A 56,369-nucleotide genomic window follows, 5' to 3' on the forward strand; every position below is an offset into this window, starting at 1 on the left:
CCGCTCGTCACCGTCTTGACGCCGCGCGGCGTCTGCGCCTGGAAGCTCAACTGCACGTTCGCGATGCCGTCGTTGCCGACGACCGGCGCGAAGCGGATCTGCGTCTGGCGGATCATCGCGCCGTTCGCATCGAGCGGCAGCGACGAATAGTCCGGGCATGCGTCGACGGCGGCGACCGGGCCGCCCGGCGGCACCGTCTTCCACGTGAAGTCGTCCGATTCGCCGGAGCGGATCGTGCGGGTTTCCTGGGAATTGCCGAATTGCTTCGACGTAACGCGCACGGTGTAGCGGATCGGACCGTCGAGCGCGGACTGGGACGTGACCGTGATCGGTGTGGCGGCGTGCGCCGCCGGCACGAGCGCGCAGGCGAGAGAAGCGGCAACGGAAACGGCGGAGAGTTTGAAGCTGGAGCCCATACTGTCACCTCGTTGTTGTACCGCTGCGCGCCCGCCTCTGCGCGACTGCCCGCGTCCTGCCCGGCTGGATGAAGCCGGTACGGCCGGCCAGCCAGGCTGCGGGACACGCAACCGTTTTGGCATGATGCACCGCCAGTCTAACGCCAAGCGGGACGCCGCGCGTGCCGCGCAAGCTCGGGTGTTAACCCGCTTGCGGCGCCGGGGTTTCTGCGCGTGTGGGGCTGGCGCGGCGAGGCATCGGATCGCCGTATATCGCCGTCATGGCCGCGCCAAACGAGGGAAAAACGCACATGGCCGGCGCGCGCCACCGCGCCGCCAGCCATGCTCCGCTCATCACGTATCCGGCTCAAAAACCCGTCAGCACCAGCTTGCCGATCGCGCGCCCTTGCTCGAGCTGCCGATGCGCGCGGCGCAGATTCTCCGCGTTGATCCTGCCGAGGTTCTCGCCGAGCGTCGTGCGCAGCGTCCCCGCGTCGATGAGGCGCGCGACCTCGGTCAGCAGCTTGTGCTGCTCGATCATGTCCGGCGTGCCGAACATCGAGCGCGTGAACATGAACTCCCAGTGGAACGCGGCGCTCTTCGTCTTCAGCAATTCGACCGGCAGCGCCTCGCTGTTTTCGACGATCGTGCAGATGCCGCCCTGCGGCTTGACGAGCTGCGCCGCGACCGGGAAGTTCCTGTCGGTATCGTTGAAGATCAGCACGTAGTCGACCTGCTCGATGCCGATTTCCTTCAGTTGCGCGGGCAGATCGCCGAAATGGTCGACGATGTGATCCGCGCCCAGCTCCTTCGCCCATTTCGCCGATTCAGGACGCGACGCGGTCGCGATCACCTGGAGCCTGGCGAGCTGTTTGGCGAGCTGGATGCCGATCGAGCCGACCCCGCCCGCGCCGCCGAAAATCAGCACTGTGCGGCCTTCATGCGCGCCCTGCGGCGACACGCCGAGGCGGTCGAACAGCGCTTCCCACGCGGTAATCGCGGTGAGCGGCAGCGCGGCCGCGTGCGTGAAATCGAGCGACGCCGGCTTGCGCCCGGCGATCCGCTCGTCGACGAGATGAAACTCGCTGTTCGCGCCCGGCCGCGTGATGCTGCCCGCGTAGAACACCGGATCGCCGACCTTGAACAGCGTGACCTCCGGCCCGACTGCGACGACCGTGCCGGCGGCATCCCAGCCGAGCACGCGCGGCGTTTTCTCGACGGTGTCCTTCGGCGCGCGCACCTTGGTGTCGACCGGGTTCACAGAGATCGCCTCGACCTTCACGAGCAGATCGCGTCCGCTCGCTTCGGGCTTGGGAATGTCGACGTCGACGAGCGCTTCGGCGTGATCGATCGGCAGATAACGGTAGAGTCCGACGGCTTTCATGGCTGCTCCTTGCTGGTTCAGATGACGTTCAAATGGCGTCTGTTGGCATTCAGATGAGGCAACGGATCGCCGGTCCATGCGGGTGGCGGGTGACGGCTTGCGCCTTCCGTCTTCCGTCATCACCGGCGATTCCATGAACCCTATCGTAGGCGGATTCTTATTCTGATAAAACAGTCATAATGGCTGAAACATTTTTTTGTTTTTCAGAATAATGAAGATCCCAGACTCTGGCGACCGGGTGCTGCCCCGCGGGCGGGAACGGCTCGACCTGCTCGACGTCGCGCTGTTCGTACGCGCCGCGCTGCTCGGCAACGTATCGGCGGCCGGGCGCGAGTTCGGCTTGTCGGGGGCGGTGGCAAGTTCGCGGCTCGCGCAGCTCGAAAAGCTGCTCGGCGCGCGCCTGCTACATCGAACCACGCGCCGCATCAGCCTCACCCAGGACGGTGAAGTGTTCATGACGCGCGCCGAGGCGCTGCTCGACGCGGCCGCCGTCGCGCGCGCATCGGTGGGCCGCGCGCAGGCCGAGCCGCAGGGGCGCCTGCGCGTGACGATGCCGTCCTCGTTCGGGCGCCAGCACGTGTCGCCCGTCATCAGCGAATTTCTGCGCCACTATCCCGGCGTCAGCGTCGATTTGCGAATGACCGATCAACTCGTCGATCTCGTCGACGCGGGTATCGACGTCGCGATTCGCGTCGGCGCGCTCAAGGATTCGTCGCTGATCGCGCGGCGCCTCGCCGTAAATCGCCGCGTGCTGTGCGCGGCGCCCGCCTATCTCGCGGCGCGCGGCACGCCGCATCATCCGTCGGAACTCGCTCAGCATGAGTGCATCATCCTGTCGGATCAGCGCGACTGGGGATTCGTGACGCCGGCAGGCGCCCTCGACGTTCGCGTGAGCGGCCGCCTCGCCACCGACAACGGCGAAGTGATCCGCGACGCGCTGCTCGCCGGCTTCGGCATCGCGCTCAAATCGACCTGGGACGTGGCGCCCTATTTGCGCAGCGGCGCACTGGTCAGCGTGCTCGACAGCTATCCGCTCGCGGAGAACGTCGCGATCTGGGCGGTATATCCGAGCCGCGTGTTCGTCCCGCCGAAGACACTCGCGTTCATCGACTTTCTTGCCGCGCATTTCGGCGACCCGCCCTATTGGGATCGCGAGCCGGTCGAACAGGGCTGATGCGCGATCGGGACCGCATCACGGCTCAAAGCGGAGTTGATACACGATCGGGACCGCGTCAAGGCTCGAGTTCGACCGGCACCGCCGCGAAGCCGCGAAAGCGCACGCGGCCGCCGCGCGTCGGCTCGCCGTCGAGACGGTAGCGCGGAAAGCGCCGCACGAAACGTCCGATCGCGATGCGCGCCTCGAGCCGCGCGAGCGACAGGCCCGCGCACTGATGAATGCCGAAGCCGAATGCAAGATGCCGGTTCGGCTCGCGGCGTATGTCGAAGCGGTCCGGCTCCGAAAACTGCTCGGGGTCGCGATTGGCCGCGCCGATGCACAGCGTGATGGGCGTGCCGCGCGCGAGCGCGACCCCGCCGATTTCCGTGTCGGCGGTCGCCATGCGGTTGCCGAGCTGGTTCGAGCTCTCGAAGCGCAGGCACTCCTCGACGGCCGTGTCGATCAGCGACGGCTCGCGCAGCAACGCGGCACGCTCGCCGGGCCATTCGGTCAGCGTGACGAGACCGTTGCCGATCAGGTTCGTCGTCGTCTCGTGCCCGGCGTTCAGAATGAAAATGCAGTTCTGCAGCAGTTCCGCTTCCGACAACTGCTCGCCCGGCCCCTCGCCCTGAATCAGCCGCGTCAGCACGTCGTGCTGCGGATCGCCCGATTCGTGGCGGCGCCGCGCGACGAGCCCGCGCAGATAATCGACGAATTCGCTGACCGCGCGATTGCCGCGCTCGAACTGCGCGCCGGTCAGCGACGGTTCGAGCGCGCCGAGGATCGCGAGCGACCAGTCGCGCAACGGCGCGCGCTCGGCATGCGGCACGTCGAGCAGATTGCCGATGATCTCGACCGGAATCGCCGACGCGAACTCGCCGATCAGATCGATATGCCCGCGCTGCGCGGCCGCATCGAGCAGGCTGTCGACGAGCCGGATCAGGCCTGGTTCCATCGCCGCGATCGCGCGCGCCGTCAACGCACCGGCGATCAGCTTGCGCACGCGCGTGTGGCGCGGCGGATCGTTGAAGACGAGGCTCGTCGTGTGATGAGCGTAGAGCGGTGAGTCGCCGTATTTCGGGCGGAATTCGACGGTTTTGTCGGAGCTGAACGTCTTCGGGTCGCGGTAGACCGCCTGCACGTCGCGAAAGCGCGTCAGGAACAGCGAGCCGTCCGGCATGCGCTTGACCGGCTCATGGGTGCGCAACGCGTGATAGACCGGATACGGATCGGCATAGAACGCCGGGCTCAAATGGCGCAGATCGAAGTCGCGGGCAAGAGAAGATGCGTCGCTGGCGCTCGCGGGGGTCATGCGTTGTCTCCATGAGGGCGTCTTGTTGCGCCCGGGTTGGTGTGGCCTGTGGCGGTACGTCGATGCGCCAGTATGAACCGCGCGCCGCCGGATTGCACGGCGGCGCGGACAGCCGCATGCGCCGGCGTGGCGCGCGGAACCGATACAATAGCGGGATTTTCCGCGCGCGCCGCGCGTCCATTTCTTCCCGCGTCACGGGTCGTCCATGAACCTCGTCATTCAAAGCACCGCGCCCCTCTCCGCCGACCACCATAAAACCCTCGTCGCACTCGCGCGCGGCTCGCAAGCCACCGTCATCGACGCGAATGCGATTCGCATTGCCGACGCGCACATCGCCCAGCGCGCCGACGTCGAAGTGTATTGCCAGACCCACCAGCTCGATTACGCGTTTGTCGAAGCGGGCCGCGCCTTGCGCGACTTCGGCCTCGTTGCGATGGACATGGATTCGACGCTCATCACGATCGAATGCATCGACGAGATCGCCGACTTCTGCGGGCTCAAGGCGGAAGTCGCGGCGATCACCGAGGCTTCGATGCGCGGCGAGATCAAGGACTTCAACGAAAGCCTGACGCGCCGCGTCGCGCTGTTGAAGGGTCTCGATGCCGGCGCGCTCGAACGTGTTTACGAAGAACGGCTGCAATTGTCGCCGGGTGCCGAAAAGATGCTCGCCGGTGCGAAACAGGCGGGTTTGAAAACGCTGCTCGTCTCGGGTGGCTTTACGTTCTTCACCGAAAAGCTCAAGGCGCGCCTCGGTCTCGATTTCACGTGTGCAAACACGCTCGAAATCGTGGACGGCAGGCTGACGGGCAACGTGATTGGCGAGATCGTCAATGCCGATGTGAAAGCGCGCACGCTGCGCGAGACCTGTTCGACGCTGGGCATTGAACCGTCGCGCTCGATTGCGATGGGCGACGGCTCGAACGATCTGAAAATGATGGCCGAAGCGGGACTCTCCGTTGCCTTCCGCGCGAAGCCGGTGGTGCGGGAAGCGGCGAGCGTGTCGTTCAACCATGTTGGACTGGACGGGTTGCTGCGGTTGTTCTGAAACTGACGCATTGAAGCTGGGATAGCGCGCCGGCATACCAACCGCCGCGCTAACGAACCGCGCGCGCCGCAGCGTTATCTGTTGAAGATACCGGGAAGAAACGCCGCCAGCATGGTGATGGAAAGCAGGATGCTGACGACCAAAACCCCTTTTAATATGCGGTCGTGATTTTTATCCGATCCCAAGGACAAGAGAAATTGCTTCATAAGTTCCTCCGTGAGAGAGGACCAGTATAGAGGCTGCACTATCCCAGAAAACTAGTTCAAGTAAATGTGCAGGACCGCAAATAGCAAAGCCACCAGGCAGACAATAAAAATCGACATGCCTATCGCCGTATGCGAGAACTTGCCAACCACCCACTCTGTCTGCCTCTCACCGATACCTGCGCCTGGCCCGTCGCGTCGCACATTGAGCAGGCTGGCCATCACGACAATGGAAGAGCAAAACGCCAGCCCGCAAAAGCTGACAATACCGAGCGCAAGCAACGACGTCTGCCGACTGCCCTGCTCCAACGCCGTCACCGTCTCATAGATCGCGGCGGCACACAATCCGATAGCACACCAGAACAATTGTCCGTCCTTCACCGACGCCGCAATCAGCATCGTTGCAACGCGCCGTCCGTATGCGGGCGCGACGAGCGCGAGCGTGAAAATCGGACCCGCAATCGGCACCGCTAGATTCAACAGCATCCAGAAGAAAAGATTCATCGAAGCTCACCCGCACGCGGCAATCGTTAGTCGGAATCCGTACCATCGTAGTGTCGCGATGTCGCTTCGACCATTCAGCCGAATGGTTGGGTTTGCCGCTTCAGTTCGAGCTATCTCCGGCCAATAAAAAGCCCGCCGGGAACACATCCCGGCGGGCATCTTCGGATGCAGCAACAGCGAATGAGACCCTGGCGCGTCAAGCCAGCGCCGCGAGACTCTGCTCGATATCCGCGCGCAAATCTTCCTCTTCCTCGAGACCGATGTAGAAGCGCACCAGCGTGCCGCGGTGCGGCCACTGCGCCGCGGTGCGCATCGAGGCGATGTCGTATGGCATCGCGAGGCTATGAGCGCCGCCCCAGCTCCAGCCGAGCGAAAAGAGTTCGAGCGACTCGCAGAACGTGTCGATCTGCGCCGCGCTGTAGCGCTCGTCGAACACGACCGAAAACAGGCCGCCCGCGCCGGTGAAATCGCGCTTGAACACCTCGTGCCCCGGGCAATCGGCGATCGCCGGATGCAGCACCGCGGCGATCTCCGGCCGGGTCTTCAACCACTTTGCGAGCGCAAGCGCAGCGCGGTCGTGCTGCGCGAAACGCAGTTGCATGCTCGGCAGGCTGCGCAGAATCAGCGAGCAGTCGTCCGATGAAACGCCGATGCCCGTGCGCATGCGCGCCGCCTTCAGCTTCAGATGCAGTTCCCGGTCGACCGTGATCGTCGCGCCCATCAGCACGTCGCCGCCGCCCGACTGATACTTGGTCAGCGCCTGCACCGAGATGTCGACGCCGTGATCGAACGGCCGGAATGCGATGCCGGCGGACCACGTGTTGTCGATCGCGGTGACGACGTTGCGCGCGCGCGCCGCCGCCGTGATGGCCGGCACGTCGGGCACTTCCATCGTCACCGAGCCGGGTGCCTCGATCCAGATCAGGCGCGTGTTCGGCTGGATCAGATCGGCGATGCCCGCGCCGATCAGCGGATCGTAGTAGCGCGCCGTGATGCCGAAATCGCGCGCGAGCCAGTCACCGTGATCGCGGTTCGGCGAGTAGACGTTATCGGGAATCAGCACGTCGTCGCCGGTCTTCACGAGGCCGAAGTACACGTTAGAGATGGACGATAGGCCCGACGGCTGCAGCAACGCATGATTGCCGCCTTCGATCGCCGCGAGGCGCTGCGCGAGCGCGATCGAAGTCGGCGTCGCGTGCAGGCCGTAGCGCCATTGCGCGTCGTTTTTCCAGTCGAGCGCGCGCATCGTCGCGAGATCGGGAAACACCACCGTCGAGGCTCGCGTGACCGGCGTCGAGAACGATTCGAAGCCCGGTGTGATGCGATCCTCGGCACGCACGGTGCGGGTTTGCAGACCGCGTTTGAGTTTGGTTTGGGTCATGGTGAAGTTCGATGAAAAAACCGGGAAAGCGAAATGGAAGTGGCGCATGCACGGTTGCGGCCGATGCACCGTCTACGCAAGCGTAGACGCGCCGGCCGGCTTGCGTCGAGCGCGCGATGCGAGCGGTGCAGGTGACGCGGATGGCGCAACGGGTGCAAATGGTGCAACTGGCATGAGCCGCGGCACAGGCCGCCCATGCCGCGCGATTCCGACGTTAGAGCCGGCGGCAACATCAGTCACCGGTTTGCAGGTTGCTGACACCGCCGACCGCGTGGCTGCCGGTAGCAGGCGACGGCGCTACCGCACCGGTGGCTGCGCCATTTGCCGCGGGCTGCGCCGCGGGAGCCGGCTGCGGCGCTCCCGTATTGGCCGCGCGAGGCGCGCCGGCCGCCGGCACCGCTTGCCCTGCCGCCAGCGGCTTCAGATCGAACGGCTGCGGGTCGGAGTCGTCGACATTCATCCGGTCTCCTTCGAGCGCGCCGTCAGCGCCGAACTTGCCGACCCAGTTGCCGGTGATATGCGTGCCGTCGTTCGATTCCTCGACTTCGAGCGTATCGTCAACGCGGTCACCCGCGATCAGGATCACCTCGCCGGTATCGGTGTACTGATACTCGCCATGCACGCCGGACGGATCGTCGGTCTTCCGGCCGAGCCGCAGCACGATGGGACGCTTGCCGAGCGTGCCGGCGTAACGCGGAAACTTGGCGAACTCGGGGCTCGGTTTGAGCGGCAGCTGAATCGGCGGCGGCGCCGCCAGTTCCTTGACCGCATCGCTTTGCGCCCATGCCTGCGACGGCATCCACAGCGCCGCGCTCGCGCACAGCAGCGCGGCGACACTCGCCATCGCGCAAGCGCTCCGCCGCAGTGTGCGCATTGCAGTGCGCCCCGCCACGTGCACCGGCGTGCTCGATGGCAAACCCTTCATTACTTTCGATTCCCGCATCCCTTCCATCCTTGTTGCCTGATCCTGCCTGATACCTCTGCTTGATACCACTGCCTGATACCTTGCCCGCACCGGCTTGCCGCCCGAGGTCAGATGCGCTCGAAGATCGCCGCGATTCCCTGCCCGCCACCGATGCACATCGTCACGAGCGCATAACGTCCGCCGATGCGCTGCAACTCGTACAACGCCTTGACGGTAATCAGCGCGCCGGTCGCGCCGATCGGATGGCCGAGCGAAATGCCCGAGCCGTTCGGATTGACCCTGGCCGGATCGAAACCCAGCTCCTTGCTGACCGCGCAGGCCTGCGCGGCGAACGCTTCGTTGGCCTCGATCACGTCGAGATCGGCGACCGTCAGGCCCGCCCGCTCGAGCGCCTTGCGGCTCGCCGGCACCGGCCCAATGCCCATGTACGCCGGATCGACGCCCGCATGCGCGTACGACACGAGCCGCGCCAAGGGCTTCACGCCGCGCCGCTCGGCAACACTGCGCTCCATGAGCACGACCGCGGCGGCCGCGTCGTTGATGCCCGACGCGTTGCCGGCCGTCACCGTACCGTTTTCCTTCACGAACACCGGTTTCAGCTTCGCGAAGTCTTCGATCGATGCGTTCAGACGCGCGTGCTCGTCCGTGTCGAACACGACGTCGCCTTTCTTCGACGCAATCGTGATCGGCAGAATCTGTTCCTTGAAGTAGCCGCTCGTGATCGCGTGCGCCGCGCGGCGGTGCGATTCGAGCGCGAGCGCGTCCTGTGCCTCGCGCGAGATCTCGTATTTGCGCGCGACGTTCTCGGCGGTCACGCCCATATGGATCGACTGGAACGGATCGTTGAGCGCGCCGACCATCATGTCGACGAGGCGCGCGTCGCCCATGCGCTGACCGAAGCGCGCGGCGGGCATCGAGTACGGCGCGCGGCTCATGTTTTCCGCGCCGCCGCCGATCGCGATGTCGGCGTCGCCGAGCAGCACGCTTTGCGCGGCCGAAACGATCGCCTGCAAGCCCGAGCCGCACAGGCGGTTCACGGTCAGCGCGGGCGTGTGCTGCGCGACGCCGCCGTTGATAGCCGCCACGCGCGCCAGGTACATGTCCTTCGGCTCGGTATGCACGACGTTGCCGAACACGACGTGCCCGACCTCATCGCCCGACACGCTCGCGCGCTCCAGCACCTCGCGCACGACACGCGCGCCGAGATCGGTCGGCGCGAAATCCTTGAGGCTGCCGCCGAATGTGCCGATTGCCGTGCGCACACCGCTTACCACCACTACGTCCCGTTGCATCGCTCGCTCCTCTTCCAGTCTCTCAAGATGATCTTGCCCCGGCGAGCCGCGCAACGCGGCTCACGGTTCTCGTAACTTGTGACGCTCAGCCCGCCAGCAGCCGTTCGACTGTCTCGCGCAACGGAATCGGCGCGACCGCGCCATAGCCTTGCGTCGACAGTGCCGCGGCGACGTTCGCGTAACGCGCGGCGGTAAAAGGATCATCGCCCGCGACGATGCGCGCGATGAACGCGCCGCCGAAGCAGTCGCCCGCGCCGGTCGCGTCGACGGCGTTGACGACGTGGCCCGGCACGACGCGCCGCTCGTTCGGCGTCGCGATATACGAGCCGTCCTTGCCGAGCTTCAGCGCGACCACGCCCGGCCCCTGCGACCGCAGAAAATCGACGATCTCGTCGCGCCCGGTCAGTCCCGTGAGTTCGGTCACGTCGTCCCAGCTCGGCAGGCAGATGTCGGTCTGGCGGATCGCCTCGAGCATCACGGCGCGAGCCCGCGCGAGCGGCCACAGCTTCAGGCGCAGGTTCGTGTCGAAGCTCACGCGCACGCCGTTCGCGCGCGCATGCGCAATCGCTTCGAGCGCCGCGTCGCAGGCGCTCACGCTGATCGCGAGACTGATACCGGACAGATGGACGACCTTCGCCGCCGCAATCGCATCGCGCGGCAGATCGGCCGGCGCATAGCGGCTTGCCGCCGAGCCCGCGCGCAGATAGTCGAATGCGTGGCCGCTCGGGCCATGGGACACGAAATAGACGCCGGTCGGCGCCTGCTGATCGACGTGCACGAACGACGTGTCGACCTGCTCGCGCTCCCACAGATCGACGAGCAAACGCCCGAAATGATCGGCGCCGACCGCCGACACGAAGCCGGTCCTCGCACCCTGGCGCGCGGCCGCGATGCAGAAGTTCGACGTGTCGCCGCCGAAGCCCTGCAGGTAGTTCGGCTCGTTTTTCGCCGACTGATTGAATTCGATCATCGCCTCACCGAGCGCGAGAATCTCCGGCGTTCGAGCTTCAGGCCGTGCGGCCGCGTTCACTGTCGCGTTTGCTGTCATCACTCAGACCTCGCCCCACAGATCGTGGCCGTCCGCGCCGGTGATCTTCACCGACACGAAATCGCCAACCTTATAGCGCTTCGACGCTTTCGTCGCCGGCGCGACGTAGACGACGCCGTCGATCTCCGGCGCATCTGCCGCGGTGCGGCCGATGCCGCCGTCGTCGTTGATTTCGTCGACGAGCACCTTCAGCGTCTTGCCGACCTTCTTCGCGATGCGTTTCGCCGACACCTGCTCGGCCACTTCCATGAAGCGCGCGCGGCGTTCTTCACGCACTTCGTCCGGCAGCGCGCCGTCGAGCTCGTTGGCGCTCGCGCCTTCGACCGGCGAGTACGCGAAACAGCCGACCCGATCGAGCTCCGCCTCGCGGATGAAATCGAGCAGCGTCTCGAACTGCTCTTCGGTCTCGCCGGGGAAGCCCGCGATGAACGTGCTGCGGATCGTCAGATCCGGGCAGATCTCGCGCCATGCCTTGACGCGCTCCATGACCTTTTCGGCATTGGCCGGACGCTTCATGCGCTTCAGCACTTCGGGATGCGCGTGCTGGAACGGTACGTCGAGGTACGGCAGCACATGGCCCTTGTACGGACCCTCGGCCATCATCGGAATCACTTCGTCGACGCTCGGATACGGATACACGTAATGCAGACGCACCCACGCGCCATATTGCGCGGCGAGTTCGCCGAGCGCGCCGACGAGGTCGGTCATGCGCGTCTTGATCGGTTTGCCGTTCCAGAAGCCGGTGCGGTATTTGACGTCGACGCCGTAGGCGCTCGTGTCCTGCGAGATGACGAGCAGTTCCTTGACGCCGGATTTGAAGAGGTTTTCCGCTTCGAGCATGACCTCGGCGACCGGGCGCGAGACGAGATCGCCGCGCATCGACGGGATGATGCAGAACGTGCAGCGGTGGTTGCAGCCTTCGGAAATTTTCAGATACGCGTAGTGGCGCGGCGTGAGCTTCACGCCCGCGGCCGGCACGAGATCGACGAACGGATCGTGCGGCTTCGGCAGATGATTGTGCACCGCCTGCATCACTTCGCCGACCGCGTGCGGGCCGGTCACGGCGAGCACCTTCGGATGCACTTCCTCGATCAGCCCCGAGCCGCTCGCGCTTTTCTTCGCACCGAGGCAGCCCGTTACGATCACCTTGCCGTTTTCGCTGAGCGCCTCACCGATCGCGTCGAGACTTTCCTGCACCGCTTCGTCGATGAAGCCGCAGGTGTTGACGACCACGAGGTCCGCGCCGTCGTAAGTGCCGGAGATTTCGTAACCCTCGGCGCGCAGTTGGGTGATGATTTGCTCGGAGTCGACTAGGGCTTTTGGGCAGCCGAGGGAAACGAAGCCCACGCGAGGTGCTTCGGACGGGTTGACGCTGTGCAGCTTGGACATGTGCGGGGAATCTTGGAATGGCAGCAAAGTCGAGAGTTTACAGCTATTTGCGGTTCTCCGACCCAAAATAGGCGTCGGGTGGCAGCGCCAAGCCGAGCATGGCTCGATTGGCCTTGTGCTCATTACCGCCCGTCGCGGAAACGCCCGATTCCTCCATATCGACCGGCGTGCGGCGTGCGGCGTGCGGCGTGCGGCCGAAGATCTTACGATTTCCATGGCTGCTGCGGGCGGCATCCCTCCTCCACCTGCAACGTAATGCGCATTTGCCGAACCAGCTGACCGCTTTCGTTGACAGTTTTCCACGATGTTGCAAAGTACCGTCACTCGTAGCGCTGCGCGTTCTTGTGCCTGCCAACGAGTACCGCAGCATTCGCGGCGGTTTCAGGGGTTCATTCTTTTGTCATACGAGATCCGCGCCATGATAGGTTTGCCGACTGATCTGACATGTACATGAAAGACAGATGGCGATCGATTTCAAAGTCGGGGCCCACCGGAACTGCACGCTCCACACGCGGCAGGAATATCGCGGCAACCCTTTTAGCGACGAGGCGCGCGCTGGCCGCCGGCTCATTACCTCGGCAAGCGCATGGGAGCTTACACACGACACGCGCCAGCTAGCGCGGCTCGTCGGGTTCATGCGCAATGCGAGCGGCGGCGCAATTGCGATAGGCGCGGCGCCGGATCAACTCGCCCGAGTGCTACGGGCCGCCGTCGAGCGCGGCGATGTGATTGCCGTCGCGCCGGAGCCGCGCACCTCGGACGAGTTGATCCGGCGCCGCGCCTATCGAACAGCAGATCAGGCCGTACTATGCAACCGTCACGCCGTCGCAGGCATTCCGGCGCACACCGCCCGTGGCGCGTGCCGCGCGCTCTTTCGAGCGTCCCAAATTGCCACGGCTACCCGCCGAGGATGGCCTCGCGATCTGGTTCGCCCGTCCTGGCGACGTGCTGCCCGATGGAACCATCGCCACACCGGTATCGACACCGCTCGGCGATGCGCAGGCGTTTGAATACACTCCCGACGCAGTAAGCGACGAGGTGCAGGATCTGGCCGCGCGTGGCGTGAGTGAACTGGATGAGGCAAACTGTTTTGCCGGATACGAATTCGACTTGGAGCAATGCAACTTCGTACGAGCGATGACCCAAGACCCCCGTGCTTATGCCATGTGCAAACAGACGGCATTTCAAAATTACCAGAGATGCAGAGGTTTCTGAGATGACAAAGCGCCAGCGTGCCACCGTGATTTTTTACAACGAGGATGCTCAGGAGATACAGGTATGCACCGTGTCGCGAGACGAAGTCGAGGGGGCAATAGTTCGGCAGATCGCGCGAGGAATGGCAATGACTGTGCCACTGGGTTCTCACGATTGCAGCACGCCGATCACAGACGAAACCTTGCGTCAGATCGGTGGTATGGCGGTGCTCAACCAGGCTTCTGTCCATCCCGAATTGCGTGATCGTCTACAGATTACGCTGCACCACCCCGTTGACTGGACACCAGCCAAACCGCCCACGGAGTAATTGCGAACAGCGTCGCATGTCAGGCTTGCAAGGGTCATCAATGATCGAGCGGCTGAATGCAGCACTTGTTGTTCCATGGCGTCTTGAGGCCATTCCCGGCAGAGAACTTACCGAGAACGTAGCCAATCGCCTCGGGTTCAGAATCGCACGAAGCACCGCCGCATTTCCGGAGCCTCTTTCGATGCAGACCACCGGGACAGCCAGAGTATCCGCGCACTATCACGCACAATCATCGGCCGTTTCGTATTCAGGCACCGTCGTCGCTCCTTCACACTCCAACGCCTGCCCGATCGCCACGAAAATCTCGCGCGTATCCTGCACACGCCGGATCGCCGCATGCAATTCGGCGGCTTGCGGCCAGGTCCGCTGCAGATAGCTGAGCCATTTCTTGACGCGGCCATGCTCCTGGCTCAGCGTACCGCGCGCCTGCAGCTTCGTCAGATAATCGGCGATCGCGCGCAACACGTCCCGCCACTCCCCGGCCGATGGAGACGGATCCATCCGTCCGCGGATCCGCTGCGCGAGGAACGGATCCGATACGGCGCCGCGCCCGATCATTACGTCCGCGCATCCGCTGACCGCCCGGCATCGCTCCCAGTCCGCCACGCTCCAGACTTCGCCGTTCGCGATGACGGGCACGTCGACGGCGTCATCAATACGCGCGATCCATTCCCAGTGCGCGGGCGGCCGGTAGCCGTCGTCGCGTGTCCTCGCGTGCACGACGAGCGACGCCGCCCCGCCCTCCGCGAGCGCCTGCGCGCACTCGATCGCCTGCGACGTATCGGAAACACCGAGGCGCATCTTTGCAGTCACGGCGATATCGGCCGGCACCGCCGCGCGCACCGCCGACACGATCCGGCTCAACTGCCGCGGATCCGTCAGCAGCATCGCACCGCCGCCATGCCGATTGACGACCTTGGCGGGACAACCGAAGTTCAGATCGATGCCATACGGCGAGAACGTCGCCGCGTGCGCGGCATTGCGCGCCATCCATTCGGGATCGCTGCCGAGTAACTGGATCACCATCGGCGTGCCGCTCGCGGTCACGCTCGCGTGCAGAATTTCGGGCGCCTCACGTTCGTAGACGCGCGTGGGCAGCAGCGTACCCGTCACGCGGATGAATTCGGACACACAGCCGTCGAAACCACCGGTGCTGGTCAGCACGTCGCGCAGCACATAGTCGGCAAGCCCCTCCATCGGGGCGAGAAACAGCCGGCTCATGACGCAGCCTCGACGAAGCGTGAAGCGATTGAAGCAGATCGATGCGGCTTTCGAAAAGGCATCGACGCGAAGAGGGAAGCGGTCTGAAACACAGGGACGGGTCCGGCGAAAAGCAATGGCAACGGTGAGGGCGCGGGTCGTGCGGGAGAATGACGAATCAAACCCGGGTGGATAACGCGAAACTCGTGACGCAAACGAACTATGCGGCGGGAACAGCGGAAGTTCGAACTGCGAGCGACGATGCACGAACAGGCGCCCATGCAAGTGCACAAATGGCGCACAGCGCGCCCCGCTCCGCCGCCAGAATTTCCCGCGCACGCTAATCGGTGATTGTACCGCGCCGACTACTGTGCCCCCGCGCAAGGCACACAAGGAAGCCAGTCCTGAGGCTGGCGGATCCGAAGCCAGGCTCGTAGAACAATCCGGTCAACCGGTGATCGACGCGCGCCCCACCTGGCCGCAGTCCCCCGCAACCACGCGCGGCACCGCGCAACCGGCCATCCGGCCTCCCGCCGCTGCGTTCACAGCGAGCACCGCACGCAAGCCCCGCGTGAAGCCACGTGTGAAGGCATTCCTGCAGCCATTCCCGCGAGTCCCTGCAATGATGCAGCCCCGCTTACGCCGTGAATTCCGCCTTGACTTGCGCCATCACTTCTTCTCCGGCTCCGGATTGCCTTGCGGCGTAGCAGGCGTGCTGCTCGCATTGACCCCGCTACCGGGCGTGAACGGGAAAGTCGCGAACATCGTTTTCGCCTGATTCTGCATCTGCTCCTGCATCTGCACGAACATGTTCTTCGATTGCTCGATATAGCTGGTCATCATGCCCTGCATCATCGGCGCCTGCATGTTCATGAATTGCGACCAGACTTCAGGGTTCATCGCCTTGCCTTCATAGAGATTCTTCGACTGGTCGGCGAGCTTCGCCTGAATGTCGATGAAGGCCTGGATGTTCTTTTCCAGATACGTGCCCATCATGCCCTGCATCGCATGACCGTAGAAACGGATGATCTGCGACAGCATCGACGACGAGAACATCGGCAAGCCGCCGCTTTCCTCTTCGAGAATGATCTGCAGCAGGATGGCGCGCGTGAGGTCCTCGTTGCTCTTGGCATCGATAACCTTGAAATCCTCCTGATCGAGCACGAGCTGTTTGACATCAGTGAGCGTGATGTACGTGCTCGTCTCGGTATCGTAGAGCCGACGATTCGGATATTTCTTTATCAGTCGTTCGGCCGTTTTCTTTGTAGTAGTAGTCATGTAACGCCTTTAAGCTCGAGTTAAACGCGGAAACGGCGTTCCGCCTGCGCAATCGGATCATCATTGCACAGACGGAACGCCGGCGGAACCCTCTGAGCCAAAGCGCGCAGCCTTGTGAGCGCGCGCCGGTGGCTCAACCCATATGCAAACCGCCGTTGAGCGAAAAATCGGCGCCCGTGGCGAAACCCGATTCTTCCGACGCGAGCCACGCCACGATCGAACCGATTTCGCCCGGCTGACCGAGACGGCGCACCGGAATCGTCGCCACGATCTTTTCAAGCACGTCCGGACGGATCGCCTTGACCATATCGGTGCCGATATAGCCCGGCGACACGGTGTTGACCGTCACGCCCTTGGTCGCCACTTCCTGCGCGAGCGACATCGTGAAGCCGTGAATGCCGGCCTTCGCCGTCGAATAGTTGGTCTGACCGAACTGGCCCTTCTGGCCGTTCACCGACGAAATATTGATCACGCGGCCAAAACCACGCTCGACCATGCCGTCGATCACCTGCTTGGTGACGTTGAAGAGGCTCGTCAGGTTGGTGTCGATCACCGCCGTCCAGTCTTCGTGCGTCATCTTGCGGAACACGACGTCGCGCGTGATGCCGGCGTTGTTGACCAGCACGTCGATCTCGCCGACCTCGGCCTTGACCTTGTCGAACGCGGCCTTGGTCGATTCCCAGTCGCCGACGTTGCCTTCGGACGCGACGAAATCGAAGCCAAGCGCCTTCTGCTCGTCGAGCCACTTCACACGGCGCGGCGAATTCGGGCCGCAGCCCGCGACCACCTTGTAGCCCTCTTTGTGCAGACGCTGGCAGATGCTCGTGCCAATGCCGCCCATGCCGCCCGTTACGTACGCAATTCGCTGTGTCATAAACCACACTCCGTTATCGTTTTCGAGGTGCCGACCGGCAACCCCGACCGGCTACCTCTTGCCTCGCCTGAAGCTGGCGCTCCGTTGCCGCCGGGCGACCGGCCGGCAACGCGCGCTACCGGCGCGGGCCAGATGCCGCGGTGCGCCGCGCGAGCGGCTTCGCGTGCAGGGCGACCGGATGCTGGCCGCTGATCGCCGATAGCCAGCGCGAGGGCCGCGCAAGTTTGCGCGGCGCCCCCAGTACCTTACACGCGCTCGACAGCCAGCGCGACACCCATGCCGCCGCCGATGCACAACGACGCCAGCCCCCTCTTCGCATCGCGCTTCTGCATTTCGTGCAGCAGCGTGACGAGAATCCGGCAACCGGATGCACCGATCGGATGGCCGATCGCGATGGCGCCGCCGTTCACGTTGACCTTCGACGTGTCCCAGCCCATCTGCTTGTGCACGGCGAGCGCCTGCGCGGCGAACGCTTCGTTGATTTCCATCAGGTCGAGATCGGCCGGCGTCCAGCCCGCGCGCTCGAGGCAGCGGCGCGAAGCCGGCACCGGGCCCATGCCCATCACCTTCGGATCGACGCCCGCGTTCGCGTAGGCCTTGATGCGCGCGAGCGGCGTGAGGCCGAGAGCTTCGGCCTTCTTCAGCGACATCACGAGCACCGCGGCCGCGCCGTCGTTCAGGCCCGACGCGTTCGCCGCCGTAACCGTGCCTTCCTTCGAGAACGCCGGCTTCAGGCCCGCGAGCGATTCGGCCGTCACCCCGTGACGCACGAACTCGTCGGTGGCGAAGCGCAGCGGCTCGCCTTTGCGCTGCGGAATCTCGACGGGCACGATTTCGTCGTTGAAACGGCCCGCTTTCTGCGCGGCCTCCGCCTTGTTCTGCGACAGCGCCGCGAACGCGTCCTGCTGTTCGCGCGTGATGCCGTATTCCTTCGCGACGTTTTCAGCCGTCACGCCCATGTGGTACTGGTTGTAGACGTCCCACAGGCCGTCGACGATCATCGAGTCGATGAGCTTCGCATCGCCCATGCGGAAGCCGTCGCGCGAACCCGGCAGCACGTGCGGCGCCGCGCTCATGTTTTCCTGGCCGCCGGCGACCACGATGTCCGCGTCGCCGGCAATGATCGCGTTGGCCGCGAGCATCACCGCCTTCAGGCCCGAGCCGCACACCTTGTTGATCGTCATGCCGGGCACGGACGACGGCAGACCCGCCTTGATCAACGACTGACGCGCGGGATTCTGACCGGAACCCGCGGTCAGCACCTGGCCGAGAATAACTTCGCTCACCTGGTCCGGCTTCACGCCAGCCCGTTCGAGTACGGCGCGCACTGCCACCGCGCCGAGTTCAGGAGCGGCAACCTTCGCGATAGATCCGCCGAATTTGCCCACTGCAGTACGAGCGGCCGATACGATCACAACATCAGTCATTTCCATATCCTCCGGGCACGTCGGCCAATTGCGCCGCAGCCCGTTACGTTAAAAATTCCGTTGTCCTTGCGCCTTCACCCGCGCTTTCATCAACCAGACGCTCATCGACCTGCCTGCACCCACCCACAGAACGACCGCGCGCCGTGGTGCATGTTCAACCGGCGCGCGTCAAACCCGATGCGCAAACCTACTCCCGTTGCCGCACGTAACGCCCTGGCGCCGGCTCGATCGCCGGGAACTCCGCGGAGCCGGCCGCGGCGCGCGGCTTCACCTTCCTGCCGCCGTACTGATCGAGCCACGTGACCCATTCGGGCCACCAGCTGCCGGGCACTTCGGTCGCCGCGTCGAACCACTCGTTCGCGCTTTCCGGCAGTGCTTTCTCTTCGGTCTCGAGCTTCCAGAAGCTGCGCTTTTTCTTCGCGGGCGGATTGATCACGCCGGCGATATGCCCCGACGCGCCGAGCACGAACTTCAGCGGCCCGGAGAGCAGCGGCACCGACGCATACGCGGTTTGCCACGGCACGATATGGTCTTCGCGTGAACCATAAATGAAGGTGGGCACGTCGATCTTCGAGAGATCGACCGGCTCGCCGCAGGTGGTCAGCGCACCGGGCTCGCGCAGCTTGTTCTCGAGGTACGTGTTGCGCAGATACCAGCAGTACATCGGACCCGGCAGGCTGGTCGAGTCGCTGTTCCAGTACAGCAGGTCGAACGGCACCGGCGTGCGGCCCTTCAGGTAGTTGTCGACGACGTAGTTCCACACGAGGTCGTTCGGGCGCAGGAACGAGAACGTATTGGCGAACTCGATGCCGCGCATGAGTCCCGGCGGCGTACCGTTCTTGCCGCCGATGGTCTGCTCGCGCATCTGCACGTGCGCCTCGTCGACGAACACGTCGAGCACGCCCGTGTCGGAAAAATCGAGCATGGCGGTGAGCAGCGTCATCGATGCGGCCGGATGTTCGCCGCGCGCCGCGGCCACCGCGAGCGCGGTGGCGAGCATCGTGCCGCCGACGCAGAAGCCGAGCGTATTGATCTGCTCGCGGCCGCTGATCTTGCGCACGGTCTCGATTGCGGTGAGCACGCCCTCGCCGATGTAGTCGTCCCACGTCTTGTTCGCGACCGACTGATCCGCGTTGCGCCACGAAATCAGGAACACCTGGTGCCCCGAATCGAGCCCGTGCGCAACCAGCGAGTTCTCCGGCTGCAAATCGAGAATGTAGAACTTGTTGATGCACGGCGGCACGATCAGGAGCGGCCGCTCGCGCACGGTGGGCGTGCGCGGTTTGTACTGGATCAGTTGCAGCAGATCGTTTTCGAACACCACCGAGCCTTCGGTGTTCGCGAGATTTTCGCCGACCGCGAAACGCGATTCGTCAGTTTGCGAAATCTTGCCGCGCTGCATGTCGCCGAGCAGGTTCATCACGCCTTGGCGCAAGCTCTCGCCCTTGCTGTCGAGCAGGGTTTTCTGCGCTTCGGGATTCAGTGCGAAGAAGTTGCTCGGCGCGGCCGCCGCTGTCCATTGCTGGACTGCGAAGCGGATGCGCTCGCGCATCTTCGGCTCGGTGTCGAGCGCGTCGACCATTTCCTGCAGGTAGCGCGCGTTCAGCAGATACCACGCGGCGGTAAACGCATAGGCCGGCGTCTCGCTCCATGCTTCCGAGCTAAAACGCCGGTCCTTGAGTTCGGGCGCCTTGCTGGCCGACGTCGTGGCCTGCTGGATCAGATCCATCGCGTCGCGCGAATAACCGGTTTGCAGCTTCTGCAAACGCTCCGGCGGGATTGCGGCGACGGGAATGTTCAGAGCCGGAAAAGACGGCAGCGACGGTATCGCGCCGGCGGCCAGCTTGCTGAAGTCTGGCATGCCCGGAAACGGCGGCACAGGAGGGAAACCCGACGGAAAACCCGTCTGCGGCATGGAGGGAACCTGGAACGGTGCGCCGCCGGGCGGCACGCCGAACGAGCGCCATGCGCTCATCCAGGCGTCGAGGAATTGCTGCATGCCCGCGGCGGGCGACGCGCCGCTCGTACCGGCCTGCTGCGCTTGCTCCTTCGAGGAGTCCGTGCTGGGGGAGCCTGAGGAATGTGATGCTGCCATACCTGCTTTTGACCGGTGAGTCCTTGCGGACGGGTTGAGTGGCAGGTTCGTGCGCACGCGGCGATTGCTCGCGGCCTCGTCACGCCCTGTCCCATGAGACGAGGAGCTTGGGAGGAACATTCTTGCTCCCCATCACAAGGCATGTCAATGCTTGTTCCCGATTTTGCCGCAGTGCGATAGTTTTTTAATTATCGTTTTCCCTGTATGGCAAATCGCGCTTTTGCGAACCGACGATCGACGCCGCGGGCAAATAAAAAAGCGCCCGCGATGCATGGCCCTTAACGGACATTCATACGTTCTCCCGCCCGCCTTTCCCGCGGCCGATTTACGTCAGCCGCAAACCTTCCGGCAGCGCAACAAAAATGCGCGGCGCGGCACGCGGATAGCGTTTGTCCACGTTTGTCCACGTATCCGCATGAAGACTCGCAAACAGCGCGTGTCTTCATGCGGGTATATACGCCGCGCATCGATTGCGGATGGATTAATTAATTTTCAAACGTATGACGAGACGATACGGACACGCGCCGCGCGTCAATCGGCGAGTGTTTGCGCCTGATCGTCGAGCCAGATCAGCGCGGCCATGCGGCCCGTGTCGCGGTCGCGGCGATACGAATAGAAACGCTCGCGTTGCGTGACCGCGCAAAGGTCGCCGCCGCTCACGCGCGTCACGCCGAGGCGCTGCAAGCGCAGGCGCGCAAGCGCCGGCAGATCGGCGAGATATTTGCCGGGATTCACCGGATGCGCAACGAACGCATTCGCCGTTGCGTCGCGTTGCCCGCCGTCCGCGCCGCTCAAGAACGCATCACGCACGTCAGGGCCGACTTCGAACGCGTCCGGGCCGATCGACGGTCCGAGGTACGCGTGCAATGCGCCCGTCTCCACGCCGGCTAACGCCGCGACACGCCGCGCGGTCTGCTCGACGATGCCGGCCGCGAGTCCGCGCCAGCCGGCGTGTGCGGCGCCGACCGCGCGGCCCGCTTCGTCGCACAACAGCACCGGCATGCAATCGGCAACCATCACGACGCACACGGTGCCCGCGCGATCGGTGACGCTCGCGTCGGCGCGCGCCGGCGTGCCCTCCGCCCGGGCCTGCGCGAGAACATCCTCGGCGCGCACGATGCCGGCGCCGTGAATCTGCTCGAGCCACGCGGCTTCGCGAACGCCGGCCAGTGCGAGCAGCCGTGCGCGGTTGCTCGCGACCGCGGCCGGATCGTCACCGGTTTTCATGCCCAGATTGAGGCCGCCGGGCTGGTCCGCGCCATCCCGCCAACGGCCGAACGGCGCGGCGCTCACGCCGCCGTTGCGTGTGGTCACGAGCGCGCGCACGCGCGGCGACACGTTCCATGCGGGTTGCACGACATCGGCAAAACCCAGTTCCGGCAAAGCTGTGCTCATGCGTGATCGTCCTTGTCGTGGTCGTGGTCGTGGTCGTGGTCGCGGTCGTGGTCGTCGCGGTCGTTGTTTGCGGCGTCAGCCTCGTCGTAATCGTGGTCGTCGCCATCACCGCCGTCGAGCGATGCGTCGTATTCCTCGTCCTCGTAGTACGTGTCGTCGAATTCGCCCGCGTCGTCGCGGCCGAGACCGAGCGCTTCGGATAGCGCCTCGATGTCGGCCGGCACGCCGGCGCGCCATTGCATCGAGCGGCCGGTCTTCGGATGGATCAGCCCAAGCCGCCACGCATGCAGCGCCTGGCGCGCGAAACCGTCCGGCAGCGGCGTGACCGAGCGCTTGCCGCGCGCGCGCCCATACACGGGATCGCCGAGCAGCGGATGGCCGACGTGTGCGCAATGCACGCGAATCTGGTGCGTGCGGCCGGTTTCGAGATCGCAGTGAATCGCCGTGACCGGCTGACGCTGCCAGATCGCCGAATCGACGCGCCGGAAATGCGTGCGCGCCGGTTTGCCCGCCGCGCCCGTCACCACCGCCATGCGCGTGCGCTCGCGCGGATCGCGTCCAATTGGCGCGTCGATCGTGCCTTCCTCGGGCATGTTGCCCCACACGAGCGCAAGATAGCGGCGCTTGACCGTGCGCGCCTGCAACTGGCGCACGAGGTCGGTCTGCGCTTCGAGCGTGCGCGCGACCACCATGAGCCCCGAGGTCTCCTTGTCGAGCCGGTGCACGATGCCCGCGCGCGGCAGGCCGGCCGCGGCCTCGCCATAGCGGTGCAGCAGGCCGTTCAGCACCGTGCCGCTCCAGTTGCCGGCCGCCGGATGCACGACCATGCCGGCCGGCTTGTTGATGACGACGAGCGTGTCGTCTTCGTAGACGATCTCGAGCGGCACCGGTTCGGGCGTGAAGGCGAGCTGCTCGGGCAGCAGATCGGGCACGAGTTCGATCGTGGCGCCCAGCGGCACCGGCTGGCGGATCTTCGCCGGCTTGCCGTCGACGCACACGCGCCCGGCCTCGATCCAGCTTTGCAGACGGCTGCGCGAAAACTCCGGAAACACTTTCGCGAGCACCTTGTCGAGGCGCTCGCCGGCGAGCTCGTCAGGCGCGACGACCGCGCGCGGGCTCTCGTCCGCTATGCGGTTCGGCACGATGGCCGCTGCGGCGCCGGTGGCCACCCCAGTGGCCGCCCCGGCCGCAGACGCCTGCGCGCCAGCCGCCACGGGCGTGTCGCCGCCGAAATCGTCGTCGAGGGAATCGGTGTCCAACGCGTCGGCGGGGTCGGCGCTTACGCTATAATCTTCGTTGCTATTCCCGGCGCCTGCGGTGCCTGGAGTATTTGAGCGGGTCATTGAGTCTGGGTCACCTGGACGTAAAGCTAGACTGGAAAATGCGAGCCTTGAACACCATCACTGAAGCGGCGCTCAATTTGGCGGCCATCAAGAAGGCGGCCCGGAAAGTGGCCGGATACGTTGCGTGCGCCGCGGCCGTCGTCGCTGTCGCGGCTTGCCACGGCCTGCCGGAGAAAACCGACGAAACGGCAACGTGGAATAACAACAAATTATATACGGAGGCGAACGACGCCTTGTCCGGTAATGACTGGGGCAAGTGCGCGAAGTACTTCGAAATGCTCGAGGGCCGCGACCCGTTCGGCCACTTCGCGCAGCAGGCGCAGATCAACGTCGCGTACTGCAACTGGAAAGACAACGAAAACGCCGCCGCCGACCAGGCCATCGACCGCTTCATCCAGCTGCACCCGGATCACCCGGACATCGCCTACGCGTACTACCTGAAGGGCATGATCCACTTCAACGACGACCTCGGTCTGTTCGGCCGCTTCTCCGGCCAGGACATGAGCGAGCGCGATCCCAAGTCGCTGCGCGAGTCGTATGACGCGTTCAAGATAGTGGTGGACCGCTTCCCGAACAGCAAGTACGCGCCGGACGCCGCGCAACGCATGCGCTACATCGTGAACGCGCTGGCGTCGCACGAGGTTCACGCGGCGGACTACTACTACCGGCGCGGCGCCTACGTCGCGGCGATCAACCGCGCGCAACTGGCGCTGCGCGAATACAAGAACGCACCGGCTATCGAAGACGCGCTGCACATCATGGTGCTGTCGTACGAGAAGCTGAACCAGCCGCAACTCGCCGACGACACGCGCCGCGTGCTTGCCGGCACCTTCCCGGACAGCCCGTACATCACGGGCCGCGCGCGGCCCGGCACGCAGAAGTCGTGGTGGCAGTTCTGAGCCGCGCCACGTACTGAAAATACTGAAAATTCAGCCTGAAATAAAAAAACGCCACGACCTCGAAATCGTGGCGTTTTTTTCACCTCCGCAGATCCGCGCTTTCGCGCATCGGCGCCGTTTCCGTTTACCCGAAACGCCCGCCGCTCAGCCGCAGGCGCCGCGCCCCACGCGTCAATCCCGCTCGAACAACGCAATCGACTCCACGTGCGACGTGTGCGGGAACATGTTCACGACACCTGCGCCCACGAGCCGGTAGCCGGCCTCGTGCACGAGCAGGCCCGCATCGCGCGCGAGCGTCGCCGGCGCGCACGACACGTAGACGATACGCTTCGGCAGCGGCCCGTCGCCGCTCTGCGCGATCTCCGCCAGCGCCTTCGCGACCGCGAGCGCGCCTTCGCGCGGCGGGTCGATCAGGAACTTGTCGAAGTGACCGAGCGCGCGCATGTCGTCGGCGGTGACTTCGAACAGATTGCGGCACGCGAACGACGTATGAGCGGCGACGCCATTTAACCCGGCGTTCTCGAGCGCACGCCCGGTTAGCACCTCGCTGCCCTCGATGCCGACCACTTCCCGCGACACCCGCGCGAGCGGCAGCGTGAAGTTGCCGATCCCGCAGAACAGATCGAGCACGCGGTCCGTGCGCGCCGGCGCGAGCAGGCGCAGCGCGCGGCTCACCAGCACGCGGTTGATCGCGTGATTGACCTGCGTGAAGTCGGTCGGCTTGAACGGCATGCGGATGCCGTATTCCGGCAGCGTGTAATCGAGTTGCACGTCGAGCGGATAGAACGGCGTAACCGTGTCTGGGCCACCCGGCTGCAACCAGAACTGCACCTTGTGCTCGTCCGCGAAATCGCGCAGCACCTGTTCGTCCGCGGCGGTGAGCGGCTCGAGGTTGCGTATGACGAGCGCCGTGACCGAGGAGCCGACTGCGAGCTCGATCTGCGGCATGCGGTCGTAGATCGACAGCTTGCGCACCATGAAGCGCAGCGGCATCAACATCGCCGACACATGCGGCGGCAGCACTTCGCAGGTTTTCATGTCCGCGATATAGCTGCTCTTCTTCTCGTGAAAACCGATTCGCATGCCGCCGCGCTCCGGCAGATAACGCACCGCGAGACGCGCGCGATAGCGATAGCCCCAGGACGGCCCGTGAATCGGCCGGAACACCGTTTCGGGGCGCAGCTTCGCGAGACGCTGCAGATTGTCCTCGAGCACGCGCTGCTTGACCGCGATCTGTGCGCGCATGTCGAGATGCTGCATCGAGCAGCCCCCGCAGATATCGAAGTAGCTGCATTTCGGCGTGGTGCGGATCACGCTTTCGCGGAACACCTGCACGACTTCGGCCTGCTCGAATTTCGGCTTGCTGCGATGCGTCGTATAGCTGACGCGCTCGCCCGGCAACGCGCCTTCGACGAAGATCACCTTGCCTGGCGTGCCGTCTTCATTTTCGATGCGGCCCACGCCGCGTGCTTCCATGTCGAGCGAAACGATTTCGATGACCGGTTCGTTACCGGTAATGACGAGCGCGGACGCCGGGGCGGGCGCCTTGGAATGCTTCGATGAACGCCGCGGCGAGCGACGATGGGGGGCAGTTCGGGACACCTGCGACTTCCTGACAGACTGTGGGGAAAGGCGAGATTGTAGACGAAGCGCCGGGCCTACCTGCGATCGGAAGCGGCGCGGCCGCGCGCGCCGGAGAAATTACCGCTCGAATTACCGCTTGAATGACCGCGCAAACACAGCGCGCACATTCAGTGCGCAGGGCCGGCGCGTCAACTTACTGCTCGAACGCCGCCAGATACTCGGCCCACTGCGGGGCGGTTTCGAGCGCGAGCGCGTTCTTGACGAGGTTGATCTCGTCAGCATACTCCGACGGCGAAAACCCGCCGCGCATCAACTGGAAGCGGCAATACAGCAGGTACGTGTTGACGACGTCGGTCTCGCAGTAATTGCGGATTTCCTCGATGCGCCCTTGCTGGAACGCCTGCCACACCTGGCTGCCGTCCATGCCCATCTTGCCCGGAAAACCGCACATTTTCGCGAGCGCGTCGAGCGGCGCGTTGGCGCGTGCCTGGTACATGGCGAGCACGTCCATGAGGTCCGTGTGGCGCGCGTGATAGCGGCTGATGTAGTTGTTCCACTTGAACTCGCGGTCGTCCTCGCCGACGTCCCAGAACCGGTAGGCGGGAATGCCATTGACGAGCGCGCGGTAGTTGAGCACCGGCAGATCGAAACCGCCGCCGTTCCACGACACGATCTGCGGCGTGTACTTCTCGATCACGCGATAAAACGACTGCACGAGCACCGCTTCGCCGTCCTGCGGCGTGCCGAGCGAGCGCACGCGAAAACCGTTGTTGTCGCGAAACACGCAGGAAATTGCCGCGACCCGTTGCAGGTGATGCGGCAGGAAATCGCTGCCGGTTTTTTCGCGGCGCGCGGCGAACGCATGTTCGGCGACTTCGGCGTCGCTCATCGACGCGGGCAAATCTTCAAGGCGGCGAATACCGGCGACATCGGGAATCGTCTCGATGTCGAAAACAAGAATCGGTGTCATCAGATTACAGAACGGCGTCTTTGCGGACACCGTTGGAGGCGAAGAAGCGCTTTAGCCGCACCAGCGCTTCCTGTTGGATCTGGCGCACACGCTCGCGCGTGAGGCCCATTTCGTCGGCCAGTTCCTCGAGCGTGGCGGGCTCGATGTGATTCAGGCCGAAGCGGCGTTCGATCACATGACGGTGCTTGTCCGACAGACGCGCGAGCCACGCGCGCGTGAGCGTTTCGAGTTCGCGATGCTGCACCTCGGCATCGGGCGACTGGCTCTGATCGTCGGACAGCAGATCGAGCAGGCTGCTCGCCGGGTCGAGATCGAGCGGCGCGTCGAGCGAGGCCGTGTGCTCGTTCAGCGCAAGGATGTCGGTGACTTCGTCGGTGGTCTTGCCGGTCAGATAGGCGATGTCGTCGATGCTCGCGTCGCGCCGCTCGGCGGCCTCGCCGGAATTCATCGAGTTCTTTTCCAGATGGCGCTTCGCGCGCAACACCTGGTTGAGCTCGCGAATCACGTGCACGGGCAAGCGCACCGTGCGCGCCTGATTCATGATCGCGCGCTCGATGCTCTGGCGGATCCACCACGTCGCGTAAGTCGAGAAACGGAAGCCGCGCGTCGGGTCGAATTTTTCGATCGCGTGCATGAGGCCGAGGTTGCCCTCCTCGATCAGATCGAGCAGCGGCACGCCGCGATTCAGATAACCTTTCGCAATACTGACCACGAGCCGCAGATTGCGCTCGATCATCACCTGCCGCGCCTCGAACTCCCCCGCCTTGGCAAGGCGCGAATACTTCTGCTCTTCCTCGACGGTGAGGAGCGGCTTCACGCTGATGCGATTCAGGTAGTGCTGGATTGTGTCGGCCGTGAGTTCGGCCTGCAGGAGCGCGCGGAAATCGTCGGCGTCGGGCACCGCTTCGCTCGCCGAGCCTTCGCGCGTGTCGGCGCCCTCGCTGTCGTCGAGCTCGCGCTCTTCCACGACCTCGTCTTCCACTTCCGAAGCGCCGCTTTCGTCCACTGCGGCGGACGTGACTTGGCTGGTCGTCTCAGACTCGGCTTGCGGCGGGCGGCGCTTCGATTTCGGCATGGTCGTATCGCTTATTGCGGCGGCAAATACTTCAGTGGGTCGACAGGTTTGCCCTGCCGGCGAACTTCGAAATGCAACATCACGCGGTCGGAATCGCTATTGCCCATCTCGGCGATCTTCTGCCCTTTTGTTACCGCGTCCCCCTCTTTTACCATCAAAGTACGGTTGTGTGCATACGCGGTGAGATAAGTTGCATCATGCTTGATGATAATGAGATTGCCGTAACCACGCAGCCCATTTCCGGCGTAGACGACGCGGCCGTCGGCGGAGGCTTTCACCGGATCGCCCGCGGCGCCGCCGATGTTGACACCTTTGTTTGTCGAATCATTAAACGTGTTGAGCAGCGGGCCGCGCACCGGCCATGCGAACGCGATGTTGCCCGCCGCGGCGCCGCCCGTATCGCTTGCCGCACCCGCGGTGGCGGGCGGTATTGCCGCCGCGCCGTTCGGGGTCGCGCCGTTCGGAGCCGCACCGTTGGTGGCCGCGCCATAGAGCGGCGGCATCGCGGCGCCGACCGCGGCCGGCGCGTTGTTGAGCGGCGCGCTTTGCACCGCCCCGCCATTGCCGATCGGCGCAGTCGCCACGCCCGGCGTCATTGCAGCGGTATTCGCACCGGGCGGCACGACGCGCAGCAACTGATCGACCTCGATCTGGTTCGGGTTGGTCAGATTGTTCCACGTCGAAATGTCGCGGTAATTCTGGCCATTCTCGAGCGCAATCCGGTACAGCGTGTCGCCCGGCTTCACACGATAGTAGCCGGGCGGCGGCGGGCCGAGCGGCACGGCCGGCTGCGCCGCGCCCTGCCCCGTGGCGAGCGTGCCGCCGCTGGAGAGGTCAACGACGGGCGCCTGGTCGAGCCGGGAGGCACACGCCGTCATCAACAGGGACAAGGCAAGCACGCACACGCTGCGCTGGGTTACGGTCATGGGGGAATTCGGGGTGGTTCTCTGCATCGCGCGCAACATACTCATCGGTGTCAAATCACTCCGGATTTTAAGGGTACAAAGAAAACGCGATCAAGCTGCGCCTCGCGCCACTGTGCGGGCCCGAGGCGCTCGACCAGCGTCAGCACCTGGCTTTGTCCTTCCTGCGAGCCGACCGGCGCAACCAGACGCCCGCCGATCGCGAGCTGTTCGAGCAGCGCCTGCGGCACGTCGAGCCCCGCGGCGGCAATCACGATCGCGTCGAACGGCGCCGCCGACGGCAAGCCGAGCCGCCCGTCGCCGTAATGCAGCCGGATATTCGGAATGCGCAGCGGACGCAGATTCGTCTTCGCGCGTTCGGACAGCGGCTTGATGCGTTCGATCGAATAAACCTCGCGCGCGACCCGGCTCAGCACCGCCGCCTGATAGCCGCAACCGGTGCCGATTTCGAGCACGTTGTTCAGCGCGCGTCCGGCCGCCGCCAGCTCGATCATCCGCGCGACTACCGAGGGCTTGGAGATCGTCTGGTGATGGCCGATCGGCAGCGCGGCATCTTCGTACGCCTGGGCCGCGAGACCCGGGTCGACGAACATGTGGCGCGGCACCGCCGCCATCGCGTTCAGCACGCGCTGATCGGTCACGCCGTTGGCACGCAGGCGTTCGACCATCCGTTCGCGAACCCGTTCCGAGGTCAGCGCCAATGCGCCGCCCGGCGCGCCGCTCATTGCGCTACCGAGTGCGCCACTGAGCGCGCCGCCCAATGCGCCGCTCGTTACGCCATTCGATGCGCCATTGAACGCGGCGTTCGGTGCGGCACTGCGATCGCCGGCGCGCGGCGCCGATTTCGCGCTCTGCCGCGGCTGCGTTTGCGACGACGCGGCGCGCGCGCTCTGCCCGGGCGCGTGCGCCGCCGATCTGGCCGGTTTGACAGGCGGCTTCACCGCTTGCTTGACGGACTGCCGCCCCGAACCGGCGGCCGGCGCATTCACCAATGCCCGCGCAACCGGCGCGGCCTGCGGTTTCGGCGGCAGCACACCCGGCAAACCGCCTGACGAGCCCGCCGATCCGCTCTGCGCCTTCGCCTGGGGAATCACCTGGAAGCGGGCCGCCGACGCGTTCTGCGCGGACGCGGGCGGCTTCGTCTGGGCCCGCGCCGCCGAACCGCCCGTCGTCTGCTTCGCCGGCTGCTGGCGTGCATTGAGCGCCGCGCTTGCCGCAATCGCGGCCGCGCGCATTTCGCCTGGACGCCCTTCGGGCCGGCGCGGTTCGCGCACCAGATCCTCGAGGCCGAGCGGAAAGCGCCTCGTGCGCTCGCTGGTCATGAAGCGCTGCTGCCGGCGCGCAGCCAGTCGCGCGCCGCGGGCAGCATTTGCGTATGGGTCAGATCGAGCTGCAGCGGCGTGATCGACACGGCGCCGTTGGCGACCGCGTGAAAATCGGTGCCTTCGCTCGCGTCGCGCGCGCCGCCCGCCGCGCCGATCCAGTAGATCGGCTCGCCGCGCGGATTGGTCTGGCGGATCACCGGCTGCGACGGATGCCGTTTGCCGAGCCGCGTGATCTGCCAGCCGCGCAACTCTTCGTACGGCAAGTTAGGAATATTGACGTTCAGCAGCGGATGCCCCGGCAACGGCCGCTCGAGATAATGCGCGACGATTTCTGCGGCGACGCGGGCCGCATCTTCGAGATGTACCCAGTCCTTGTCGACGAGCGAAAACGCGATGGCCGGCACGCCGAACATGATGCCTTCGGTGGCGGCCGCGACGGTGCCCGAGTACAGTGTGTCGTCGCCCATGTTCTGGCCGTTGTTGATGCCTGACACCACGAGATCCGGCGTATGGTCGAGCATGCCGGTCAGCGCGATGTGCACCGAGTCGGTCGGCGTGCCGTTCACGTAGTAGAAACCGTTGGCCGAACGCAGAACCGAAAGCGGTCGCCACAGCGTCAGGGAGTTCGACGCGGCGCTGCAATTCTGCTCGGGCGCCATCACGGTGACGTCCGCGATCGGCTTGAGCGCTTCATGAAGCGCGGCCAGGCCCGGCGCCAGATAACCGTCGTCATTGCTGAGTAGGATTCGCATGCGGCGATTGTAACCGAGGAAAGATGGCACGCGAACGACATGGCCGGCGCGCTTGCGTAGCAGACCAAACGCGCATGCGGACACTCATGCGGGAACTGATCTGGGCACCGATGCGGGCACGTGTTTTTCGAGCGTGCGGAGGCTGCGCGGGCGTGTTTCATGCAACCGCACCGCGATAAATCGCACGGTCGTGCGGATTGATTTACACTCAAAATCGTTGCAAAACCTAACCGAGATGGAGACACGATGCGTGCGATTCGCTGCAAACAATACGGGCCACCCGAGAGCCTCACCGTCGACAACCTGCCGGACCTCGAACCGCCGCCCGGCCACGTCGTGATCGACGTCAAGGCGGCCGCCGTCAATTTCCCCGACGTGCTGATCATCGAGAACAAATATCAGTTCAAGCCGCCGCTGCCGTTCACGCCGGGCTCGGAAGCCGCGGGCGTCGTGCGCGCAGTGGGCGAAGGCGTCACGCACCTCAGGCCGGGTTCGCGCGTGGCCGCGTTCACCGGCTCGGGCGGCTTCGCCGAACAGGCGCTCGCGCCCGCCGCGGCCTGCGTGCCGCTCGAGGACGACGTGCCGTTCGAACTCGCGGCGGCCTTCACGCTCGCGTACGGCACCTCGCATCACGCCGTGGTCGATCGCGGCGCGTTGCAGCCCGGCGAGACGATGCTCGTGCTCGGCGCGGCCGGCGGCGTCGGGCTCGCAGCGGTGGAGATCGGCAAGGCGCTCGGCGCGCGCGTGATCGCGGCGGCATCGAGCGACGAAAAGCTCGCGACCTGCGTCGAGCATGGCGCGGATGCCACGATCAACTACGCCACCGAGGATCTGCGCGAGCGCATCAAGGCGCTCACCGACGGCAAGGGCCCGGACGTGATCTACGACCCGGTCGGCGGCGTTTATGCGGAGCCGGCGTTTCGCAGCATCGGCTGGCGCGGGCGCTATCTCGTCGTCGGCTTCGCGAACGGCGAGATTCCGAAGCTGCCGCTCAATCTGATGCTGCTCAAGGGCGCGAGCGTGGTCGGCGTGTTCTGGGGCGACTTTGCCAGGCGCGAGCCGCAGCGCAATCACGCGGCGTTCGAGCAGATGACCGGCTGGATTCGCGAGGGCAAGCTCAAGCCCTACGTGTCGGCCCGCTATTCGCTCGACGACACCGGCCGCGCGCTGCGCGACATGGCCGAGCGGCGCGTGATCGGCAAGGTGGTGATTACGCCGTAACGCGAAACGAAAAACGGCGCGGAGTCTGAAAGCTGTTTTCAGATTCCGCGCCGTTTGTTTTTCTGCGGCCGTTGTGCGTGTTTCCTTTCGCCTCGTCCTTCCGCGCATCTTTACCGCCGTGCGCGCGCTTCAGCGCCCTCTACCCCTCGCCCGCCTGCTTCGCACTCACAGCTTCTCGACATCTCCCGTGCGCGGCTGCCACTTCATCAGCCTGCGCTCCGCGAGCCCGACGATCGCATCGAGAATCAGCGCGAACGCGGTCAGCACCAGAATCCCCGCGAATACGGTGTTGATGTCGAACGTGCCTTCGGCCTGCAGGATCAGATAACCGACGCCACGCGCAGAACCGAGATACTCGCCCACCACCGAGCCCACGAACGCAAGCCCGACCGACGTATGCAGGCTCGAAAACACCCAGCTCATCGCGCTCGGCAGATAGACGAAGCGCAGCAGCTGCTTGCGGTTCGCGCCGAGCATGCGCGCGTTCGCGAGCACGACCGGGCTGACTTCCTTCACGCCCTGATAGACGTTGAAGAACACAATAAAGAACACGAGCGTGACGCCGAGCGCCACCTTCGACCAGATCCCGAGCCCGAACCACACGCCGAAGATCGGCGCGAGAATCACGCGCGGCATCGAGTTCGCGGCCTTCACGTACGGATCGAAGAGCGCGCTCGCCACCGGCGCGAGCGCGAGCCACAGACCGACGCCGAGCCCGATCGCGGTGCCGAGCACGAACGCGAGCACGGTCTCGACGAGCGTGATCCACAGGTGCAGATAGATTTCGCCGCCCGTGAACCACTCCCAGATCCGCTGCAGCACTTTCTGCGGTTCGCCGAAGAAGAAAGCGGCTTTGTTCGGATCGTCGAAATAGAACGGCGGCAGGAGCGTCGGGCTCGTCAGCACATACCAGAGCACGAAGCACAGCACGAGCAGCAGCCATTGCCAGATCACCAGATTCGCCCGGCTCGGGCGCAACGTCTTCCACATGACTTGGTTTGCCTTGGATTGATGGACGCGTCTTCCTGTTTTCCTGCTCATGCGCCCGCACGCACGCGGGCGCGGCGCAACCAGCGCAGTCGGCGCGCGTTAAACAGCGGTCAGTTGCTGCCGATAACCCTTGAGCACTTCATCGCGCAACACGCTCCAGATCTGCGCATGCAACTCGACGAAACGCGGATGCGCGCGAATTTCGGCAACGTCGCGCGGACGCGGCAGATCGATCCTGAATTCGCCGATAGGATGCGTGCCCGGCCCCGCCGACAGCACCACGACCCGGTCCGACATCGCGATCGCTTCGTCGAGATCGTGCGTGATGAAGAGCACCGCCTTGCGCTTCGCGGCCCACAGCTCGAGCAGCTCGTTTTCCATGAGCTGGCGCGTCTGAATATCCAGCGCGGAAAACGGCTCGTCCATCAGGATGATGTCGGGGTCGAGAATCAGCGTCTGCGCCATCGCGACGCGCTTGCGCATGCCGCCCGAGAGCTGATGCGGATAGCGGTCGCCGAAACCGCCTAGGCCGACGCGCTTCAACCATTCGTCGGCTTGCGCGCGCGCTTCGGCAGGCGGCACGCCGTGAAACGACAGACCGGCCATCACGTTGTCGATGGCCGAGCGCCACGGCATCAGCGCATCGGCCTGGAACATGTAGCCCGCGCGCCGGTTCAGGGCGTTCAGCGGCTCGCCGAACACGCTGACCGTGCCCGCCGACGGTTGCAGCAGTCCCGCGCCGATGTTCAGCAGCGTGGACTTGCCGCAGCCGGTCGGACCGACCACCGAGACGAACTCGCCCGGCTCGATGCGCAGCGTGGTGTCCTTGACCGCTGTGTAGCGCTGCGCGCGATTGTCGCGCGCGGCGAACGTGCAGGTGATGTTTTCGAGCGCCAGGGCGGCAACGGTCATCGTTCGGCTCGCTTCGGAGATCGGGTTCGAGTTTCGGGGGGGAAAGGTCGCAGGGCGGGCGCTGAGGCGGACGCGGCGAGTCGTCCTGCCCGCGCCGCTCCCGATGCGCTTGCGCGCCGCTTCGTTTATGCCTTGACGGTTGCCAGCGCCTTCTTCACGAAGTCGTTGGTCCACGTCTTCGATAGATCGATCTGCGCGTTCTGCACGACCGGATCGAACGCCTTCAGCGTCTTCAGCGACGTCGCGGGACCGTCGGCGGGCATCAGGCCGTCGGGCGACATCGCTTCACGCACGTGCTGCCATGCATCGAGATACAGCGCGCGGTCGCCGAGCAGGTAGCTCTCCGGCACCGTGTTGATGAGTTCGCTGCCGCCCGCCGATTGCAGCCACTTGAGTGCGCGCACCATCGCATTGGTGAGCGCCTGCGTGGTGTTCGGGTTCTTCGTGATGAACGCCTGCGACGCGTACAGACAGCCCGCCGGCATGTCGCCGCCGAACACGCTGTGCGTATCGGCGAGCGTGCGCGTATCCGAGACGACGCGCACGTCGCCCGCGCGCTCGAGGCGCGTGACGACCGGATCGAGATTGGCGATCGCGTCGATCTGCCCGGACTGCAACGCGGCAATCGCACCCGCGCCCGCACCCACGCCGATGAACGCAACGTCTTTCGGACTGAGCCCCGCTTTCGCGAGCACGAAGCTCGCCATGATCGACGTCGACGAACCCGGCGCGGTGACGCCGATCTTCTTGCCCTTCAGATCGGCGATCGACTTGTAGTTCGGCATCGTCTTCTTCGAGACCGCGAGCACGATCTGCGGCGCGCGCCCCTGCAGCACGAATTCGCGGAAATACTGCTTTTGCGCCTGCAACAGCAGCGTGTGCTCGAATGCGCCGGAGACCACGTCCGCACTGCCGCCGACCGCCGCCTTGAGCGCCTGCGAGCCGCCGGCGAAATCCGAGATCTCGACCTCGAGCCCTTCGTCCTTGAAGTAGTTGCGGCGCTCGGCAATCGTGAGCGGCAGGTAGTAGAACAGATTCTTGCCGCCGACCGCGATCGCCACCTTGGCGGTTTCAGGTTTGCCCTGCGCGAAAGCGAGCGGCGTGGCGGCGAGCGTGGCGCCCGCGAGCGCGACGCCGCCGGCAAGGAAGGTTCTGCGTTGCATGGTCTGTAGTCTCCAGATTTTTGTTGTCCGGTTTTTTGCGGCGCCGGTCTTTGTGTCGGTCGTTGTGTCGGTCTCTTTGTGTCGCTTTTCGTACCGTTCTTTACACCGTTCCGTGCGCCGTTTTTTGCACTGCTTTTTGCGCTGTTTTTCGCACTGTCTTTCGCACTGCTCCGTGGCGTGCGCGTCAGACTATCTGTTGCGCGTGCAGCCTTGCAATGTCGTCAGCATCATAACCTAGCGATTGCAGGACTTCATCGGTATGTTCACCCAGTTCGGGGCCGAGCCAGCGCGTCTCGCCGGGCGTCGCGGAGAGCTTCGGCGTGACCGCCGGCAGCGTGATCTCGCGGCCGTCCTGCCACTTGAAGCGCTGGATCATCTGCCGCGCGATGAACTGCGGATCGGTGAACATGTCCGCCACGCTATAGATGCGGCCCACCGGCACGTCGGCCGCGTTGAGCACGGCGAGCGCTTCATCGATCGTGCGCGTGGCAAGCCATGCGGCGATCGCGGCGTCGATTTCCCGCGTGCGGGGCACACGTCCGTCGTTGTGCGTGAGCGCCGGGTCGTTCGCGAGATCGTCGCGTTCGATCGCGATCATCAGGCGCTTGAAAATCGGATCGCTATTGCCGCCGATCACGATGCTGCCGTCGCGGCACGGATACGTGTTCGACGGCACGATGCCCGGCAGCGACGCGCCGGTGCGCTCGCGCACCATGCCGTACACGCCGTATTCGGGCACCACGCTTTCCATCATGTTGAAGACGGCCTCGTACAGCGCGACGTCGACGACCTGCCCTTTGCCGCCGTTCACCTGTTTGTGATGCAGCGCCATCAGCGCGCCGATCACGCCGTGCAGCGCCGCGATCGAATCGCCGATCGAAATGCCGATGCGCGGTGGCGGCAAATCCGGATAGCCGGTGATATGACGCAGGCCGCCCATCGACTCGGCGATCGCGCCGAAGCCGGGCCGGTCGCGATACGGACCCGTCTGCCCGTAGCCGGACAGACGCACCATCACGAGGCCGGGGTTTTCAGCGGACAGCACGTCGTAGCCGAGGCCGAGCTTTTCGAGCAGCCCGGGGCGGAAATTCTCGACGACGATATCGGCCTCTTTCGCGAGGCGCCGCACGATCTCCTTGCCCTCTTCGGCTTTGAGGTTGATCGTGACGGACTTCTTGTTGCGCGCCTGCACGGCCCACCACAGCGAGGTGCCGCCGACTTCCGGATACAGCTTGCGCCACTTGCGCAGCGGATCGCCGCCCTTGGGGTCTTCGATCTTGATGACCTCGGCGCCGAATTCACCAAGAAAACGCGCGGCGAACGGACCGGCGATCAGCGTGCCGAGTTCGAGCACCTTGACGCCGGCGAGCGGGCCGGGGTTCGCGCTTTGAGTTTGGCTTTGGGTTTGACCTTGAGTTTGGCCTCGGGTTTGACCTCGGGTTTGACCTGGATCCTGGCCTTCGCGTCGAGGCGCGTTGCTCGTGCCTGATTCGGGGATGGCGCTCATGGGTCTCCTTATCTTCGATTTGCTTCAAACTTCCACGACGAGCGAGCCGTACAGGGCTCACCCAAGGCCTGCCCAGCGCTCATTCAGCGCTCATTCAGAACTCGCGCGCTTCCAACTCAGATGGCACGGCTTGATTCCAGCCCTCGTGCGCCCGCCGATGAGATCGGCGGCCAAGCTGCCCGCAGCAAAAGAGCCCACTCGCCACGGCATCGCGAAATCGCGCCGCGCTACATCGAGCGGCGGTCGAGCATCGCGCGTGCGATCGTGCCGGCGTCGACATACTCGAGTTCGCCGCCCACCGGCACGCCGCGCGCGAGACGCGTGACCGCGAGCCCGCGCGCCTTGAGCGTCTGCCCGAGGTAATGCGCGGTGGCTTCGCCTTCGTTGGTGAAATTGGTGGCGAGCACGACTTCCTTGACGATGCCATCCGACGCGCGCTTCACGAGCCGGTCGAAATGGATCTCCTTCGGGCCGATGCCGTCGAGCGGACTCAGGCGCCCCATCAGCACGAAATAGAGGCCGCGATAGGTCATCGTCTGTTCGAGCATGATCTGGTCGGCCGGCGTCTCGACGACGCACAGCAGCGACGGATCGCGCTCTTCATCGAGGCAGACTTCGCAGATCTGCGCTTCGGTAAACGTGTTGCACTTTTCGCAGTGACGCAGATGCTCGGTGGCGAACAGCAGCGAGCGGCCGAGTTTTTCGGCGCCTTCGCGATCGTGCTGCATCAGGTGATACGCCATGCGTTGCGCGGACTTGGGCCCGACACCGGGCAGCGCGCGCAGCGCTTCGACGAGCGCCGACAAGGCGGAAGGTTGTTTCATGCGGATCGGCGTCGAAGTGGATGGTACGCGGTGGGCGAATCGAAAAACGGCGAACGCTGCTCGAACGTGCTTTAGCGCGATCGTGGCGTCTACCGCATCGGTCGCATCTGCGGCGCCTGCAACGTCCAGCGTCGGCTGGCATTTTCACGCTCGGCCTGCACTGCGGCGCCACGGGTGTTTCCAGCATCTGCGGCTTGCACGCGTCGCGTGCCGGCTCAGCGCCTGCGTTCGCACCGCGGCGATGACCGCCGCGGCATTCGCTCTCGTTGCGGCCAGTTCAGAACGGCAGCTTGAAGCCCGGCGGCAACGGCAGGCCCGCGGTCATGCCGCCCATTTTTTCCTGAGCGGTCGCCTCGGCCTTGCGCACGGCGTCGTTGAACGCTGCGGCGACGAGGTCTTCCAGCATGTCCTTGTCGTCGGAGAGCAGGCTCGGGTCGATCGACACGCGGCGCACGTCGTTCTTGCAGGTCATCGTCACCTTCACGAGACCGGCGCCCGACTGGCCCTCGACTTCGATCAGCGCGAGCTGCTCCTGCATCTTCTTCATGTTTTCCTGCATCTGCTGGGCTTGCTTCATCAGCCCGGCGAGTTGGCCCTTCATCATGGACATGCTCCTTCTAGATAGCTTGAAATCTGGACATCGGCGCCGCGGTGCGACGACGCCGCGAAATAGCGGATCAGTGGGCCGGCGCCGCGCCGTTCGGGGCGGCGTCCGGGGTAATCGGGCGGATCGAACCGTCGACGATGCTCGCGCCGAACTCGCGGATCAGCGACTGCACGAACGGATCGGCGCGAATCTCGCGCTCGGCCTCCTGCTGACGCTGCGCGCGCACGGCGGCATCGTGCGCGGCGGCGGTGCGGCGCGCCGGGCCGACTTCGACCTGCACATCGACGCTCCGGCCGAGCCGTTCGATGAGCGCGGCCTTCAGTTTAGCGACCTGCGACACTTCCGCGTATTGCGGCACCGGCACGTTGAGCTTGAGCGTGCTGCCGTCCAGCGCCATCAGTTCGCTGTTGAACGCGAGCTGGTACGAAATGCCCTTGAGCGGCAGATCGACCGCGAACGCGGGCCAGTCGCCGCTGAAGCCGAGTGAATCGAGCGGCACGGCGGGCGGCAGCGGACGCGTGTCGAGCGCTGGCGGCGTGGCGGCGGACCTGGCCGCCGTGGCGGCCGCGCGGTCCATGCGGACGTCGTCGGGACCGCGGTCGAACACCGGCACGTAGTTATCGTCCGGCGGGCCGAAATAGCCGTCGTCCGCGGCGGAGAGCGGGATGTAGTCGTCGGGCGGCATGTCGTCCCACGGCGGAACCGACGAGCCGTCCGGCTCCGTGGCGCTGCTGCGCGCAGGTGATGGCTGCGCGGCGGCGCCAGCGGAATCTGCTGCCGTATCTGCGGCATCCTGCGGCGCACGGCGGGGCGCGCCCGGCGTCGGCACCGGGACCACCACGCGCGGCGCGGCTGGTTTCGGCGTCGCGGGCGCGGCGCTGGGTTTGGCAGTGGCCGCAGACGCCGTTGCCGAACTCGCACGGTTGCGCTCCGAGGATACTTTGAGGCCGGCGTTGCGCAATACGTCGAGGGCGGCGCTTGCGCCGCCGGCGCGCCGTGGAGTGGAATCGGCTGGAGTTGGCGCAGTTGTCGAGGGTGGCTGTTCCGGCTCCTGCTCCTGCTCCTGCTCCGGCGATACGGCCTGCTGCGCGCGCGCCAGCGCGGCGGTTTCAGGCGCGGTCGGCGCGCTCTGCGCGGACGCAGATGCCGCATCGGCCAGTTCATTTGGCGCCGGTTCGTTCACGCGAGCGCCAGCAGCGTCTTCGTTCGCAGGCGCGTCTTCCCAGGGAGCCAACGGGCGCTCCGTAACGACAGGCGACGTATCGCCAGCGCATGCGGCCACCGCCGTCGCGCCATCCGAAGCCTGTGCCGGCTCGCTGACGGTTGCCGACTCGGCATCACGCGATTGCGGTGCTGCCGTATCTTGCGCGGTGTTGGCAGCCGCGCCAGCTGCGGGCTGCGCAATCGGCGCGGATTTCACCGCATCATCTCGATCCCTGGCTGCATCGGCAGTTTGAGTTCCACGCACCGGCGCGGCGGCGGGCATCGCATCGCGCGCGCTCGCGGCCGGCGCGGGCGAAGCCGCCCCGCCCACGATTGCCGTTGCGGACGACCCCGACAGCGCGCGTAGCGCGGCAACCGTCGGCGCGCCCGAGCGCTTCGCACCAGCCGCGCCCGCCTGCGAACCGGCGCCAGCCGTTCCGTCACCACCGCCACCACCATTAGGCGCCAGCTCGAACGCGAGCATGCGCAACAGCGTCATCGTGAAACCGGCGTATTCATCCGGCGCGAGGCCGAGTTCGCTACGGCCGATCGTCGCGATCTGATAGAACAGTTGCACCTGCTCGGGGCTCAGCGCATCTGCGAAGCGCCGCAGATCAGCCGCTTCCGGCCATTCGTCGAGCACCGATGACGGCGCGAACTGCGCCCACGCAATCCGGTGCAGCAAACTCGCGAGATCCTGCAAAGCCGTCGAAAACGACAGGCTGCGCAACGCCATCTCGTCGGCGATCGCGAGCACCGCCGCGCCGTCACCCTGCGCAAGTGCGTCGAGCAGCCGGATCAGATAGCTCTGGTCGAGTGCGCCGAGCATGCCGCGCACCGCGTCTTCGCTGACCTGGTTCGCCGAATAGGCGATCGCCTGGTCGGTCAGCGAGAGCGCGTCGCGCATCGAACCGTCGGCCGCACGCGCAAGCAGACGCAGCGCTTGCGCGTCGTACGGCACGTTTTCTTCACCGAGAATGCGTTCGAGATGCGAGACGATATGGCCGGCCGGCATCTGCTTCAGATTGAACTGCAGACAGCGCGACAGCACCGTGACCGGAATCTTCTGCGGATCGGTGGTCGCGAGAATGAATTTGACGTGCGGCGGCGGCTCCTCCAGCGTCTTCAGCATCGCGTTGAAGGCGTGGTTCGTGAGCATGTGCACTTCGTCGATCATGTAGACCTTGAAGCGCGCATCGACCGGCGCGTACACCGCGCGTTCGAGCAGCGCGGCCATTTCGTCGACGCCGCGATTGCTCGCCGCGTCCATCTCCACGTAATCGACAAAACGCCCTTCATCGATCTCGCGGCACGCGCGGCACACGCCGCACGGTGTCGAGGTCACACCGGTCTCGCAGTTCAGCGCCTTGGCGAAGATGCGCGACAGCGTGGTCTTGCCGACACCGCGCGTGCCTGTAAACAGATAGGCATGATGCAGGCGGCCACCGTCGAGCGCGTGGGTGAGCGCGCGCACCACGTGCTCCTGTCCGACGAGCGAAGCGAAATCCTTCGGCCGCCATTTGCGTGCGAGAACTTGATAGGTCATCGGGAAATTGTATCAGTAACAATGGCGCGGAAAACCGATTCGGGATGAAGCGCGAACGCGTGTTGCCGCTTCCCTGGAACAGCCTGACGGGCCATCGCGGAAAACCTGTGACATTCACGATGGCAGCCTTGATGACAGCGGTGGTGAACTGCGAGGCGACATGCGGTGATGCGCGCGAGTCGACCGCGTCGACGCCCCGGTGGAACACGACGAACGATCAGAATGAAAGCCGGAAAAATGGCTGCGGAGAAACCGCGAAGAAAACAACTGGGGGAAACAGAAGAGGAAGGTGACGAGCCCGACCCTCGGCACTGGCGGAAAACGGCTGTGGCTGCTTCGTTCCCGACCTGACCAGGTTGACCATCCCGCCATGCGAGGAGGCCCGTCACGAAACATTCTATCATTGCCTGGCGCATCGCGCGACTGTTAATACGAGCAAAACGTAATCGACGCTCCGGATCGCACACCTTTGCCCTTCTTCGCGCGCCGCTCGCCATCTTCCTCGCATCCACCGGAACGCACGCCGAAGCCACCCCGCCCAGCGCACTTGACTTCGCCCCGCGCGCCACCATTTAAGCTGCGTCGCGGTGACCGCAGCATGTGACGGAAACCTGGTGGCACATCACCGGCAGTCGTTGGCCCCACTGCCTCTGATGAGTACTATCGCCCCCGGCAACGCATAGCGAATTAAGCTACACTGCCAGTTGGATGACCCGCAAACGCGAGCCTTCCCGCGCATTCCGTGAAAATCCGGCGGTTTTTCAGGCGGTTCTCCCGGATTTTCGCAGGCATGCGCGGCGCGACTCCGGGCGCGGCAAAGCGAACGGAAATTTCCCTGGTTTTTGACGTATCGTGGCGAGCAATTCAGGCGGGCCTCGAACCGATAGAGGTATTCATAAATGAGCGAACAAATCAAACATATTAGCGACGCATCGTTCGAACAGGACGTCGTGAAATCCGATAAACCCGTGCTGCTCGATTTCTGGGCCGAATGGTGCGGTCCGTGCAAGATGATCGCGCCGATCCTCGACGAAGTCGCGAAGGATTACGCCGATCGCCTGCAAATCGCCAAGATCAATGTCGACGAGCATCAGTCCACGCCGGTCAAGTTCGGCGTGCGCGGCATCCCCACGCTGATCCTGTTCAAGAACGGCGCGGTCGCCGCACAGAAGGTCGGCGCACTGTCGAAGTCGCAACTCACGGCATTCCTCGACGGCAACCTGTAAAAAGCGGGGCTGCGGCGTGTGTGGATCCAACGTAATCCGCACGCGCCTGAAGTTGAGCGCATCGGTTGCGCGCACTGGCGGGGCGTGTTGTCAGCCGGCAACACGCCTCACGAGAAAGATGCCGCGCCGCCGCACTGGCGGAAGTTGGCGTGTGCTATGCTAGAATCCACAAAACGTCGAAAAGACGTGTAAGTCTTTGAGCGTTCCGCTCACCCTCCTCCCAGATTTCATTTCGTCGCACCTTCTCCTGCGGGTTCTCCGTATGCATTTATCCGAGCTTAAGACTCAGCACGTGTCCCAATTGATCGAGATGGCCAATGGCCTCGAGATCGAAAGCGCGAACCGCCTGCGCAAGCAGGAATTGATGTTCGCCATTCTAAAAAAACGAGCCAAAGCGGGCGACACGATCTTCGGCGACGGCACGCTCGAAGTGCTGCCGGACGGTTTCGGCTTCCTGCGTTCGCCGGAAACCTCCTACCTGGCCAGCACGGACGACATCTATATCAGTCCGTCGCAAATCCGCCGCTTCAACCTGCATACGGGCGACACGATCGAAGGCGAAGTGCGCACGCCGAAAGACGGCGAGCGCTATTTCGCGCTGGTGAAGGTGGACAAGGTCAACGGCCAGCCGCCGGAGGCCTCGAAGCACAAGATCATGTTCGAAAACCTGACGCCGCTGCACCCGAACAAGGTGCTGCTGCTCGAACGTGAAATGCGCGGCGAAGAAAACGTCACGGGCCGCATCATCGACATGATCGCGCCGATCGGCAAAGGCCAGCGCGGCCTGCTGGTCGCCTCGCCGAAGTCGGGCAAGACCGTGATGCTTCAGCACATCGCCCACGCGATCAAGCAGAACCATCCCGACATCAAGCTGTTCGTGTTGCTGATCGACGAGCGTCCGGAAGAAGTGACGGAAATGCAGCGTTCGGTGGCGGGCGAAGTGATCGCCTCCACGTTCGACGAACCCGCCGCGCGTCACGTGCAGGTCGCCGAAATGGTGATCGAAAAGGCCAAGCGCCTCGTCGAAATGAAGAACGACGTCGTGATCCTGCTCGACTCGATCACGCGTCTCGCGCGCGCTTACAACACGGTCGTGCCGGCCTCGGGCAAAGTGCTCACGGGCGGTGTCGACGCGAACGCGCTGCAGCGCCCGAAGCGCTTCTTCGGCGCGGCGCGCAATATCGAGGAAGGCGGGTCGCTCACCATCATCGGCACGGCGCTGATCGAAACCGGCAGCCGCATGGACGACGTGATCTACGAAGAGTTCAAGGGCACCGGCAACATGGAAGTGCACCTCGAGCGCCGCCTCGCCGAGAAGCGCGTCTACCCGTCGATCAACCTGAACAAGTCCGGCACGCGCCGCGAAGAACTGCTGATCAAGCCGGAAGTGCTGCAGAAGATCTGGATACTGCGCAAGTTCATTCACGACATGGACGAAGTCGAGTCGATGGAATTCCTGCTCGACAAGATCCGCCAGACGAAGAGCAACTCCGAGTTCTTCGACATGATGCGTCGCGGTGGCGGCAGCTAACGCTCGACACTCGCGCTGGCCGTCAGTCAAGGCTGGCGGCCGTATCACCGGATAAAAAACCGCTCGCGATCTGCGAGCGGTTTTTTTTCGCCCTCGCCCTCGCTGTCTCTCTCGCGCGTCCGTCTGCCGACTCGCCCGTCCGTCGGATCCTCCCTCAACATGTACGTGAACGTACACGTTAGAGTACAATGCGGACAGTCCGTCACTCCCCGTCTCCGCTCATGCCGAACGACACCCCCGCGCTATTGACCGTGCGCGACGCCGCCGAACGGCTCGGCGTCACCCCGCGCACGCTGAAGTACTACGAGGAACGCGGCCTCGTCTCGCCCACGCGCAGCGAAGGCCGCTACCGCCTCTACGACGAGGAGGACCTCAAGCGCTTCGCGCGCATCCTGCGTTTGCGCTCGCTCGGCTTCTCGCTGCATAGCATTACCGAAATGCTCAAGCGTCCGCTCGAACCGGTCGACGGCGGTCATCGTTACTCGACCGAATCGCTGCGGCAGATTCGCGACGCGATCGCCCAGCAGGTCGCGGCGCTCGACTCTCGCATCGAAGCGGTGGGCCGCGAACTCAAGGAAGCGCAGAAGCTGCGCGCCGAATTGAGCCCCGATCTCGATTATCTGGAGCGGCGCCTTGCCGGCGAAAACGCCGAGAAGCTGCTCGAGCAACGCCGCAACGCGCGGGCCCAAACGGCGGGCACGGCACCCGCCAGGCGCGCCGGCAAATCACGCGGTGCCGCGCCGGGCAAATCCTCATGAGCGCTGCATCGTCGCGGCCGGCGTCGCGTGCCGCGTGGTTCAGCGTCGAAAAACTGCGCGGCGATTTTTTCCCGTGGGTGCTCGCGGTCGTCACCGGCCTCGACTATTTCGACAACGCGATCTTTTCGTTTTTCGCGAGCTACATCGCAGGCGGCGTCAATGCATCGCCCGACGAACTCGTGTGGGCGTCGAGCGCGTACGCGGTCGCGGCGGTGCTCGGCATCCTGCAGCAGGAATGGTGGGTCGAGCGCTTCGGCTACCGGCGCTACGTGGCCGGCTGCATGCTGCTCTATTCGGCCGGCGCGGCAGCGGCCGCGCTCAGCGAATCGTCGATCGAACTCGCACTCGCGCGCGGCTTTCAGGGCTACTTCATCGGCCCGATGATGGGCACCTGCCGCATCCTGATCCAGATGAGTTTCACGCCGCAGCAACGGCCCGCGGCCACGCGCGCGTTTCTGCTGCTGATCGTCCTCGCGAGCGCGCTCGCACCGCTCGCCGGCGGGCAACTGGTCGCGCATTTCGACTGGCGCGCGCTGTTCGCCTGCACGGTGCCGGCCGGCATACTGTTCGCCGTGCTCGCGCTGCTCGCGCTACCCGACGCCGGCAACCGCCTGCCCGAAGAACGCGGCTCCTCGCATTTCTGGCCGTATCTGATCTTCGCGTTCGCCCAGGGCGCGCTGCAGATCGTCATGCAGCAGGTACGCTTCCAGCTCTTCAGCGCGTCACCTGGCCTGATTCTGCTGACGGTGGCAGGCTTCGGCGCACTCGGCTGGTTCGTGTATCACCAGTGGCATCACCCCGCGCCGCTCGTGCGCCTGCACGCGTTGCGCGAAAAGGTCTTCCAGGTCGGCATCGTGCTGTACATGTTCTACTACTACATGACGACGGTGTTCAGCTACCTGATCTCGCGCTTTCTCGAAAGCGGCCTCGGCTATCCGGTCGAGAATACCGGGCGGCTCGTCGGCGTGACGTCGCTGATTTCGGCGAGCGCGCTGTTCGTCTACCTGCGTTATGCCAAACTGCTGACGCGCAAGAAGTGGATCATCGTGCCGGGCTTCGCACTGGCCGCCTTTACCGCTGCGTGGATGACACGCATGTCGCCGGGCGTCGGCGAAGCGGCGCTCCTCGTGCCGCTGCTGCTGCGCGGCTTGCTGTTGCTCTTCATCGTGCTGCCGGTCGCCAACCTCACGTTCCGGATCTTCGCGATCGAAGAGTTCACGCACGGCTACCGGCTCAAAAACATCGTGCGGCAATTGACGATCTCGTTCGCCACCGCCTCTGCGATCATCGTCGAACAGCATCGGCTCGCGCTGCATCAGAGTCGCCTCGCGGAGTCCGTGAATCCGTACAATCCGGTGTTCCAGAATACGCTCGCGACGCTGACCCGAGGCTTCACCGCCGCCGGCCATGCGGCGTCCGAGGCGCATGCGCTCGCGATCGCGTCGATCAGCCGGACGGTCGCGCAGCAGGCGAGTTTTCTGGCCTCGCTCGACGGCTTCTATTTCCTGATCGGCGTCGCGATATGCGGCGGCCTGTTCGCCGCGTGGCAAAAACAGATCGACTAGAGGTGCAATCACGCCATGCTCTCGAAACTCACTGACTGGCTGGGCACGCGCCGCCGCGAGCGCGCACTGCGCGATTACGCGATCGACGAACCGCTGTGGCAGGCCACGCTCGACGGCCTGCCGTTTCTTGCCCACCTCGAGCCGCCCGATCTCGCGCGGCTGCGCGAACTGACGAGCCTCTTCATCGCGCAAAAGGAGTTCTCGACCGCGCACGAACTGGAGCTAACCGACGCGATGACGGTCGGGATCGCCGCGCAGGCCTGTCTACCGGTGCTGAACCTGAGCCTCGATCTGTATCGCGGCTGGGTCGGCGTGATCGTCTATCCGGGCGAGTTCGTGATCCGCAAGACCGTCGAGGACGAAGACGGCGTCGTGCACGAGATCGAGCACGACGCGAGCGGCGAGGCGTGGGAAGGCGGACCGGTGGTGCTCTCGTGGGAAGACGCGCAGATGACGGACAGCGCCGACGCGTACAACGTCGTGATACACGAGTTCGCGCACAAGATCGACATGCTGAACGGCGAGGCGGACGGCCACCCGCCGCTGATGCGCCGCTGGCACGCGCCGCTCGACGGACCGGCGTGGGCGGATGTGTTCGACCACGCATACGACCAGTTCTGCGCGAAGGTCGACGCGGTGCCGCAGCGCCGCTGGGCGCGTTTCGAGCGGGAATCGCTGATCGATCCATACGCGGCCGATCATCCGTCGGAATTTTTTGCCGTGTGCAGCGAGGCGCTGTTCGTGCAGCCGCAGGCGTTCGAGGCGGAATATCCGGAGCTGTACCGGCTGCTTGCGCGCTATTACCGGCAGGATCCGGCGCGTGTCGGGCTGACGTTCGCGCCGGCTTGAGGGCATGACCGAGAATCACCAACCCTATGTCCCGAGCCAGACAGGCGTTCGCCGGGAGCCCAACCGGAGCCAATAGAAAGCGCTGGCAGAAAATTCGCCAACCAACTGATTTTCTGGCATAATCGCGGTTTTTCGACCGTAGGCAAGTGGCTCGCGCCTGAAGGCAGTCCATCAGCAAGGCTGCACGCGGGTTGGCTACCGCCAGATTAAAGGAAAGACCATGAAAGAAGGCATTCACCCGGATTACCGCGAAGTTCTGTTCGTCGACATGTCGAACGACTTCAGGTTCGTGACGCGCTCGACCATCCAGACGCGTGAAACCGCGGAATTCAACGGCAAGACCTACCCGCTCGCGAAGATCGAAGTGTCGTCGGAATCGCATCCGTTCTACACCGGTCAACAGAAGATCATGGACACGGCCGGCCGCGTCGAGAAGTTCAACAAGAAGTTCGGTGCACGCGCTTCGGGCAAGGCAGCAGCGAAGTAATATCGCATCGTCGCCGGCCTTTAGCCGGCAGCGAAGCAGAAAAAAAGGGCAGCGCGAGCTGCCCTTTTTTGTCGCCTGCTTCTACACATGCTCGTGCGCATGACTCGCGTCACCGGCAGCGCCGGATGCGGGCGTGCAAAATCCCTGCGCAAAAATCAGGCGCCGCAACCAGACATCCGGGCGGCGCCTCGCCCTCAGCGCCGTGTAACAGCTTTCACAACGGCGTTGCCGGCCGTTACTGGCCGTGACGTGCATCGCACGGCACGTCTACAATGCCGGATGCCCGAGACGGGCGGCCTGCCGCCCTGACCCGCCGGCCGGCCCCCGGCTGCATCGCTTATCCAGACTCCACACACACTGCATGAGACCTGTCGTTCGCCTCACTGCCTCTGCGACCAGTGCCTTGCCGCGCTGGCTGCTGCTGACCATCTGTATCGTCTACGCGTCGTTTGGCCTGTTCGGCCGCGATCCGTGGAAGAACGAGGACGCAGCCGGCTTCGGTGTCATGTGGACGATGGCGAACGGCGGCGCCCATGACTGGCTGCTGCCGAACCTCGTCGGCAAATATCTGACCGAGGACGGCCCGCTCGGCTACTGGCTCGGCGCAAGCGCGATCCGCGTGCTCGCGCCGTGGGTCGATGCGAGCAACGCGTCGCGCGTGTTCACGGGCCTGCTGTTCTGCGCGGGCTGCGCGTTCGTCTGGTACGGCGCCTATCTGCTCGGCCGGCGCGCCGAGGTGCAGCCGTTCAAATACGCGTTCGGCGGCGAGCCGGAGCCGCGCGACTACGGCCGCACACTCGCCGACGGCGCGCTGCTGATCCTGCTCGCATGTTTCGGTCTCGCCGAGCGCGGTCACGAAACCACGCCGCAACTCGCGCAGTTCGTCTGCATCGCGATGCTCGTGTACGGCCTCGTGCGCATGATCGACAAGCCAATCCAGGGCGCGCTGCTCTGGGGTCTCGCGATCGGTCTCGTCACGCTCGCAAGCAGCCCGGTGCTGGTCGGCGCACTGCTGCTCGGCACGCTCGCGATGACGCTGATCGTGCGCGAAACGCGCTCGCGCTGGCTGCTGCTCGCGGGTCTCCCGGTGATGCTCGTGCTCGCGGCGTCGTGGCCGATCATCGCGCTCGCCACCTTCCCCGACGATGCCGTCTGGTATCTGAACCAATGGCTGCACGTGAGCCTGAGCTCGTTCGCGGGGCCACCCGGTTCGGTCGCCGCGTATGCGCTGAAAAACCTGCCGCTCTTCACCTGGCCCGCGTGGCCGCTCGCGCTGTGGTCGTGGTTTAGCTGGAAAGGTCTGCGGCGCGCGCCGCACGTGGCGATTCCGCTTTCGGTCATCGGCCCGCTCTTCGTGCTCGTCGTACTGCAAAGCCATCAGTCGAACCGGCTCTACATGCTGCTGCTGCCGCCGCTCGCGGTGCTCGCCACCTTCGCGCTGCCCACGCTCAAGCGCGGCGCGATCAATGCGATCGACTGGTTCGCGCTGCTCAGCTTCACGATTCTCGGCAGCTTCGTATGGCTCGTGTACGTGGCCGGCCTCACCGGCTTTCCGCATCCGCTCGCGCGCAACCTCGCGCGGCTCGCGCCGGGCTTCGTGCCGCAGTTCAAGATTCTGTCGTTCGTGTGCGCGGTAGCCGTGACGGTGTGCTGGTTCCTGCTCGTGCGCTGGCGTCTCGCGCGTCATCCGAAGGTACTGTGGCGTAGCGTCGTGCTCTCTAGCGCAGGCACGACGCTGATGTGGGTGCTGCTCATGACGCTGTGGCTGCCGGTCGTCAACTACAGCCGGACCTACCGCGACGTCGCGCAACAGATCGCGAGCCATCTGCCCGAAGACTACAGCTGCATCTCACCGGTGCGGCTCGGCAACGCGCAGATCGCGACCTTCGCGTATTTCGGCGACATGCATTTCGCATTCGACCAGGACTGCGACGTGATCCTTCGCCAGGACACGCAGGACTATAGCGATCCGAGCGCGATGCCGGACTACATCTGGAAGCTCGTCTGGGAAGGCCGCCGCGCGGCCGACCGCGACGAACGCTTCCGGCTGTACGTGCGCATCGACCGCCCGAAACCGCCACCTGGCAAGCGCCGCGGCTGGCACAAGAAGCTCGACTGACCATGCTCGCCGATGTACGGAAAATCGCCGCGCTGGCGTGGCCCGTATTGATCGGCCAGTTGGCGATCATTGCCTTCGGCGTGATGGATACGGCGATGGTCGGCCGCTACTCGGCGGTCGATCTGGCCGCCCTCGGTCTCGGCTCGTCGATCTACGTGTCGGTCTATATCGGCCTGACCGGCATTCTGACCGCGTTGCAGCCGATCACCGCGCAACTTTACGGCGCGAGCCGCTACGGCGAGATCGGCGAGGAAGTGCGCCAGTCGTTCTGGCTCGCGGCGGCGCTGACGGTGATCGGCTTCCTGATCCTGTTCTTTCCGGGGCCATTGCTGCGGCTGTCGCATGTGCCCGACGCGCTTTACGAGCGCACGCTCGCCTATCTGCGGATTCTCGCCTTCGGCCTGCCCGCCGGCCTCGTGTTTCGCATCTACAGCTCGGTCGCCAATGCGCTCGGCAAACCCCGGCTCGTGATGTTCCTGCAGGTCGGCGCGCTGCTGCTCAAGATTCCACTCAACACGTGGCTCATTTTCGGCGGGCTCGGCGTGCCCGCGCTCGGCGGCCCGGGCTGCGCGCTCGCCAGTACGGCGCTCAACTGGGCGCTGGCGGTGCTCGGCATGCTGCTGCTCGTGCGCGTCGACGTGTTCAGGCCGCTCGGTATCTTCACGCACTTCTGCTGGCCGGTCTGGAAACGTCAGGCCGCGCAGTTGCGGCTCGGCATTCCGATGGGCCTGTCGTATCTGATCGAAGTCACGTCATACACGTTCATGGCGCTCTTCATCGCGCGCTTCGGCACGACGACGCTCGCGGGACATCAGATCGCCGGCAACATCGGCGCGGTGCTGTACATGACGCCGCTATCGATCGGCATCGCCGCGTCGACGCTCGTCGCCCAGGCGCTCGGCGCGCATAAGCCGGAAGCCGCGCGCACGCTGTCGCGCCACGGCATCGCGATGGCGGTTGCGATCGCGTGCTGTTACGGCGCGCTCGTGCTCGTGCTGCGGCCGTACATCATCGACGGTTATACGACGAACGCGCAGGTCGCGGCGGCGGCGCTGCCGCTCGTGCTGATCGTCGCCGGCTATCACCTGTTCGACGCGCTGCAGATTTCCACCGCGTTCGTGCTGCGCGCGTACAAGGTGGCGGTCGTGCCGACCGTCATCTATGCGATTGCGCTGTGGGGCGTGGGGCTCGGCGGCGGCTATGTGCTCGGCTTCGATACGACCGGCGTCACGCCGCCGTGGCTAACCGGTGCGCGCGGTTTCTGGGTCGCGAATACCGCGAGTCTCGCGATTGCCGGCATCGGCTTGCTCGTGTACTGGCGAATCGTGAGCCGGCGGTATTTGCGCGAGAACGCAGGCATGAGGGTGGATTCGGCCGTGTGAGGAGCCTTGGGCGGGGCTTGAAGGCTTCGACTTTGCGCCCTATCCCGGCGTGCTTTTCGTAAAGCGGAATGCCCACAAAATCGACCGTTAGTTGCATTTCTATTCCCTAAAAAGCGGCCGCGCAAACACGGCCGCCCCACTCCGCGGGACCCTCACCCCGCGCACGCCATCTCCTGCGCCTCCCGTTCGCGCCGCTCGAAAATCTCGCGCGCCGCAAAGAGCGCATTGAGCGCGGCCGGAAAGCCCGCATAAAGCGCCATCTGCATGAACACCTCGACAATCTCCTCGCGCGTGCAGCCGACGTTCAGCGCCGCCTCGATATGCACCTTCAATTGCGGCTGCGCACAGCCGAGTGTCGCGAGCGACGCGATCGTCGCGATTTCGCGCGTGCGCAGATCGAGCTGTGGCCGGCTGTAGATATCGCCGAAACCGAATTCGATCAGCAGACGGCCGAATTCCGGCGCAACCGGCGCGAGCGCGGCGATTACCTGCTCGCCCGCCGAGCCGTCGATTTCCCTGAGTTTGTCCCAGCCGCGGGTGTAGCGGTCGTTTTGTGCGTAGTCCATGGTGAGTCCTGTCCGTTGTGTTCGTGCGTGAGCGAAAGTGAGGACGACGAGGCTTCGTCGTCCTGCCGTGCCGGATCATGCTCAACCGCGCCGCCCGCCGCCTCGTAGTACGCGATCTTCCCGACGATCGCGCCGAGGTTGCTCTGCAGCTCGGCGATCCGCGCCAGCACCGCATCGCGATGCTCGGCTAGCAGGTCGCGACGTGCGCGCATCGTCGGCTGACCTTGCGCGCGCAGCGCCGCGAACGCCTGCATGCCGGCGATCGGCATACCGGTCGCCTTCAGGCGCATCACGAACTGCAGCCAGTCGAGGTCGGCCGGCGAATACAGCCGATGCCCCGCCTGCGTGCGCCCGACCGGCCGGATCAGGCCAGCCTGTTCGTAGTAGCGCAGCGTATGCGTGGAGACGCCAATCGTTTCGGCGACCTGACCGATGGTGAGTGCGGATGAGTGTTTCGACATGACGGACTCAGGTTAGGACTTCGAGTGCACTCTAAGTCAAGCGGCGGATGCTGTCATGAATTTGCGTCGCCGGTTTGTATAAAGAGCGCTTTAAGGACTGTGGTATTGACACGGCAAAAAGTTTAAATATTGTCCACAGTGATTTACTTGTCGTAAATCGATCGGTATAAATCGTCCGCGTTCGCAAATAGGGGCCCGCGATTTGTTCTATGCTTAAGCGCAGCGCCTCTCGACAGGATGCGTCGTCCGTTCCCGGCTAACTTTTTTGCCCTCAATGGAGTGCTTGCCATGCTGAAGAAGCTTTTAATGCTTTGCGTTGCAGTGGCTTTGTCGCTGTCGGCCGGATTTGCCGCGGCCGTTGAAGTGAATTCCGCCGATCAGGCGGCGCTCGAAACAGTCAAGGGCATCGGCCCCGTGCATGCGAAGGCGATCATCGACGAACGCACGAAGAACGGTCCATTCAAGGATGCCGACGATCTCGCCACGCGCGTGAAGGGCATCGGCACCAAATCGGTCCAGAATCTCGAAGCGGCCGGCCTGACGATCAACGGCTCGTCCGCGCCGCCGACCGGTGCGAAGGCGTCCACGAAGTCGGGCAGCACGGCCACGAAGGCGGCACCGCCCGCGACCACAACCGCGGCGCCCGCGGTCACGCCTGCGCCGGCTGCCACCACCGCGCCGGCGGCGCCTGCCCAGGCGTCCGAGGCGAAGACGTCGAAGTCGAAGAAGAAGAGGGGCAAAGCAGCATCCGATGCAGCGGCCGCGTCGGCACCGGCAGCCACGGCGAACGCGCCGGCTGAAGCGTCCGGCACCAAGGCCTCGAAGAAGAAGGCAAAGAAGAGCAAGGCGGCATCGGCCGCGGCCGCTTCCGGTGCATAACGGCGCAGCCGTTGCACTGACGCTGCGCTGAAACCGTACGGAAGCTGCATCATCGCGCCGCGCAACCGCGCGGCGTTTTCACCCGCCAGGCCGTCATGCGCGCGCCGGCATTCAAGAGAGATTGTCATGAGCCTACTCGACACCATCGGTTCCCTGATTGGCAAATCGCCCGAAGGCGGCGGCCAGCAAGCACTGGTCTCAGCCGCGCTCGAATTCGTCAACAATCAGCCGGGCGGCCTGAACGGCCTGATCCAGCGCTTCCAGGAAAAGGGCCTCGGCGACGTCGTGTCGTCGTGGGTCGGCAACGGCGAGAACCAGCCGATCGCAGCCGACGCGCTGCATGGCGTGCTCGGCTCGGAAGCCGTGACCAACCTCGCCGCGAAGGCCGGCGTCCAGCCCGATCAGGTGACCGGCCTGCTGTCGCAGATTCTGCCGCACGTCGTCAACGCCGCCACGCCGGAAGGCGAAGTGCCGGCCGGCGGCCAGCTCAACTCGACCACGGTGCTCGGCGCGCTCGGCGGCATCGCGTCGCTGCTCGGCAACAAGGGCAACGCGTAAGAACGCTCTTGCGCGCGTTGGCGGTTCGAGCTGATTAGCTGATTGATCGCCGGGCACTGTCCGTCGATCTGGAGCCCGCCGTTCGCCCAAAATTAGCGGCCCGCTCAAAGCCTGCGGGCAAAAAAAAGCGGCAACGAAGTTTCTTCGTTGCCGCTTTTTAACGTCAGCCGGAACGGCTCGATCGCCACCGCTCCAACCGACGCCGCCTGGCGTCACGTGCCCGCAGCGCTCAATGCACGACGCGTTCGAACACCAGTTCGCCCTCTTCCACGTCGACCGGTATCACATCCTTCGGACCGAACTTGCCCGCCAGAATCAGCTTCGCGATCGGGTTCTCGATCTCCTGCTGGATCGCGCGCTTCAATGGCCGCGCACCGAACAACGGATCGTAGCCGACCTTGCCGATGTGCTCGAGCGCCCCGTCCGACACCACGAGCTGCATGTCGAGCTTCGCGAGCCGTTCGTGCAGACGCTGCAACTGGATTCGCGCGATCGACTGGATGTTCGAGCGATCGAGCGCATGGAACACGACGACGTCGTCGATCCGGTTCAGGAACTCGGGCCGGAAATGCAGCTTCACTTCTTCCCAAACCGCGTCCTTGACCGCTTCCTGCGACTCGCCGACCATCGACTGGATCACTTGCGAACCAAGGTTCGAGGTCATCACGATCACCGTGTTCTTAAAATCCACGGTACGGCCCTGGCCATCGGTCATGCGGCCGTCGTCGAGCACCTGCAGCAGCACGTTGAACACGTCCGGATGCGCCTTCTCGATTTCGTCGAGCAGGATCACGCTATACGGCTTGCGGCGCACGGCCTCGGTCAGATAACCGCCTTCCTCGTAGCCGACGTAGCCCGGCGGCGCACCGATCAGACGCGCGACGCTGTGCTTCTCCATGAACTCGCTCATGTCGATACGAATGAGGTGCTCTTCCGAATCGAACAGGAACGAAGCCAGTGCCTTGCACAGCTCGGTCTTGCCCACGCCGGTCGGCCCAAGGAACAGGAACGAGCCGTACGGACGATTCGGATCCGACAGACCCGCGCGCGAGCGGCGGATCGCATCGGCCACCGCGCTGATCGCCTCGTCCTGGCCGACCACGCGCTCGTGCAGCTTCGACTCGATCTGCAGCAGCTTTTCGCGCTCGCCCTGCATCATGCGCGACACCGGAATGCCGGTGGAACGCGAGACGACCTCGGCGATTTCTTCCGCACCGACCTGCGTGCGCAAGAGCCGCAGACGCTTCGGACTGTTCTGCTCCTCGGCTTCGGCGCGCGTGACTTCCTTCAGTTGCGCTTCGAGACCCGGCAGCTTGCCGTACTGCAATTCGGCGACCTTCTCGAGCTTGCCTTCGCGCTGCAAACGCGTGATTTCCGCCCGCGTTTTCTCGATCTCTTCTTTCAGTTGCGCACTGCCCTGCACCGCCGCTTTTTCCGCGGTCCAGATTTCTTCGAGGTCCGAATATTCGCGATCGAGCCGCTCGATTTCCTCTTCGATCAGTTGCAGACGCTTTTGCGACGCTTCGTCCTTCTCCTTCTTCACGGCTTCGCGTTCGATCTTGAGCTGGATCCGGCGGCGGTCGAGCCGATCCATCTCTTCCGGCTTCGAGTCGATTTCCATCTTGATCTTCGAGGCGGCTTCGTCGATCAGATCGATCGCCTTGTCCGGCAGGAAGCGGTCCGTGATGTAGCGATGCGACAGTTCGGCCGCCGCGACGATCGCCGGGTCGGTGATGTCGACGCCATGATGCAGCTCATAGCGCTCCTGCAGACCGCGCAGGATCGCGATGGTCGCCTCGACCGACGGTTCGTCGACGAGCACCTTCTGGAAGCGGCGCTCGAGCGCGGCATCCTTCTCGATGTACTTGCGGTATTCGTCGAGCGTCGTCGCGCCGACGCAATGCAGCTCGCCGCGCGAGAGCGCCGGCTTCAGCATGTTGCCCGCGTCCATTGCGCCTTCGGCCTTGCCGGCGCCGACCATCGTGTGAATTTCGTCGATGAAGACGATGGTCTGCCCTTCGTCCTTGGCGATGTCGTTGAGCACGGCCTTCAGGCGCTCCTCGAACTCGCCGCGATATTTAGCGCCCGCGAGCAGCGCGGCCATGTCGAGCGAGAGCACGCGCTTGTTCTTGAGCGTTTCCGGCACTTCGCCATTGACGATGCGCTGCGCGAGCCCTTCGACGATCGCGGTCTTGCCGACGCCCGGCTCGCCGATCAGCACCGGGTTGTTCTTGGTGCGGCGCTGCAGGATCTGGATCGAGCGGCGAATTTCGTCGTCGCGGCCGATCACGGGGTCGAGCTTGCCGGCGCGGGCGCGCTCGGTCAGGTCGATCGTGTATTTCTTCAGCGCTTCGCGCTGGCTTTCGGCGTCCTGGCTGTGCACCTGCGAGCCGCCGCGCACCGCGGCGATCGCGGTTTCGAGCGCCTTGCGCGACAGCCCGTGCTCGCGCGCGAGACGACCGGCTTCGCCCTTGTCGTCGGCAATCGCGAGCAGGAACATCTCGCTCGCGATGAACGTATCGTTGAGTTTCTGCGCTTCCTTGTCGGCCTGGTTCAACAGACCGGTTAGTTCGCGGCCGATCTGCACGTTGCCGTCGGTGCCCTGCACTTGCGGCAGCCGCGTGATTGCGTCGTTCAACGCGGCTTGCAACGGCTGCACGTGCACACCGGCGCGCGACAGCAGCGAGCGCGCGGAGCCGTCCTGCTGCGCGACGAGCGCGGCCAGCACGTGGACCGGTTCGATGTACTGATTGTCGTGACCAACTGCCAGACTCTGGGCGTCGGCCAGTGCTTCCTGGAATTTAGTGGTGAGTTTGTCGATTCTCATCTAGAGACCTCCAATTTCGATTACCACCAAAATGAGGCGTTTTATTGGGGTTTCAAGCGCTTTTTTGGCCTCAACCGTGACTATTTGACATTTTCGTGAAAGAACTGCCGCGATGCAGCCCCAATGTCGCGGCTGGCCGCGCTTTCAGCCCTCTCGCTCTCCGGGTCTTTTTAGTCCGTCCAACCTAGCGTTGGCCGGTTGCCGCCGCTCACCAACGCCGTCTCGGACACGTCCGGCATCCGGCCGCCGAGGCCGAGCCAGGCCGCGAGCAGCGCCTTCGGCTGCGCGACCTCGCCGATCGTATAACGATCGAGTTCCGCAAGGAAAGCGTTGCTCGCTACTTCGGGCGGCCCGCGCAGACGGGATGGCGAAGTCGTCACGCAAGGGCGATGCCCGTCCTGCCGGTCCGGCGGACAGCCGACCAGCCGCGAAATCGCTTTTTGTCGGGCGCCCCCTCATCGACGGTCAGCGGTAGCGTGGGCTTGGGGTTGC

Annotated in this window: 51 protein-coding genes and 1 other RNA gene (1 of these 52 running past the window's edge); 17 read left to right on the top strand and 35 right to left on the bottom strand. The window is 64.7% G+C overall.

Going from position 1 to position 56,369, the window contains the following annotated elements; all coding sequences use genetic code 11:
* A protein-coding gene (locus B9Z01_RS06905) for a DUF6013 family protein (protein WP_085481501.1) crosses the window boundary here: on the bottom strand, positions 1-416 show its 5' portion. Its footprint begins 133 nt before the window's first position; only the first 416 of its 549 coding nucleotides appear in the window; its start codon is at positions 414-416; its stop codon lies off the left edge, out of view.
* 346 nt (positions 417-762) lie between these two features.
* Positions 763-1,779, bottom strand: a complete 1,017-nt coding sequence (locus B9Z01_RS06910; protein ID WP_085481502.1) for a zinc-binding alcohol dehydrogenase family protein — start codon at positions 1,777-1,779, stop codon at positions 763-765.
* A 211-nt stretch (positions 1,780-1,990) separates the two neighbouring features.
* Between B9Z01_RS06910 and B9Z01_RS06915 the strand changes: the two genes are divergently transcribed.
* Positions 1,991-2,953 carry a LysR family transcriptional regulator gene (locus B9Z01_RS06915; RefSeq protein ID WP_085481503.1) on the top strand — a complete coding sequence of 321 codons (963 nt, stop codon included), beginning with the start codon at positions 1,991-1,993 and terminating at the stop codon, positions 2,951-2,953.
* Between the two features lie 58 nt (positions 2,954-3,011).
* Here B9Z01_RS06915 and B9Z01_RS06920 read toward each other — a convergent pair whose 3' ends face one another.
* Positions 3,012-4,247, bottom strand: coding sequence for a cytochrome P450 (locus B9Z01_RS06920; protein ID WP_085481504.1), 1,236 nt, complete (start codon positions 4,245-4,247; stop codon positions 3,012-3,014).
* A 205-nt stretch (positions 4,248-4,452) separates the two neighbouring features.
* Between B9Z01_RS06920 and serB the strand changes: the two genes are divergently transcribed.
* Positions 4,453-5,292, top strand: coding sequence for a phosphoserine phosphatase SerB (gene serB / locus B9Z01_RS06925; protein WP_085481505.1), 840 nt, complete (start codon positions 4,453-4,455; stop codon positions 5,290-5,292).
* Between the two features lie 74 nt (positions 5,293-5,366).
* Here serB and B9Z01_RS36625 read toward each other — a convergent pair whose 3' ends face one another.
* From B9Z01_RS36625 to rimO, 7 genes are all read right to left on the bottom strand, one after another.
* Positions 5,367-5,498 (bottom strand): hypothetical protein, encoded by a 132-nt coding sequence (locus B9Z01_RS36625; RefSeq protein ID WP_275937488.1) that lies wholly within the window; start codon positions 5,496-5,498, stop codon positions 5,367-5,369.
* A 51-nt stretch (positions 5,499-5,549) separates the two neighbouring features.
* Positions 5,550-5,999: a hypothetical protein gene (locus tag B9Z01_RS36100; RefSeq protein WP_244195948.1), complete on the bottom strand. Its 450-nt coding sequence runs from the start codon at positions 5,997-5,999 to the stop codon at positions 5,550-5,552.
* A 196-nt stretch (positions 6,000-6,195) separates the two neighbouring features.
* Positions 6,196-7,380 (bottom strand): cystathionine beta-lyase, encoded by a 1,185-nt coding sequence (locus B9Z01_RS06935; protein ID WP_085481506.1) that lies wholly within the window; start codon positions 7,378-7,380, stop codon positions 6,196-6,198.
* A gap of 232 nt (positions 7,381-7,612) precedes the next feature.
* Complete coding sequence (locus B9Z01_RS06940) at positions 7,613-8,323, bottom strand: hypothetical protein (RefSeq protein WP_085481507.1); 711 nt, start codon at positions 8,321-8,323, stop codon at positions 7,613-7,615.
* A gap of 89 nt (positions 8,324-8,412) precedes the next feature.
* The gene (gene bktB / locus B9Z01_RS06945; protein WP_085481508.1) at positions 8,413-9,597 is read right to left on the bottom strand and encodes a beta-ketothiolase BktB; all 1,185 of its coding nucleotides are present in this window, start codon (positions 9,595-9,597) and stop codon (positions 8,413-8,415) included.
* 85 nt (positions 9,598-9,682) lie between these two features.
* A complete protein-coding gene (locus B9Z01_RS06950; RefSeq protein WP_085481509.1) occupies positions 9,683-10,645 on the bottom strand; it encodes a sugar kinase in 963 nt (320 codons plus the stop codon).
* 3 nt (positions 10,646-10,648) lie between these two features.
* Complete coding sequence (gene rimO / locus B9Z01_RS06955; RefSeq protein ID WP_085481510.1) at positions 10,649-12,034, bottom strand: 30S ribosomal protein S12 methylthiotransferase RimO; 1,386 nt, start codon at positions 12,032-12,034, stop codon at positions 10,649-10,651.
* Positions 12,035-12,922: 888 nt separating this feature from the next.
* On the opposite strand from rimO, the gene B9Z01_RS06960 reads away from it, so the two are divergent.
* Positions 12,923-13,249: a hypothetical protein gene (locus tag B9Z01_RS06960; RefSeq protein WP_208625901.1), complete on the top strand. Its 327-nt coding sequence runs from the start codon at positions 12,923-12,925 to the stop codon at positions 13,247-13,249.
* A gap of 1 nt (position 13,250) precedes the next feature.
* Positions 13,251-13,556 (top strand): hypothetical protein, encoded by a 306-nt coding sequence (locus B9Z01_RS06965; RefSeq protein ID WP_085481512.1) that lies wholly within the window; start codon positions 13,251-13,253, stop codon positions 13,554-13,556.
* Between the two features lie 219 nt (positions 13,557-13,775).
* On the opposite strand, the gene B9Z01_RS06970 is transcribed toward B9Z01_RS06965, so the two are convergent.
* The 7 genes from B9Z01_RS06970 to B9Z01_RS07000 form a co-directional block, all read right to left on the bottom strand.
* Positions 13,776-14,777 (bottom strand): tRNA dihydrouridine synthase, encoded by a 1,002-nt coding sequence (locus B9Z01_RS06970; protein WP_085481513.1) that lies wholly within the window; start codon positions 14,775-14,777, stop codon positions 13,776-13,778.
* A 648-nt stretch (positions 14,778-15,425) separates the two neighbouring features.
* A complete protein-coding gene (gene phaR / locus B9Z01_RS06975) occupies positions 15,426-16,034 on the bottom strand; it encodes a polyhydroxyalkanoate synthesis repressor PhaR (RefSeq protein ID WP_085481514.1) in 609 nt (202 codons plus the stop codon).
* Positions 16,035-16,167: 133 nt separating this feature from the next.
* A complete protein-coding gene (locus tag B9Z01_RS06980; RefSeq protein WP_085481515.1) occupies positions 16,168-16,908 on the bottom strand; it encodes a 3-ketoacyl-ACP reductase in 741 nt (246 codons plus the stop codon).
* A 245-nt stretch (positions 16,909-17,153) separates the two neighbouring features.
* Complete coding sequence (locus B9Z01_RS06985) at positions 17,154-18,335, bottom strand: acetyl-CoA C-acetyltransferase (RefSeq protein ID WP_085482055.1); 1,182 nt, start codon at positions 18,333-18,335, stop codon at positions 17,154-17,156.
* Positions 18,336-18,522: 187 nt separating this feature from the next.
* Positions 18,523-20,334, bottom strand: coding sequence for a class I poly(R)-hydroxyalkanoic acid synthase (gene phaC, locus B9Z01_RS06990; protein WP_085481516.1), 1,812 nt, complete (start codon positions 20,332-20,334; stop codon positions 18,523-18,525).
* 627 nt (positions 20,335-20,961) lie between these two features.
* Positions 20,962-21,825, bottom strand: coding sequence for a peptidoglycan editing factor PgeF (pgeF, locus tag B9Z01_RS06995; protein WP_085481517.1), 864 nt, complete (start codon positions 21,823-21,825; stop codon positions 20,962-20,964).
* Complete coding sequence (locus B9Z01_RS07000; protein WP_085481518.1) at positions 21,822-23,168, bottom strand: RluA family pseudouridine synthase; 1,347 nt, start codon at positions 23,166-23,168, stop codon at positions 21,822-21,824. The genes pgeF and B9Z01_RS07000 overlap by 4 nt, the downstream gene beginning before the upstream one ends.
* A gap of 38 nt (positions 23,169-23,206) precedes the next feature.
* Between B9Z01_RS07000 and B9Z01_RS07005 the strand changes: the two genes are divergently transcribed.
* Positions 23,207-24,067, top strand: coding sequence for an outer membrane protein assembly factor BamD (locus B9Z01_RS07005; protein WP_085481519.1), 861 nt, complete (start codon positions 23,207-23,209; stop codon positions 24,065-24,067).
* Positions 24,068-24,238: 171 nt separating this feature from the next.
* Here B9Z01_RS07005 and rlmD read toward each other — a convergent pair whose 3' ends face one another.
* The 6 genes from rlmD to surE all read right to left on the bottom strand — a co-directional run bounded on the left by rlmD (position 24,239) and on the right by surE (position 30,696).
* Positions 24,239-25,669: a 23S rRNA (uracil(1939)-C(5))-methyltransferase RlmD gene (rlmD, locus tag B9Z01_RS07010; protein ID WP_085481520.1), complete on the bottom strand. Its 1,431-nt coding sequence runs from the start codon at positions 25,667-25,669 to the stop codon at positions 24,239-24,241.
* Between the two features lie 175 nt (positions 25,670-25,844).
* Positions 25,845-26,621 carry a 3'-5' exonuclease gene (locus tag B9Z01_RS07015; RefSeq protein ID WP_085481521.1) on the bottom strand — a complete coding sequence of 259 codons (777 nt, stop codon included), beginning with the start codon at positions 26,619-26,621 and terminating at the stop codon, positions 25,845-25,847.
* A 4-nt stretch (positions 26,622-26,625) separates the two neighbouring features.
* Positions 26,626-27,696, bottom strand: coding sequence for an RNA polymerase sigma factor RpoS (gene rpoS, locus B9Z01_RS07020; protein ID WP_085481522.1), 1,071 nt, complete (start codon positions 27,694-27,696; stop codon positions 26,626-26,628).
* An 11-nt stretch (positions 27,697-27,707) separates the two neighbouring features.
* Complete coding sequence (locus B9Z01_RS07025; RefSeq protein ID WP_085481523.1) at positions 27,708-28,667, bottom strand: peptidoglycan DD-metalloendopeptidase family protein; 960 nt, start codon at positions 28,665-28,667, stop codon at positions 27,708-27,710.
* A gap of 5 nt (positions 28,668-28,672) precedes the next feature.
* Positions 28,673-29,941: a protein-L-isoaspartate(D-aspartate) O-methyltransferase gene (locus B9Z01_RS07030; protein ID WP_085481524.1), complete on the bottom strand. Its 1,269-nt coding sequence runs from the start codon at positions 29,939-29,941 to the stop codon at positions 28,673-28,675.
* Positions 29,938-30,696, bottom strand: coding sequence for a 5'/3'-nucleotidase SurE (gene surE, locus B9Z01_RS07035; RefSeq protein ID WP_085482057.1), 759 nt, complete (start codon positions 30,694-30,696; stop codon positions 29,938-29,940). The genes B9Z01_RS07030 and surE overlap by 4 nt, the downstream gene beginning before the upstream one ends.
* A 246-nt stretch (positions 30,697-30,942) precedes the next feature.
* On the opposite strand from surE, the gene B9Z01_RS07040 reads away from it, so the two are divergent.
* Positions 30,943-31,917, top strand: a complete 975-nt coding sequence (locus B9Z01_RS07040; RefSeq protein WP_085481525.1) for an NADPH:quinone oxidoreductase family protein — start codon at positions 30,943-30,945, stop codon at positions 31,915-31,917.
* Positions 31,918-32,082: 165 nt separating this feature from the next.
* Here the strand turns inward: B9Z01_RS07040 and B9Z01_RS07045 are convergent, their stop codons facing one another.
* From B9Z01_RS07045 to B9Z01_RS07075, 7 genes are all read right to left on the bottom strand, one after another.
* Complete coding sequence (locus B9Z01_RS07045) at positions 32,083-32,907, bottom strand: ABC transporter permease (RefSeq protein WP_085481526.1); 825 nt, start codon at positions 32,905-32,907, stop codon at positions 32,083-32,085.
* Positions 32,908-33,006: 99 nt separating this feature from the next.
* The gene (locus B9Z01_RS07050; protein WP_085481527.1) at positions 33,007-33,819 is read right to left on the bottom strand and encodes an ABC transporter ATP-binding protein; all 813 of its coding nucleotides are present in this window, start codon (positions 33,817-33,819) and stop codon (positions 33,007-33,009) included.
* A gap of 125 nt (positions 33,820-33,944) precedes the next feature.
* A complete protein-coding gene (locus B9Z01_RS07055; RefSeq protein WP_085481528.1) occupies positions 33,945-34,982 on the bottom strand; it encodes an ABC transporter substrate-binding protein in 1,038 nt (345 codons plus the stop codon).
* 184 nt (positions 34,983-35,166) lie between these two features.
* The gene (locus tag B9Z01_RS07060; protein WP_085481529.1) at positions 35,167-36,489 is read right to left on the bottom strand and encodes a CaiB/BaiF CoA transferase family protein; all 1,323 of its coding nucleotides are present in this window, start codon (positions 36,487-36,489) and stop codon (positions 35,167-35,169) included.
* A 227-nt stretch (positions 36,490-36,716) separates the two neighbouring features.
* Positions 36,717-37,313, bottom strand: coding sequence for a recombination mediator RecR (recR, locus tag B9Z01_RS07065; protein WP_085481530.1), 597 nt, complete (start codon positions 37,311-37,313; stop codon positions 36,717-36,719).
* A 277-nt stretch (positions 37,314-37,590) separates the two neighbouring features.
* Complete coding sequence (locus B9Z01_RS07070) at positions 37,591-37,917, bottom strand: YbaB/EbfC family nucleoid-associated protein (RefSeq protein WP_085481531.1); 327 nt, start codon at positions 37,915-37,917, stop codon at positions 37,591-37,593.
* 73 nt (positions 37,918-37,990) lie between these two features.
* Positions 37,991-40,669, bottom strand: coding sequence for a DNA polymerase III subunit gamma/tau (locus B9Z01_RS07075; RefSeq protein ID WP_085481532.1), 2,679 nt, complete (start codon positions 40,667-40,669; stop codon positions 37,991-37,993).
* 44 nt (positions 40,670-40,713) lie between these two features.
* Between B9Z01_RS07075 and B9Z01_RS34710 the strand changes: the two genes are divergently transcribed.
* Positions 40,714-40,962 carry a hypothetical protein gene (locus tag B9Z01_RS34710; RefSeq protein WP_143808848.1) on the top strand — a complete coding sequence of 83 codons (249 nt, stop codon included), beginning with the start codon at positions 40,714-40,716 and terminating at the stop codon, positions 40,960-40,962.
* Here B9Z01_RS34710 and ffs read toward each other — a convergent pair.
* Positions 40,958-41,056: signal recognition particle sRNA small type (gene ffs / locus B9Z01_RS07080), an RNA gene on the bottom strand. The two genes, B9Z01_RS34710 and ffs, sit on opposite strands and share 5 nt — an antisense overlap.
* Positions 41,057-41,568: 512 nt before the next feature.
* Here ffs and trxA point away from each other — a divergent pair.
* From trxA to B9Z01_RS07120, 8 genes are all read left to right on the top strand, one after another.
* Positions 41,569-41,895: a thioredoxin TrxA gene (gene trxA / locus B9Z01_RS07085; protein WP_006048864.1), complete on the top strand. Its 327-nt coding sequence runs from the start codon at positions 41,569-41,571 to the stop codon at positions 41,893-41,895.
* A gap of 262 nt (positions 41,896-42,157) precedes the next feature.
* Positions 42,158-43,426 carry a transcription termination factor Rho gene (gene rho / locus B9Z01_RS07090; protein WP_085481533.1) on the top strand — a complete coding sequence of 423 codons (1,269 nt, stop codon included), beginning with the start codon at positions 42,158-42,160 and terminating at the stop codon, positions 43,424-43,426.
* 221 nt (positions 43,427-43,647) lie between these two features.
* Positions 43,648-44,184, top strand: coding sequence for a MerR family transcriptional regulator (locus tag B9Z01_RS07095; protein ID WP_085481534.1), 537 nt, complete (start codon positions 43,648-43,650; stop codon positions 44,182-44,184).
* Positions 44,181-45,749, top strand: coding sequence for an MFS transporter (locus tag B9Z01_RS07100; RefSeq protein ID WP_085481535.1), 1,569 nt, complete (start codon positions 44,181-44,183; stop codon positions 45,747-45,749). Before B9Z01_RS07095 ends, B9Z01_RS07100 begins: the two co-directional genes overlap by 4 nt.
* 15 nt (positions 45,750-45,764) lie before the next feature.
* Positions 45,765-46,598, top strand: coding sequence for a M90 family metallopeptidase (locus B9Z01_RS07105; protein ID WP_085481536.1), 834 nt, complete (start codon positions 45,765-45,767; stop codon positions 46,596-46,598).
* Between the two features lie 220 nt (positions 46,599-46,818).
* On the top strand, positions 46,819-47,085 hold the full coding sequence (locus B9Z01_RS07110) for a type B 50S ribosomal protein L31 (RefSeq protein WP_085481537.1): 267 nt from the start codon (positions 46,819-46,821) through the stop codon (positions 47,083-47,085).
* Between the two features lie 361 nt (positions 47,086-47,446).
* The gene (locus B9Z01_RS07115; protein ID WP_085481538.1) at positions 47,447-49,204 is read left to right on the top strand and encodes an ArnT family glycosyltransferase; all 1,758 of its coding nucleotides are present in this window, start codon (positions 47,447-47,449) and stop codon (positions 49,202-49,204) included.
* A 2-nt stretch (positions 49,205-49,206) separates the two neighbouring features.
* Positions 49,207-50,586, top strand: a complete 1,380-nt coding sequence (locus B9Z01_RS07120; RefSeq protein ID WP_085481539.1) for an MATE family efflux transporter — start codon at positions 49,207-49,209, stop codon at positions 50,584-50,586.
* A 152-nt stretch (positions 50,587-50,738) separates the two neighbouring features.
* Here B9Z01_RS07120 and B9Z01_RS07125 read toward each other — a convergent pair whose 3' ends face one another.
* Both B9Z01_RS07125 and B9Z01_RS07130 read right to left on the bottom strand, forming a co-directional pair.
* The gene (locus B9Z01_RS07125) at positions 50,739-51,152 is read right to left on the bottom strand and encodes a carboxymuconolactone decarboxylase family protein (RefSeq protein ID WP_085481540.1); all 414 of its coding nucleotides are present in this window, start codon (positions 51,150-51,152) and stop codon (positions 50,739-50,741) included.
* Positions 51,071-51,613: a MerR family transcriptional regulator gene (locus B9Z01_RS07130; RefSeq protein WP_085481541.1), complete on the bottom strand. Its 543-nt coding sequence runs from the start codon at positions 51,611-51,613 to the stop codon at positions 51,071-51,073. The genes B9Z01_RS07125 and B9Z01_RS07130 overlap by 82 nt, the downstream gene beginning before the upstream one ends.
* Positions 51,614-51,901: 288 nt before the next feature.
* On the opposite strand from B9Z01_RS07130, the gene B9Z01_RS07135 reads away from it, so the two are divergent.
* A complete protein-coding gene (locus B9Z01_RS07135; protein WP_085481542.1) occupies positions 51,902-52,492 on the top strand; it encodes a ComEA family DNA-binding protein in 591 nt (196 codons plus the stop codon).
* Positions 52,493-52,618: 126 nt separating this feature from the next.
* Positions 52,619-53,050, top strand: coding sequence for a YidB family protein (locus B9Z01_RS07140; protein ID WP_085481543.1), 432 nt, complete (start codon positions 52,619-52,621; stop codon positions 53,048-53,050).
* 229 nt (positions 53,051-53,279) lie between these two features.
* Here the strand turns inward: B9Z01_RS07140 and clpB are convergent, their stop codons facing one another.
* Together clpB and B9Z01_RS36105 are read right to left on the bottom strand one after the other, a co-directional pair.
* A complete protein-coding gene (clpB, locus tag B9Z01_RS07145) occupies positions 53,280-55,877 on the bottom strand; it encodes an ATP-dependent chaperone ClpB (protein WP_085481544.1) in 2,598 nt (865 codons plus the stop codon).
* Positions 55,878-56,047: 170 nt separating this feature from the next.
* Positions 56,048-56,257 carry a hypothetical protein gene (locus tag B9Z01_RS36105; protein WP_085481545.1) on the bottom strand — a complete coding sequence of 70 codons (210 nt, stop codon included), beginning with the start codon at positions 56,255-56,257 and terminating at the stop codon, positions 56,048-56,050.
* Positions 56,258-56,369: the final 112 nt, after the last annotated feature.

The sequence above is a fragment of the Paraburkholderia susongensis genome, assembly GCF_900177725.1.
In the GTDB taxonomy this organism is placed as follows: domain Bacteria; phylum Pseudomonadota; class Gammaproteobacteria; order Burkholderiales; family Burkholderiaceae; genus Paraburkholderia; species Paraburkholderia susongensis.

Excerpts from the sequence above, each read along its gene's own strand:
- B9Z01_RS07140 (WP_085481543.1), top strand. The coding sequence starts at position 52,619 with ATGAGCCTACTCGACACCATCGGTTCCCTGATTGGCAAATCGCCCGAA.
- B9Z01_RS07135 (WP_085481542.1), top strand. The coding sequence starts at position 51,902 with ATGCTGAAGAAGCTTTTAATGCTTTGCGTTGCAGTGGCTTTGTCGCTG.
- B9Z01_RS07040 (WP_085481525.1), top strand. The coding sequence starts at position 30,943 with ATGCGTGCGATTCGCTGCAAACAATACGGGCCACCCGAGAGCCTCACC.
- B9Z01_RS06965 (WP_085481512.1), top strand. The coding sequence starts at position 13,251 with ATGACAAAGCGCCAGCGTGCCACCGTGATTTTTTACAACGAGGATGCT.
- B9Z01_RS06980 (WP_085481515.1), bottom strand. The coding sequence starts at position 16,908 with ATGACACAGCGAATTGCGTACGTAACGGGCGGCATGGGCGGCATTGGC.
- B9Z01_RS36100 (WP_244195948.1), bottom strand. The coding sequence starts at position 5,999 with ATGAATCTTTTCTTCTGGATGCTGTTGAATCTAGCGGTGCCGATTGCG.
- B9Z01_RS06935 (WP_085481506.1), bottom strand. The coding sequence starts at position 7,380 with ATGACCCAAACCAAACTCAAACGCGGTCTGCAAACCCGCACCGTGCGT.
- B9Z01_RS07045 (WP_085481526.1), bottom strand. The coding sequence starts at position 32,907 with ATGTGGAAGACGTTGCGCCCGAGCCGGGCGAATCTGGTGATCTGGCAA.
- B9Z01_RS07115 (WP_085481538.1), top strand. The coding sequence starts at position 47,447 with ATGAGACCTGTCGTTCGCCTCACTGCCTCTGCGACCAGTGCCTTGCCG.
- bktB (WP_085481508.1), bottom strand. The coding sequence starts at position 9,597 with ATGCAACGGGACGTAGTGGTGGTAAGCGGTGTGCGCACGGCAATCGGC.
- rho (WP_085481533.1), top strand. The coding sequence starts at position 42,158 with ATGCATTTATCCGAGCTTAAGACTCAGCACGTGTCCCAATTGATCGAG.
- B9Z01_RS06950 (WP_085481509.1), bottom strand. The coding sequence starts at position 10,645 with ATGACAGCAAACGCGACAGTGAACGCGGCCGCACGGCCTGAAGCTCGA.
- pgeF (WP_085481517.1), bottom strand. The coding sequence starts at position 21,825 with ATGAGCACAGCTTTGCCGGAACTGGGTTTTGCCGATGTCGTGCAACCC.
- rimO (WP_085481510.1), bottom strand. The coding sequence starts at position 12,034 with ATGTCCAAGCTGCACAGCGTCAACCCGTCCGAAGCACCTCGCGTGGGC.
- B9Z01_RS07100 (WP_085481535.1), top strand. The coding sequence starts at position 44,181 with ATGAGCGCTGCATCGTCGCGGCCGGCGTCGCGTGCCGCGTGGTTCAGC.
- serB (WP_085481505.1), top strand. The coding sequence starts at position 4,453 with ATGAACCTCGTCATTCAAAGCACCGCGCCCCTCTCCGCCGACCACCAT.
- B9Z01_RS07005 (WP_085481519.1), top strand. The coding sequence starts at position 23,207 with ATGCGAGCCTTGAACACCATCACTGAAGCGGCGCTCAATTTGGCGGCC.
- B9Z01_RS36625 (WP_275937488.1), bottom strand. The coding sequence starts at position 5,498 with ATGAAGCAATTTCTCTTGTCCTTGGGATCGGATAAAAATCACGACCGC.
- clpB (WP_085481544.1), bottom strand. The coding sequence starts at position 55,877 with ATGAGAATCGACAAACTCACCACTAAATTCCAGGAAGCACTGGCCGAC.
- B9Z01_RS06915 (WP_085481503.1), top strand. The coding sequence starts at position 1,991 with ATGAAGATCCCAGACTCTGGCGACCGGGTGCTGCCCCGCGGGCGGGAA.
- B9Z01_RS07130 (WP_085481541.1), bottom strand. The coding sequence starts at position 51,613 with ATGTCGAAACACTCATCCGCACTCACCATCGGTCAGGTCGCCGAAACG.
- B9Z01_RS07125 (WP_085481540.1), bottom strand. The coding sequence starts at position 51,152 with ATGGACTACGCACAAAACGACCGCTACACCCGCGGCTGGGACAAACTC.
- B9Z01_RS06940 (WP_085481507.1), bottom strand. The coding sequence starts at position 8,323 with ATGCGGGAATCGAAAGTAATGAAGGGTTTGCCATCGAGCACGCCGGTG.
- B9Z01_RS07060 (WP_085481529.1), bottom strand. The coding sequence starts at position 36,489 with ATGAGCGCCATCCCCGAATCAGGCACGAGCAACGCGCCTCGACGCGAA.
- B9Z01_RS07070 (WP_085481531.1), bottom strand. The coding sequence starts at position 37,917 with ATGATGAAGGGCCAACTCGCCGGGCTGATGAAGCAAGCCCAGCAGATG.
- rpoS (WP_085481522.1), bottom strand. The coding sequence starts at position 27,696 with ATGCCGAAATCGAAGCGCCGCCCGCCGCAAGCCGAGTCTGAGACGACC.
- phaR (WP_085481514.1), bottom strand. The coding sequence starts at position 16,034 with ATGACTACTACTACAAAGAAAACGGCCGAACGACTGATAAAGAAATAT.
- B9Z01_RS07075 (WP_085481532.1), bottom strand. The coding sequence starts at position 40,669 with ATGACCTATCAAGTTCTCGCACGCAAATGGCGGCCGAAGGATTTCGCT.
- phaC (WP_085481516.1), bottom strand. The coding sequence starts at position 20,334 with ATGCAGCAATTCCTCGACGCCTGGATGAGCGCATGGCGCTCGTTCGGC.
- B9Z01_RS07030 (WP_085481524.1), bottom strand. The coding sequence starts at position 29,941 with ATGACCAGCGAGCGCACGAGGCGCTTTCCGCTCGGCCTCGAGGATCTG.
- B9Z01_RS07110 (WP_085481537.1), top strand. The coding sequence starts at position 46,819 with ATGAAAGAAGGCATTCACCCGGATTACCGCGAAGTTCTGTTCGTCGAC.
- B9Z01_RS07095 (WP_085481534.1), top strand. The coding sequence starts at position 43,648 with ATGCCGAACGACACCCCCGCGCTATTGACCGTGCGCGACGCCGCCGAA.
- B9Z01_RS07055 (WP_085481528.1), bottom strand. The coding sequence starts at position 34,982 with ATGCAACGCAGAACCTTCCTTGCCGGCGGCGTCGCGCTCGCGGGCGCC.
- recR (WP_085481530.1), bottom strand. The coding sequence starts at position 37,313 with ATGAAACAACCTTCCGCCTTGTCGGCGCTCGTCGAAGCGCTGCGCGCG.
- B9Z01_RS06985 (WP_085482055.1), bottom strand. The coding sequence starts at position 18,335 with ATGACTGATGTTGTGATCGTATCGGCCGCTCGTACTGCAGTGGGCAAA.
- B9Z01_RS07015 (WP_085481521.1), bottom strand. The coding sequence starts at position 26,621 with ATGACACCGATTCTTGTTTTCGACATCGAGACGATTCCCGATGTCGCC.
- B9Z01_RS07120 (WP_085481539.1), top strand. The coding sequence starts at position 49,207 with ATGCTCGCCGATGTACGGAAAATCGCCGCGCTGGCGTGGCCCGTATTG.
- surE (WP_085482057.1), bottom strand. The coding sequence starts at position 30,696 with ATGCGAATCCTACTCAGCAATGACGACGGTTATCTGGCGCCGGGCCTG.
- B9Z01_RS07000 (WP_085481518.1), bottom strand. The coding sequence starts at position 23,168 with ATGACCCGCTCAAATACTCCAGGCACCGCAGGCGCCGGGAATAGCAAC.
- B9Z01_RS34710 (WP_143808848.1), top strand. The coding sequence starts at position 40,714 with ATGAAGCGCGAACGCGTGTTGCCGCTTCCCTGGAACAGCCTGACGGGC.
- B9Z01_RS06910 (WP_085481502.1), bottom strand. The coding sequence starts at position 1,779 with ATGAAAGCCGTCGGACTCTACCGTTATCTGCCGATCGATCACGCCGAA.
- B9Z01_RS06970 (WP_085481513.1), bottom strand. The coding sequence starts at position 14,777 with ATGAGCCGGCTGTTTCTCGCCCCGATGGAGGGGCTTGCCGACTATGTG.
- B9Z01_RS07105 (WP_085481536.1), top strand. The coding sequence starts at position 45,765 with ATGCTCTCGAAACTCACTGACTGGCTGGGCACGCGCCGCCGCGAGCGC.
- B9Z01_RS07025 (WP_085481523.1), bottom strand. The coding sequence starts at position 28,667 with ATGAGTATGTTGCGCGCGATGCAGAGAACCACCCCGAATTCCCCCATG.
- B9Z01_RS07050 (WP_085481527.1), bottom strand. The coding sequence starts at position 33,819 with ATGACCGTTGCCGCCCTGGCGCTCGAAAACATCACCTGCACGTTCGCC.
- trxA (WP_006048864.1), top strand. The coding sequence starts at position 41,569 with ATGAGCGAACAAATCAAACATATTAGCGACGCATCGTTCGAACAGGAC.
- B9Z01_RS06920 (WP_085481504.1), bottom strand. The coding sequence starts at position 4,247 with ATGACCCCCGCGAGCGCCAGCGACGCATCTTCTCTTGCCCGCGACTTC.